Source organism: Mesorhizobium ciceri WSM4083 (assembly GCF_000519305.1).
Classification (GTDB): domain Bacteria; phylum Pseudomonadota; class Alphaproteobacteria; order Rhizobiales; family Rhizobiaceae; genus Mesorhizobium; species Mesorhizobium ciceri_B.
In genome coordinates this window covers 170,071-227,130 of sequence record NZ_JAFG01000004.1, presented here as the reverse complement: position 1 = coordinate 227,130, position 57,060 = coordinate 170,071, and the positions used below count along the sequence as shown (strand labels likewise).

The 57,060-nt window shown below is 62.3% G+C and carries 50 protein-coding genes and 1 tRNA gene (2 of these 51 cut by a window edge); 27 read left to right on the top strand and 24 right to left on the bottom strand.

Features of this window, described 5'->3' with window-relative positions; genetic code table 11:
• The 3 genes from MESCI2_RS0106945 to MESCI2_RS0106935 all read right to left on the bottom strand — a co-directional run.
• On the bottom strand, positions 1-276 hold the 5' portion of the coding sequence (locus MESCI2_RS0106945; protein WP_027035933.1) for a DUF2938 domain-containing protein. It extends 201 nt beyond the left edge of the window; the window shows 276 of its 477 coding nt (coding positions 1-276); its start codon is at positions 274-276; its stop codon lies off the left edge, out of view.
• Between the two features lie 75 nt (positions 277-351).
• The gene (locus MESCI2_RS0106940; protein ID WP_027035932.1) at positions 352-834 is read right to left on the bottom strand and encodes a peroxiredoxin; all 483 of its coding nucleotides are present in this window, start codon (positions 832-834) and stop codon (positions 352-354) included.
• Between the two features lie 85 nt (positions 835-919).
• A complete protein-coding gene (locus tag MESCI2_RS0106935) occupies positions 920-1,726 on the bottom strand; it encodes a protein-disulfide reductase DsbD domain-containing protein (RefSeq protein WP_027035931.1) in 807 nt (268 codons plus the stop codon).
• Positions 1,727-1,897: 171 nt separating this feature from the next.
• Between MESCI2_RS0106935 and MESCI2_RS0106930 the strand changes: the two genes are divergently transcribed.
• A complete protein-coding gene (locus MESCI2_RS0106930) occupies positions 1,898-2,506 on the top strand; it encodes a YqgE/AlgH family protein (RefSeq protein ID WP_027035930.1) in 609 nt (202 codons plus the stop codon).
• Positions 2,507-2,669: 163 nt separating this feature from the next.
• On the opposite strand, the gene MESCI2_RS0106925 is transcribed toward MESCI2_RS0106930, so the two are convergent.
• Genes MESCI2_RS0106925 through thrC form a run of 4 tightly spaced genes read right to left on the bottom strand, consistent with a single transcriptional unit; the run spans position 2,670 to position 8,878 of the window.
• Positions 2,670-5,558 carry an EAL domain-containing protein gene (locus MESCI2_RS0106925; protein WP_027035929.1) on the bottom strand — a complete coding sequence of 963 codons (2,889 nt, stop codon included), beginning with the start codon at positions 5,556-5,558 and terminating at the stop codon, positions 2,670-2,672.
• Positions 5,559-5,561: 3 nt separating this feature from the next.
• Positions 5,562-6,158 (bottom strand): GNAT family N-acetyltransferase, encoded by a 597-nt coding sequence (locus MESCI2_RS0106920; protein ID WP_027035928.1) that lies wholly within the window; start codon positions 6,156-6,158, stop codon positions 5,562-5,564.
• A gap of 15 nt (positions 6,159-6,173) precedes the next feature.
• A complete protein-coding gene (locus MESCI2_RS0106915) occupies positions 6,174-7,466 on the bottom strand; it encodes a M16 family metallopeptidase (protein ID WP_027035927.1) in 1,293 nt (430 codons plus the stop codon).
• Positions 7,467-7,480: 14 nt separating this feature from the next.
• Positions 7,481-8,878: a threonine synthase gene (gene thrC, locus MESCI2_RS0106910; RefSeq protein ID WP_027035926.1), complete on the bottom strand. Its 1,398-nt coding sequence runs from the start codon at positions 8,876-8,878 to the stop codon at positions 7,481-7,483.
• Positions 8,879-9,006: 128 nt separating this feature from the next.
• Between thrC and MESCI2_RS0106905 the strand changes: the two genes are divergently transcribed.
• Entirely contained in the window at positions 9,007-9,738 is a 732-nt protein-coding gene (locus MESCI2_RS0106905) for a hypothetical protein (RefSeq protein WP_027035925.1), read from the top strand.
• Positions 9,739-9,780: 42 nt separating this feature from the next.
• On the opposite strand, the gene MESCI2_RS0106900 is transcribed toward MESCI2_RS0106905, so the two are convergent.
• On the bottom strand, positions 9,781-10,467 hold the full coding sequence (locus MESCI2_RS0106900; RefSeq protein ID WP_027035924.1) for an HAD family hydrolase: 687 nt from the start codon (positions 10,465-10,467) through the stop codon (positions 9,781-9,783).
• A gap of 175 nt (positions 10,468-10,642) precedes the next feature.
• On the opposite strand from MESCI2_RS0106900, the gene MESCI2_RS0106895 reads away from it, so the two are divergent.
• On the top strand, positions 10,643-11,776 hold the full coding sequence (locus MESCI2_RS0106895; protein ID WP_027035923.1) for a site-specific DNA-methyltransferase: 1,134 nt from the start codon (positions 10,643-10,645) through the stop codon (positions 11,774-11,776).
• Positions 11,777-11,840: 64 nt separating this feature from the next.
• Here MESCI2_RS0106895 and MESCI2_RS0106890 read toward each other — a convergent pair whose 3' ends face one another.
• Together MESCI2_RS0106890 and mutY are read right to left on the bottom strand one after the other, a co-directional pair.
• Positions 11,841-12,452: an HAD family hydrolase gene (locus MESCI2_RS0106890; RefSeq protein ID WP_027035922.1), complete on the bottom strand. Its 612-nt coding sequence runs from the start codon at positions 12,450-12,452 to the stop codon at positions 11,841-11,843.
• Positions 12,445-13,593 (bottom strand): A/G-specific adenine glycosylase, encoded by a 1,149-nt coding sequence (gene mutY / locus MESCI2_RS0106885; RefSeq protein WP_027035921.1) that lies wholly within the window; start codon positions 13,591-13,593, stop codon positions 12,445-12,447. Before mutY ends, MESCI2_RS0106890 begins: the two co-directional genes overlap by 8 nt.
• Before the next feature lie 53 nt (positions 13,594-13,646).
• Between mutY and MESCI2_RS0106880 the strand changes: the two genes are divergently transcribed.
• The 3 genes from MESCI2_RS0106880 to smc all read left to right on the top strand — a co-directional run bounded on the left by MESCI2_RS0106880 (position 13,647) and on the right by smc (position 18,621).
• On the top strand, positions 13,647-14,147 hold the full coding sequence (locus tag MESCI2_RS0106880) for a DUF721 domain-containing protein (RefSeq protein WP_027035920.1): 501 nt from the start codon (positions 13,647-13,649) through the stop codon (positions 14,145-14,147).
• Between the two features lie 163 nt (positions 14,148-14,310).
• Positions 14,311-15,054 (top strand): DsbA family protein, encoded by a 744-nt coding sequence (locus tag MESCI2_RS0106875; RefSeq protein WP_027035919.1) that lies wholly within the window; start codon positions 14,311-14,313, stop codon positions 15,052-15,054.
• A 105-nt stretch (positions 15,055-15,159) separates the two neighbouring features.
• A complete protein-coding gene (gene smc, locus MESCI2_RS0106870) occupies positions 15,160-18,621 on the top strand; it encodes a chromosome segregation protein SMC (RefSeq protein WP_027035918.1) in 3,462 nt (1,153 codons plus the stop codon).
• A 256-nt stretch (positions 18,622-18,877) separates the two neighbouring features.
• On the opposite strand, the gene MESCI2_RS01000000134430 is transcribed toward smc, so the two are convergent.
• From MESCI2_RS01000000134430 to MESCI2_RS0106850, 3 genes are all read right to left on the bottom strand, one after another.
• Positions 18,878-19,093 carry a hypothetical protein gene (locus MESCI2_RS01000000134430; protein ID WP_032900471.1) on the bottom strand — a complete coding sequence of 72 codons (216 nt, stop codon included), beginning with the start codon at positions 19,091-19,093 and terminating at the stop codon, positions 18,878-18,880.
• 181 nt (positions 19,094-19,274) lie between these two features.
• A complete protein-coding gene (locus MESCI2_RS01000000134425; protein WP_032900470.1) occupies positions 19,275-19,643 on the bottom strand; it encodes a hypothetical protein in 369 nt (122 codons plus the stop codon).
• Between the two features lie 573 nt (positions 19,644-20,216).
• Complete coding sequence (locus MESCI2_RS0106850) at positions 20,217-21,854, bottom strand: ABC transporter substrate-binding protein (protein WP_027035917.1); 1,638 nt, start codon at positions 21,852-21,854, stop codon at positions 20,217-20,219.
• Positions 21,855-21,982: 128 nt separating this feature from the next.
• On the opposite strand from MESCI2_RS0106850, the gene MESCI2_RS0106845 reads away from it, so the two are divergent.
• On the top strand, positions 21,983-22,882 hold the full coding sequence (locus MESCI2_RS0106845; RefSeq protein WP_027035916.1) for a LysR family transcriptional regulator: 900 nt from the start codon (positions 21,983-21,985) through the stop codon (positions 22,880-22,882).
• Between the two features lie 86 nt (positions 22,883-22,968).
• Here the strand turns inward: MESCI2_RS0106845 and MESCI2_RS0106840 are convergent, their stop codons facing one another.
• A complete protein-coding gene (locus MESCI2_RS0106840; protein ID WP_245270252.1) occupies positions 22,969-23,841 on the bottom strand; it encodes a phytanoyl-CoA dioxygenase family protein in 873 nt (290 codons plus the stop codon).
• Between the two features lie 156 nt (positions 23,842-23,997).
• Positions 23,998-26,088 carry a glycosyltransferase family 25 protein gene (locus MESCI2_RS0106835; RefSeq protein ID WP_027035914.1) on the bottom strand — a complete coding sequence of 697 codons (2,091 nt, stop codon included), beginning with the start codon at positions 26,086-26,088 and terminating at the stop codon, positions 23,998-24,000.
• Between the two features lie 289 nt (positions 26,089-26,377).
• Between MESCI2_RS0106835 and MESCI2_RS0106830 the strand changes: the two genes are divergently transcribed.
• From MESCI2_RS0106830 to MESCI2_RS0106805, 6 genes are all read left to right on the top strand, one after another.
• A complete protein-coding gene (locus MESCI2_RS0106830) occupies positions 26,378-28,819 on the top strand; it encodes a hybrid sensor histidine kinase/response regulator (protein WP_027035913.1) in 2,442 nt (813 codons plus the stop codon).
• Positions 28,819-29,196: a response regulator gene (locus MESCI2_RS0106825; protein WP_027035912.1), complete on the top strand. Its 378-nt coding sequence runs from the start codon at positions 28,819-28,821 to the stop codon at positions 29,194-29,196. Before MESCI2_RS0106830 ends, MESCI2_RS0106825 begins: the two co-directional genes overlap by 1 nt.
• A gap of 149 nt (positions 29,197-29,345) precedes the next feature.
• Positions 29,346-29,861 carry a response regulator transcription factor gene (locus tag MESCI2_RS0106820; RefSeq protein WP_245270251.1) on the top strand — a complete coding sequence of 172 codons (516 nt, stop codon included), beginning with the start codon at positions 29,346-29,348 and terminating at the stop codon, positions 29,859-29,861.
• A complete protein-coding gene (locus tag MESCI2_RS0106815; protein ID WP_027035910.1) occupies positions 29,861-31,603 on the top strand; it encodes a YaiO family outer membrane beta-barrel protein in 1,743 nt (580 codons plus the stop codon). The genes MESCI2_RS0106820 and MESCI2_RS0106815 overlap by 1 nt, the downstream gene beginning before the upstream one ends.
• Before the next feature lie 2 nt (positions 31,604-31,605).
• Complete coding sequence (locus MESCI2_RS0106810; protein ID WP_027035909.1) at positions 31,606-32,643, top strand: HEAT repeat domain-containing protein; 1,038 nt, start codon at positions 31,606-31,608, stop codon at positions 32,641-32,643.
• Positions 32,643-34,067: a glycosyltransferase family 2 protein gene (locus MESCI2_RS0106805; RefSeq protein ID WP_027035908.1), complete on the top strand. Its 1,425-nt coding sequence runs from the start codon at positions 32,643-32,645 to the stop codon at positions 34,065-34,067. Before MESCI2_RS0106810 ends, MESCI2_RS0106805 begins: the two co-directional genes overlap by 1 nt.
• A gap of 15 nt (positions 34,068-34,082) precedes the next feature.
• Here MESCI2_RS0106805 and MESCI2_RS1000000139150 read toward each other — a convergent pair whose 3' ends face one another.
• The 4 genes from MESCI2_RS1000000139150 to MESCI2_RS0106785 form a co-directional block, all read right to left on the bottom strand.
• On the bottom strand, positions 34,083-34,505 hold the full coding sequence (locus tag MESCI2_RS1000000139150) for an Hpt domain-containing protein (protein WP_081738629.1): 423 nt from the start codon (positions 34,503-34,505) through the stop codon (positions 34,083-34,085).
• 46 nt (positions 34,506-34,551) lie between these two features.
• Positions 34,552-34,626, bottom strand: a tRNA-Gln gene (locus MESCI2_RS0106795).
• Positions 34,627-34,752: 126 nt separating this feature from the next.
• Positions 34,753-35,097, bottom strand: a complete 345-nt coding sequence (locus MESCI2_RS0106790) for a VOC family protein (RefSeq protein ID WP_027035906.1) — start codon at positions 35,095-35,097, stop codon at positions 34,753-34,755.
• A 497-nt stretch (positions 35,098-35,594) separates the two neighbouring features.
• Positions 35,595-36,185, bottom strand: a complete 591-nt coding sequence (locus tag MESCI2_RS0106785; RefSeq protein ID WP_023808554.1) for a biotin transporter BioY — start codon at positions 36,183-36,185, stop codon at positions 35,595-35,597.
• A gap of 124 nt (positions 36,186-36,309) precedes the next feature.
• Here MESCI2_RS0106785 and MESCI2_RS0106780 point away from each other — a divergent pair, with 124 nt between their 5' ends.
• Entirely contained in the window at positions 36,310-37,218 is a 909-nt protein-coding gene (locus MESCI2_RS0106780) for an MBL fold metallo-hydrolase (RefSeq protein ID WP_027035905.1), read from the top strand.
• 32 nt (positions 37,219-37,250) lie between these two features.
• On the opposite strand, the gene MESCI2_RS0106775 is transcribed toward MESCI2_RS0106780, so the two are convergent.
• Positions 37,251-38,036, bottom strand: coding sequence for a DUF1499 domain-containing protein (locus tag MESCI2_RS0106775; protein WP_027035904.1), 786 nt, complete (start codon positions 38,034-38,036; stop codon positions 37,251-37,253).
• 80 nt (positions 38,037-38,116) lie between these two features.
• Complete coding sequence (locus MESCI2_RS0106770) at positions 38,117-39,745, bottom strand: fatty-acid--CoA ligase (protein ID WP_027035903.1); 1,629 nt, start codon at positions 39,743-39,745, stop codon at positions 38,117-38,119.
• A gap of 183 nt (positions 39,746-39,928) precedes the next feature.
• On the opposite strand from MESCI2_RS0106770, the gene MESCI2_RS0106765 reads away from it, so the two are divergent.
• Positions 39,929-40,285: a hypothetical protein gene (locus MESCI2_RS0106765; RefSeq protein ID WP_027035902.1), complete on the top strand. Its 357-nt coding sequence runs from the start codon at positions 39,929-39,931 to the stop codon at positions 40,283-40,285.
• A 146-nt stretch (positions 40,286-40,431) separates the two neighbouring features.
• Positions 40,432-40,821 (top strand): DUF427 domain-containing protein, encoded by a 390-nt coding sequence (locus MESCI2_RS0106760; RefSeq protein ID WP_027035901.1) that lies wholly within the window; start codon positions 40,432-40,434, stop codon positions 40,819-40,821.
• 39 nt (positions 40,822-40,860) lie between these two features.
• On the opposite strand, the gene MESCI2_RS0106755 is transcribed toward MESCI2_RS0106760, so the two are convergent.
• The 3 genes from MESCI2_RS0106755 to ppdK all read right to left on the bottom strand — a co-directional run bounded on the left by MESCI2_RS0106755 (position 40,861) and on the right by ppdK (position 45,671).
• The gene (locus MESCI2_RS0106755; RefSeq protein ID WP_027035900.1) at positions 40,861-41,601 is read right to left on the bottom strand and encodes a polysaccharide deacetylase family protein; all 741 of its coding nucleotides are present in this window, start codon (positions 41,599-41,601) and stop codon (positions 40,861-40,863) included.
• Positions 41,602-41,770: 169 nt separating this feature from the next.
• Positions 41,771-42,874 carry a glycosyltransferase family 9 protein gene (locus MESCI2_RS0106750; RefSeq protein WP_027035899.1) on the bottom strand — a complete coding sequence of 368 codons (1,104 nt, stop codon included), beginning with the start codon at positions 42,872-42,874 and terminating at the stop codon, positions 41,771-41,773.
• Between the two features lie 118 nt (positions 42,875-42,992).
• Positions 42,993-45,671 (bottom strand): pyruvate, phosphate dikinase, encoded by a 2,679-nt coding sequence (gene ppdK, locus MESCI2_RS0106745; protein WP_027035898.1) that lies wholly within the window; start codon positions 45,669-45,671, stop codon positions 42,993-42,995.
• Positions 45,672-46,182: 511 nt separating this feature from the next.
• Here ppdK and MESCI2_RS0106740 point away from each other — a divergent pair.
• The 11 genes from MESCI2_RS0106740 to MESCI2_RS0106690 form a co-directional block, all read left to right on the top strand.
• On the top strand, positions 46,183-47,460 hold the full coding sequence (locus MESCI2_RS0106740; RefSeq protein ID WP_050596525.1) for a sugar transferase: 1,278 nt from the start codon (positions 46,183-46,185) through the stop codon (positions 47,458-47,460).
• A 43-nt stretch (positions 47,461-47,503) separates the two neighbouring features.
• Positions 47,504-48,778 (top strand): nucleotide sugar dehydrogenase, encoded by a 1,275-nt coding sequence (locus MESCI2_RS0106735; RefSeq protein ID WP_027035896.1) that lies wholly within the window; start codon positions 47,504-47,506, stop codon positions 48,776-48,778.
• On the top strand, positions 48,778-49,803 hold the full coding sequence (locus MESCI2_RS0106730) for an NAD-dependent epimerase (RefSeq protein WP_027035895.1): 1,026 nt from the start codon (positions 48,778-48,780) through the stop codon (positions 49,801-49,803). The genes MESCI2_RS0106735 and MESCI2_RS0106730 overlap by 1 nt, the downstream gene beginning before the upstream one ends.
• Before the next feature lie 115 nt (positions 49,804-49,918).
• Complete coding sequence (locus MESCI2_RS0106725) at positions 49,919-50,731, top strand: glycosyltransferase family 2 protein (protein ID WP_027035894.1); 813 nt, start codon at positions 49,919-49,921, stop codon at positions 50,729-50,731.
• On the top strand, positions 50,728-51,996 hold the full coding sequence (locus tag MESCI2_RS0106720; protein WP_027035893.1) for a hypothetical protein: 1,269 nt from the start codon (positions 50,728-50,730) through the stop codon (positions 51,994-51,996). Before MESCI2_RS0106725 ends, MESCI2_RS0106720 begins: the two co-directional genes overlap by 4 nt.
• Complete coding sequence (locus MESCI2_RS0106715; protein ID WP_032900467.1) at positions 51,989-52,765, top strand: class I SAM-dependent methyltransferase; 777 nt, start codon at positions 51,989-51,991, stop codon at positions 52,763-52,765. Before MESCI2_RS0106720 ends, MESCI2_RS0106715 begins: the two co-directional genes overlap by 8 nt.
• A gap of 5 nt (positions 52,766-52,770) precedes the next feature.
• The gene (locus MESCI2_RS0106710) at positions 52,771-53,580 is read left to right on the top strand and encodes a class I SAM-dependent methyltransferase (protein WP_081738627.1); all 810 of its coding nucleotides are present in this window, start codon (positions 52,771-52,773) and stop codon (positions 53,578-53,580) included.
• A complete protein-coding gene (locus MESCI2_RS0106705; RefSeq protein WP_027035890.1) occupies positions 53,558-54,715 on the top strand; it encodes a glycosyltransferase in 1,158 nt (385 codons plus the stop codon). Before MESCI2_RS0106710 ends, MESCI2_RS0106705 begins: the two co-directional genes overlap by 23 nt.
• Positions 54,712-55,854 carry a glycosyltransferase family 4 protein gene (locus MESCI2_RS0106700; RefSeq protein WP_027035889.1) on the top strand — a complete coding sequence of 381 codons (1,143 nt, stop codon included), beginning with the start codon at positions 54,712-54,714 and terminating at the stop codon, positions 55,852-55,854. Before MESCI2_RS0106705 ends, MESCI2_RS0106700 begins: the two co-directional genes overlap by 4 nt.
• Before the next feature lie 57 nt (positions 55,855-55,911).
• Entirely contained in the window at positions 55,912-56,346 is a 435-nt protein-coding gene (locus MESCI2_RS0106695) for a hypothetical protein (protein ID WP_155936591.1), read from the top strand.
• 151 nt (positions 56,347-56,497) lie between these two features.
• Positions 56,498-57,060, top strand: the 5' portion of a protein-coding gene (locus MESCI2_RS0106690) for a Fic family protein (protein ID WP_027035887.1). 496 nt of this gene lie beyond the right edge of the window; the window shows 563 of its 1,059 coding nt (coding positions 1-563); it begins with the start codon at positions 56,498-56,500; its stop codon lies off the right edge, out of view.

Here is a 57,060-nt window from a genome sequence, read left to right as displayed (position 1 = left end):
CCAGCCCGCTCCGGCCAGCACCACCAGGATGATGCCGTAGACGATGCCGACAAAATAGTGAAAGGCCCAACCCAGCGCCTTTTCATGCACGTATGGTGCGGCACCGCCGATATCGTCGTGGAAGACCTTGTCGCGGAGATGCCACACCCAACGCCCGACCGGCCCCCAGTTCGGCCGTGGCTGGCCGAACGCCTTGTGCAGGAAGATGGCCCAGAGATCCATCAGCACGGTGGCGCCGATACCGATCGCGATAGCGCGCCAGAACATGTCAAACATCGCTAGAATCCCCCCAAACGCAAGCCCTGGGCTACAAGCGCGGTCGTCGTTCCATACCCGACGCCGCGCTGAAGTTCAGAGCTGTCCCAGAATATGAGCCGCGCCGGACTCGTCGACACCAGGCTTGGTCTCGACATTGAGCGCGGTGACCTTGCCGTCGTCGACGATCATCGAAAACCGCTTCGAACGCAGCCCCATGCCGCTGGCGGAAAGGTCATTGTCGAGGCCTACCGCCTTGGCGAAATCGCCACTGCCGTCGGCGAGGAACAGGATCTTGCCCTCACCGCCGGTGAAGTGCGCCCAGGCGCCCATGACATGGACGTCGTTGACCGAAACCACGGCTATTGTGTCGACGCCGCGCGCCAGGATGGCATCGTGGTTCTCGAGATAACCCGGCAAATGGTTGTTGCTGCAGGTCGGTGTGAAGGCGCCGGGAACCCCAAACAGCACGACCTTCTTGCCCGGGAAGATCTCGGCCCCGGTGATCGGCTTGGCGCCATCGGCGGTCATCGTCTTGAAGGTCACGTCAGGCAGCTTGTCGCCAACGGAAATGGTCATGGATTCCTCGCTTGGGAAAATGGGGAAGGACGTGTCTTTGCCTAGCGAACCCGACGGCTTCCTGCAACCGTTGGGGTGGGCTGGATCAAGGGAAAGGCAGAACCCCTTCGACCGAGCCCGCCGAACTCGTCAGCGTATAGTGAAGCCCGCCATCCGTCGGCGTCGTCGAGGGGCGATCGAGGATCGGCACGGTGAAGATCAGCTTGCCGTCCTTTTCGCTGCGGGCAGGGGTGCCGAACATGTAGTCCCGCTCGCCGGCGACGAAGAAATCCGCCGCCTCCGGATCGCCGGGAAAGCTCGCCTCGACAATCAGCGTCTCGTGGTCGCCCGGCAGCACATTGATGCCGAAATCGGACCTCGCGGGCGCTGGCAGCGCCGCGAAACTCGCCTTCACCAGCGCTGCGTCCTCGGCATTGTCCGGATCGGAGGCGGGGTCGACGGTCAGCCGCGTCTGCACCGGAATGCAGATCGTTTCGCAGATGCCGAGAAAGATGTCGGCATCGATCAACGCCGGCTGGTTCGGCGCCGCCAGCGTGAATGTCACCGGCAGAGAAACCGGATAGTTGTAGCCTGCCCATTTGCCATAGCCGTCGTCATGGCGCTGCGGCGCCGGAAACGCCAGGGCGGCGTCGGCGATGTTGGTGCTGGCTGAAATGTCGAGTTGCGGCGGCACGCCCGCGTCGCCCGGATCGCGCCAATATGTCTTCCAGCCGGGCTTGAGCGCTATGTCGAGAACGCCCTGTATGCGGCCGGTGTCGTCGGCTTTGCCTGAGGTCACCAGCCGGACCTTGCCGCCTTCGCTGTTGTACCACGCCGATGAGGAGGCGGCGGCGGGAAGAGCGGTTGCCGATCCGATGGCGGCGCCGAGCAGCAGGATTTTCAAGCTTTGCATGGCGGTGATTTGATCGTCCGTTCGTGGCCGCGCAATGTTTTCATGGCCTTGCCGGTATCATATTTGCGTGACCTTGAGGGGGAAGAATGCGCGAGCCGGCGGCATAGGCTTTGGTCGAATCCAGCACGGCGCATCTTTTCGGCGCTTTGGAAACGCGTTACGCTCCCTTTCATGGACTTGTTGCGCCACAAGAAGACGGTCGCCAGCCGCGGCTTTCTCGACGATCAGTTCCTGATTGCCATGCCCGGCATGAAGGACGACCGTTTCACGCGCTCGGTCATCTATGTCTGCGCGCACTCGGATGAAGGCGCCATGGGCCTGATCATCAACCAGACACAGCAGATGCTGTTTCCGGACCTGCTCGTGCAACTGGGCATCATGAACGAACAGGAGGCGATCCGCTTGCCGGCGCAGGCGCGCGATTTCGTGGTGCGCAATGGCGGACCCGTGGATCGCAGCCGGGGCTTCGTCCTGCATTCGGGCGACTATCGGGTGGAATCGTCGCTGACCGTTTCCGACGACATCTGCCTGACGGCGACCGTCGACATATTGCGCGCAATATCGTCCGGCCGCGGGCCTCGTCACGCGCTGATGGCGCTCGGCTATTCCGGCTGGGGCGCCGGCCAGCTGGAGACCGAGATCGCCGAAAATGGCTGGCTGACCTGTCCGGCCAATGCCGAGCTTCTGTTCGACGCCGACATCGAGCGCAAATACGACCGCATCCTCGCCGCGATAGGTATCGATCTCGCCCATCTCAGCTTGGCGGCCGGACACGCCTAAACCCCATCAGCCTCATCGCGGAGCCCGTTTCGAAACTCGCTCTGGTGAGTCATATGGTGGTGGTTTCGAGAACCGGAGCGCAGCGGACATTCGGGTCCGTGAGCACCGGAAGCGCAGAAAACGCCGTCAGATGGCCGCCAGAGTAGAGTTTCCAAACGGGCTCTCACGCTTGCGTCAGCGGATACTGCTCCTTCAGCGTCTTCAGCACCTGGTCGCCCGGCATTGGTGCGCCGAACATGAAGCTCTGCACATATTCGCAGCCCATCTGACGCAGTTCCAGCGCATCGCTTTCGTCCGAAATGCCTTCAGCGACGACGGACAGGCCGAGCTCATGCGCCATGTTGACCATCGATTTCAGCAGCACCGCGCGCTTGGGCGTGTTGTCGTCGACGAAGCTCTTGTCGATCTTGATGGTGTCGAAGGGGAAACGCGTCAGATAGGCCAATGAGGAATAGCCGGTGCCGAAATCGTCCAGCGACAGGCCGATGCCGAGCTGCTTCAGCTTGGTCAGCACATGGGCGGTCTGCTCGGGATTGTCCATGACAAGCGATTCGGTGAGCTCCAGCCGGAAGCAGCGCGGCTTCAGATTGGCCCGAGCGATGACCGAGCGGACATCGCTGACCAGGTCGCGTCGGATCAACTGGCGGCTGGACAAATTGACCGAGACCGACAGCGGCGCGTCGCCTATCTGCTTTTGCCAGCTGGCGAGGTCTTCCGCCGCCTGCTGCATGGCGAACAGACCGAGCTGCACGATCAGACCGCAGCTTTCGGCGACCGGGATGAAATCCGCCGGCGGGATCATGCCGCGGCGCGGGTGGTCCCAGCGCAGCAGGGCCTCGAAGCCGGCGACGCTGCCATCCTCGAGCCGCACGATCGGCTGGTAGGCAAGCGTGAATTCGCGCCGCTCGATGGCGCGGCGCAGGTCGGATTCGAACTGCAGCCTGTCGGTGCCGACAGTGCGGAAAGCCGGACGGAACGGCTCGATCCTGTCGCCGCCGAAGCGCTTGGCCTGGTGCATGGCAAGCTCGGCATCCTTGACCATGTCCTCGGCCGACATCTGCGGCGAATTCCAGGTGATCAGTCCGATCGACGCGGTCAGCACGATCTCGCGCTTGGCAAAGGTGATCGGATTGTTGATGGCATGCTTGATGGCGTCCGCGACGGCGGCGATGCGGGCCGGGTCCTGTTCGGACAGCAGCATCAGCGCGAACTGATCGCCGGCAAAGCGTGACAGCGAATCCTTCGGCTTGAGCAGCCGGTGCAGGCGGCGTGCGATGGTCAAAAGAATGGTGTCGCCGGCCGAGATGCCGAGCCCGTCATTGACCTGCTTGAAACGGTCGATGTCGATGACGAAGACGGTCGGGCGCACCTTTTCTTCGGTGCGCGCGATCGAGATGATCGCTTCCAGCCGGTTCATCAACAGTTCGCGGTTCGGCAGGCCGGTCAGATTGTCGTGCACGGCATCGTGCAGCAGCCTTTCCTCGGACTTTTTCTGCTCGGTCACGTCGACCATGGTGCCGACGCAGCGGATGACCTCGCCGTCGGATCCGATGACCGGGCGCGCGCGCAGGGAGAACCAGTGATAGTGGCCGTCGGCGCCGCGCAGGCGGAAATTCTGCGACACCCGGCCGCGCCGGTGTTCGAGCACGACGTCGAGCGTCGTGCGGAACGTGTCGCGGTCGTCGGCATGCAGCACCGGCAGCCAGTTGCGGGCCGCGCCGCCAAGGCTGTTCGGCGCCAGGCCGAGCTGGATGCTGACGTCGGGCTTGGTGACGACGCGATCGCGCAGCACGTCCCAGTCCCACACCGTGTCGCCCGATCCGGCCACCGCCAGCGCCTGCCGCTCGAGGTCGGAGAACAGGCCCTGATGCAGCGCGCCGCCGGCAAAGGCATGCTGCATAACGGTGAAGCCGATCAGAAGGATGATCAGGATCAGCCCGCCGCCCAGGGCCGGCTGGGCGATATCATTGTCGAGCATGCCGGTGATCGCCATCCACGATCCGCATAGCCACAACAGCACCATGACCCAACTGGGCACCAGCATGATGGCACGGTCGTAGCCGCGTATGCCGAGGAAGATGATCAGGCCAAGCCCGGTCAGCGCGGTGGCGGCGAAGGACAGCCTGGCGATACCGGCGGCGACCGCCGGATCGATGATCGCGACGCCGGCGATCAGCACCAGCCCGAGGATCCAGACCAGCGCGCCATAGCTGAAATGGCCGTGCCATCGGTTGAGGTTGAGATAGGCGAACAGGAACACCACGAAGGTTCCCGCGAGCGCCACTTCGGTCCCCGCTCGCCACATCTGCTCATTGCCGGGCGATATCTCGATGATCTTGTTGAGGAAGCCGAAATCGACGCAGATATAGGCCAGCACCGCCCAGGCAAGCGCTGCGGTCGCGGGGAACATCGAGGTTCCCTTGACCACGAAAAGGATGGTCAGGAACAGCGCCAGCAGGCCGGCGATGCCGATGACGATGCCGCGAAACAGCGTGTAGGAATTGACCGAGTCCTTGTAGGATTCCGGATCCCAAAGGTAGACCTGCGGCAGCTTCGGCGAGGCCAGTTCGGCAATGAAGGTGATCACCGTGCCGGGATTCAGCGTCACCCGGAAAACGTCGGCATCGGGGCTGGTCTGGCGGTCGAGCGCGAAGCCCTCGCTGGGCGTGATGGCGGCGATGCGGGTCGAGCCGAGATCGGGCCAGAAGATGCCGGAATTCACCAGGCGGAAATGCGGTGCGACGATCAGCCTGTCGAGCTGCTGGTCGGTGGTGTTGGCGAGCGCGAAAACAGCCCAGTCGCCGGTCGAACGCGCATCATTGGCCTCGACCTCGATGCGCCGCACGATGCCGTCCGGACCCGGCGCGGTCGACACCTGGAAATTCTCGCCCTGGTTCCGGTAGATCTCGACGGCGCCGGAAAGGTCGAGCGCGACGTCGTCGCGGGCGATCTTGATCGGCTCCACGGCGAAGGCCGACGATGCTGCCCACAGCGTCAGGAGTGTCGCGAGGACAAAGGCGAACAGCGACCCGTTTCGCAGGAAATTCGTCAAAAATCAGTCCTTCGTTCCAACGCCCGGCGGATCGTCCGCGATCCGGGCGTAGAGGTAGTGGTCCTGCCAGATGCCGTTGATCCTGAGATAGGATCGCAGCAGTCCTTCGCGCCGAAATCCGGCTTTTTCAAGCACGCGGATCGACCTGATGTTGTCGGGAATACAGGCCGCTTCGATCCGGTGCAACCTCAGCGTATCGAAGGCGAAGCGGGCCACCACCTTGACCGCGTCGGTCATCAGGCCGCGGCCGCCGAAGCGCTCGCCGATCCAGTAGCCGACATGGCCGCTTTGCGAGACGCCATGGCGTATGTTGCCGAGCGTGATGCCGCCGGCCAGCTTGCCACTGCTCCTCTCGAAGATGAAGAAGGCGATAGCGGTTCCCTGAGCAAAATCCTCGCGGTAGCGGCTGATGCGCAGCCGCCAAGCGTTGCGGTCGAGTTCATCGGGGGTCCAGCGTGGTTCCCATGGTTCGAGGAAGGCGCGGCTTTCCCCGCGCACCGCCGCCCACTCGCGATAGTCATTGGTGAACGGCACGCGCAGCGTGACGCGGTCGCCTTTCAGTGCCGGCAGGTCACGGCGAAAGAAAGGGAGCGCGAACATGGCGCTTTGAGGGGCTTAGACGGCGAGCTTGCGGGCCGTGGTCTGCGTGCCCGCAAGCGATTCGAGGATCGCCTCGTAGGGCGCCAGCGTACCCACAGGCCCGACAGCGGTAAGCGTCGGCTTGGTCGAGAACAATCGCGACGACAGATCGGTCAGCCGCTCGATCGTCAGCGCCGACAGCCGTTCCATCAGTTCCTCCTTGGCGATCGGCCGGCCGAACAGAAGCAGTTGCCGTGCGATCTGCGAAGCCCGGCTGGCCGGGCTTTCGGCGGACATGATCAGCCCAGCGCGATATTGGGCGCGAGCGCGGTCGAGTTCCTCCTGCAGGATCTTCTCGCCGGCCTTCTGCAGTTCGTCGATGATGACAGGCACCAGTTCGGCGATGTCGCTCTGGCCGGTGGCGGCATGGACGCCGAAGACGCCGGTGTCGGAAAAGCCCCAATGGAAGGCATAGACCGAATAACACAGGCCGCGCTTCTCTCGGACCTCCTGGAACAGGCGCGACGACATGCCGCCGCCGAGGATCATCGACAGCACCTGCGAGGCATAGAAATCCCGCACATGATAGGCGCGACCCTCGAACCCCAGCACGATCTGCGCGTCCATCAGGTCGCGGTCCTCGCGGAAGTCGCCGCCGACATATTGTGCATATTGCGGGATGGTGCTGTCGGCCTTGCTGCGGAAGCCGCCGAGCTGCTTCTCGACCTCGCGCACGAAATTGTCGTGCTTGATGTCGCCGGCAGCGACGATCACCATGCGTTCGGCGCCATATTGCCGCTCGATGAAATCGTGCAGCTGCTTCGAGGTGAAGGATTTGACGGTTTCCGGCGTGCCCAGGATCGAGCGGCCGATGGTCTGGTGGCGAAACGCCGTCTCGGTGAACCGGTCGAAGACGATGTCGTCGGGGGTGTCGTGCGCGGCGCCGATCTCCTGCAGGATCACATGCTGTTCGCGTTCGAGTTCCTGCGGGTCGAACTCGGACTCCTGCAGGATGTCGGCTAGAATGTCGACGGCCAGCGGCACGTCGTCGGAGAGCACCCTGGCATAGTAGGAGGTGGTCTCGACGCTGGTGGCGGCATTGATCTCGCCGCCGACGTCCTCGATCTCCGAGGCGATTTCGAAGGCGCTCCGCCTTTTCGTGCCCTTGAACGCCATGTGCTCGAGCAGATGGGCCATGCCATGCTCGTCCTCACGTTCATTGCGGGCACCCGACTTGACCCAGGCACCAAGGGCAACCGATTCGATGCTTTGAAGGGTTTCGGTGGCGACTGTCAGGCCGTTCGACAGACGGCTTACCTCAACACCCATATGGCTACTACTCCCTAACGCGCCGCCCGCGCGCGGCGGCCGACGTAATCTTCCACCATTTTCAGGTCGGATGGAAGTACCGTGTATTTTTCCTCCGATGTCATCAACCCACCTAGCCATGCGGGCAGTGCGGGCGACACGCCGCTGGCGGCTTCGACGGCGGCCGGGAATTTTGCCGGGTGCGCGGTACCCAGCACCACCATCGGCACGGCGCCTGACGCCTTGCCCGCAGCGACATGCACGGCTGCCGCGGTGTGCGGATCGAGCAGATAGTTGCTGGCCGCGAGCGTCGAGCGGATGGTGGCCGCGACCTCGTCCATATCAGCGCGGCCGGCGTCGAATTCGGACCGCATCCCGGCGATTTGCTGAGGTTCGATGGTGAAAGCGCCGGACTGCTTCAGGCCGTCCATATAGCGCCGCACGGTCGCCGCGTCACGGCCGGAGGCCTCGAACAACAGGCGTTCGAAATTCGACGACACCTGGATATCCATCGACGGCGACGTGGTCGCAAAGACGCCCTTGGTGCGGTATTCGCCGGTCGAAAAGGTGCGCGCCAGAATGTCGTTGTCATTGGTGGCGATGACCAGCCGCTCGATCGGCAGTCCCATCTTCTTGGCAGCGTAGCCGGCGAAGATATCGCCGAAATTGCCGGTCGGCACGGTGAAGGAGACCGGCCTGTCCGGTGCGCCGAGCGACAGCGCCGAGGAGAAATAATAGACGATCTGGGCCATGATGCGGGCCCAATTGATCGAATTGACGCCCGAAAGCGCCACCCGGTCGCGAAATCCGTGATCGTTGAACATGTCCTTGAGCAGGCCCTGGCAATCGTCGAAATTGCCTTCGATCGCCAGCGCATGGACGTTTGCAGCCGTCGACGTCGTCATCTGCCGCTGCTGCACCGGAGAGACGCGGCCGTGCGGGAAAAGGATGAAGATGTCGGTCCGGCTGCGACCGGCAAAGGCATCGATGGCCGCCCCGCCGGTATCGCCCGAGGTGGCGCCGACGATGGTGGCGTGCTGGTCGCGTTCGGTAAGCACATGGTCCATCAGCCGGGCCAGAAGCTGCATCGCCACGTCCTTGAAGGCGAGCGTCGGCCCGTGGAAGAGTTCCAGGATGAAGGTGTTGGGGCCGGTCTGCACCAGCGGGCAGACGGCCTCGTGGCGGAAGGTGGCATAGGCTTCGCGCACCAGCCGCTCGAAAACGGGGGCCGGGATTTCGTCGCCTAGGAACGGCGACAGCACGCGGATAGCAAGGTCGGGATAGGCAAGGCCGCGCATGGCGCGGATCTCGGCGGCGGAAAACTGTGGCCACTCGCGCGGCACGTAGAGCCCGCCGTCGCGCGCCAGCCCGGCTAGCACGGTGTCGGAAAATCCAAGAACGGGGGCTTCCCCGCGGGTACTCACATAGTGCATGTCACAATTCCGTTACTGCTTGGCTTTTCCATCCACCGCAAGGTGGTTAATTTCTGCGCTGGCTCAGTCGCATTTTTGCCGCGCGGTTGATATACGTCACCAGCTTTGCGAGAGGGAAGTGCAGTTTCATGGCGTTTCGTACATTCAGTGGTCGCTTTTTGGCGGGTCTTGCGCTCACCGGCTTTATGCTTGCCGCCGCCGGCTGCCAATCGGGCGACAATGGCATCCTGAACCTCGGCATAGGCAAGAAGGAGGACCCGACGGCGCCACCGCCGCCCCAGGATCCCAAGATACTGGCCAGCCAGTTGCAGGCCTATTGCCCTCGGGTGATGGTGCGCGACGGCACGGCTTTCTTCAACACCTATTCCAAGGAAGCTCAGAAGCCCAAGCCCAGGATCAAGAAGACCGGCGACGCCGCGCAGGATGCCGCGGCCCAGGCCGAGGCTGACGCCGCTGCTGCAACTCCGCCCGACGAATCGGCCAACATCATCTACCAGGCATCGGTCAGCGATGTGACACGCGACTGCAGCCGTGCCAACGGCCAGTTGACGATGAAGATCGCGGTCGCCGGCAAGATTGTCCCCGGACCGAAGTTTTCTCCAGGCACTATCACCATGCCCATCCGCACGGCTGTGATGCATGGCACCGAGGTCCTCTATTCGCAGATCCACCAGTATCAGGTCCAGGTCACCGATCCTTCGGTCGCCACGCAGTTCGTCTTCACCGATTCCAATATTGTCGTGCCCGAGCCGACGGCGCAGGACTATCAGGCCTTTGCCGGCTATGACGAAACCGCGCATAAGGCAACGGTCGACAAGCCGAAGAAGAAGCAGAGGAAGAGAGCCGCCGCGACGAACTAGATTCCGGCGGTTGCGTAGGGCGTGCGTCGCGGCGCACGCTTCTCAGGCGTCCGACCACTCCGACAGCGCCGCGATCACGCTTTTCAACTCCGCCCAGCGGCGGATCACCGTTTCGGCGCCGGCCTCGGTGAGCGCGTCGGCATGGCCGGAATAGCTGTGGGCGGCTCCGGTGAAGCCGATCACCCGCATGCCTGCCGCCCTTGCGCCGTGGACGCCGTGCACGGAATCCTCGATGACGAAAGTGTTCGCCGGGTTGGCGTTGAGTTTCTCCGCCGCAAACAGGAACACGTCCGGCGCCGGTTTCGTTTTCCCGGTCGGTGTTTCCATCGCCGAAAAAATCCGGTCGGTGAAAAACGGCAGCAGATGCACTTTCTCCAGCATGAATTCGATCCGCTCGGAGCGTGAATTCGAGCAGACGCAGCGCGGCACCGTGACCGCGGCGACCGCCTCGCGCACGCCGTCGATGGCGCGGACGTCGCTGCGCAGTTTGCGGTCGACCAGGTCTTCGGCGCGGTCGATCAGCGAGGCCTGGAAGGGTATGCTGGATTTCTCCTCGACCCGCATCATGATGTCCTTGAAGGTCAGTCCGGCATAGGTCTCGGAAATCTCCTCAGCCGATATTTCGTAGCCGGCCAGTGTCAGCAGTTCCGCCTCGACGCGGGCGGCGATGATTTCGGAATCGACGAGCACGCCGTCGCAATCGAAGATGACAAGGTCTGGCTGGGGCATGGTGATCCGGACAATGGGAGGGCGAGGTGGCCTCGGAAGGCTCAGGCGGCGCGGCATACACCAACAGGGCCGCCTTCGCAAATTCGCCACCCCGTCCCTTGGCCTTCACGGAATATTTACGCTGATCGGTAACCATAACCAGGAGTAAACAGTAACGCGTGCCCTGGGTGTCAGAATGTCTGCCGTGCGTCTTCTCGACGAGCTATCCCACGCCCCCCAGCAATCCGAATGGCTGGACACGATCCTCAAGGGCGATTGCGTCGCCGCGCTCGACCGGCTGCCCGAAAAATCGATCGACGTCATCTTCGCCGATCCGCCCTACAATCTGCAGCTCGACGGCGACCTGCACCGCCCCGACCAGTCGAAGGTCGACGCCGTCGACGACGACTGGGACCAGTTCGAGAGTTTCGAGGCCTATGACGCCTTCACCCGTGCCTGGCTGCTGGCGGCACGCCGGGTGCTGAAGCCCAACGGCACCATCTGGGTCATCGGCTCCTATCACAACATCTTCCGGGTCGGCGCCAAGATGCAGGATCTCGGCTTCTGGATCCTCAACGACGTGGTCTGGCGCAAGACCAACCCAATGCCGAATTTCCGTGGCCGCCGCTTCCAGAACGCGCATGAGACGATGATCTGGGCTACGCGCGATCAGAAGGGCAAGGGCTATACCTTCAACTACGAAGCGATGAAGGCGTCCAACGACGACATCCAGATGCGCTCCGACTGGCTGTTTCCGATCTGCACCGGCGGCGAGCGGCTGAAGAACGACAATGGCGACAAGCTGCATCCGACGCAGAAGCCGGAAGCGCTGCTTGCCCGCATCATGATGGCCTCGACCAAACCGGGCGACATCGTGCTCGATCCCTTCTTCGGCTCCGGCACCACCGGCGCGGTGGCCAAGCGCCTCGGCCGCCATTTCGTCGGCATCGAGCGCGAGCAGGCCTATATCGACGCCGCCAACGAGCGCATCGATGCGGTGCGGCCGCTGGATGGCGCCGATCTCACCGTGCTCACCGGCAAGCGTGCCGAGCCGCGCGTTGCCTTCGTCAGCCTGATCGATAACGGGCTGATGATGCCGGGTGCGACGCTCTACGACGCCAAGAAGCGCTGGTCGGCCAAGGTGCGCGCCGACGGTACGGTGGCGATCGGCGACAGCGCCGGTTCGATCCACAAGATCGGCGCCGAAGTGCAGGGGCTGGATGCCTGCAACGGCTGGACCTTCTGGCACTATGAGCGCAGCGGCGGCCTGACCCCGATCGACGAACTGCGCCGCATCGCGCGGCTCGGCATGGAGCGGGCAGGGGCCTGAGCCCCTGCCAATTGCTTCGAATGCCGTTGATTCAGGCTCAACGGATCGCGCGAAGCGATTCAAATCAGGCCTTGATTCCGAGACGTTCAAGGTCTGCCTGAAGCGTCTTTGCGTCGGTGAACAGCACCGATTGCCAGCCTGCCGCCTTGGCGCCGTCGACATTCTTCTGGCTGTCGTCGATGAACAGCGTGGCCGACGGTTCGAGGCCGAATGCGGCGACGTGGTGATCGTAGATGGCGCGGTCCGGTTTGATCTGGCGGATATCGGCCGACACCGTCACGCCGCGCGGACGATTGAGAAAATCGAAGCGTTCGCGGGCCTCGGCCAGCGTGTCGCTGGCAAAATTGGTCAGCATGGTCACGTCGTGGCCGCTCTCGATCAGGCCGACCATGATGGCGACGCTATCGTCATAGGCATGTGGCACCATCTCGTGCCAATGGCGGCGGAAAGCGCGGATGTTTTCCGCGTGATCGGGATGGTCCGCGATCAGCAGCGCCTCGGCCTCTTCCCAGGTCCGGCCGCGATCCTGCTCGATGTTCCAGTCATGCGTGCAGACATTGTCGAAAAACCACTTTCTCTCTTCGACATCCGGAATGAGGCGGCTGAACGGAATGTTGGGATCGTAGTGGATCAGCACGCGGCCGATGTCGAAAACGATGTGGCGTATTTCAGTCATGGGGCCTCTTTGCACTGTGTAGCGACGGCTTTTTCGTCGCGCCGGGTATCGCAGCCTCGATTGCCTTTTTCATGACAGTGGGTAGCGCCTCGCCGGAAATCTCGTGAGCGAGCGACCAGAAATGCCCGTCTGGCACATCACCTTTGATGTGAGCGTGAAAGACTTCGAGTTGGAGAGCGAAATGCGTGAAGACATGCGCAATGCGGCCCGCATGCCGCCAATCGGCGGGAAAGGGCGCGGCCGCTTCCGTGGTTGCCCCATCGATGCGCGCGGTCCAGCCTGTCGTCGGCACCTCGGTCATCCCGCCGAGCAAGCCCTTCTCCGCCCGTTTGCGCAGAAGGATGGCGCCGTCGGCCCGCACGGCGACAAAGGCCGCGCCGTGTCGCTGCGGCTTGTCGGCTTTGGGCAGGCGCACCGGGAAGTGCTCGGGATCGCCTGAAACGACGGCGTCGCAGTCTTCGCGCAGCGGGCACAGCATGCAGCGTGGCCGGCGTGGCGTGCAGATGGTGGCGCCGAGATCCATCATCGCCTGGGCGAAGTCGCCGGGCCTTGCCCCGGGCACCATGCGCTCGACATGGGCGCGGATCTCGGGCTTGGCTTCGCTGAGCGGGGTTGCGATCGAAAACAGCCGGGAGATGACGCGTTCGACATTGCCGTCGACAACGGCGGCGGGGCGATCGAAGGCAATCGCCGTGATGGCCGCCGACGTATAGGCGCCGATGCCGGGCAGTTCTCTCAAACCCGTCTCCGTGTCGGGAAACCGGCCGCCACGCGCGGCCACAAGATCGGCACAGGCCTTGAGATTGCGGGCGCGGGAGTAGTAGCCGAGCCCGGCCCAGGCCTTCATCACGTCCTCGGTGGGCGCCGCGGCCAGCGCCTCGACGTCGGGCCATTTCTCGACGAATACCCGGAAATAGGCCTTCACCGCTTCGACGGTGGTCTGCTGAAGCATGACCTCGGAGAGCCAGATGCGGTAGGGATCAGGCCGCACGCCGCGCGCATGCTCACGGGGCGTGATGCGCCACGGCAGTTCACGGTGGTGCACGTCGTACCAGTCTAGCAGGCGGGATGCGATATTCCCGGATGTGGCTTTACCACTATCCCAGGATGCGGTCTTGCGGGTCTGGTCTGCTGGTGCCATTGATCTTGTATTGGCCTGGCCGGTATCTGCTGGGTCGTCGCTGGAGGACGTACATGGCAGGGAGAACGCCCTACGGCAATCCCGTCCCGGTCAGCGATCTCGCGACCAGGATCCTCGATCCAGTGCTGCGCAAGCGGGCCGGCATTTCGATCGGCCTCGTCCAGTCATGGGACGAGATCGCCGGCCCGCGGCTGGCCAGCCATTCGCGCCCCGAAAAAATCCAGTGGCCGCGCCGTATGCATGAGGACGATCCGTTCGAGCCGGCCGTGCTGGTCATTGCCTGCGAAGGCATGGCGGCACTTCATCTGCAGCACGAGACGGGCGAGATCATCAACCGGGTCAACGCCTTCCTCGGCTTCACCGCCATCAACCGCATCAGGATCCTGCAGAAACCGGTGGCGGCCGACAAAGGAAGGCGCAAACCGGCCCTGAGGCCGCTGACGGCGGCTGAGAAGACGAAATTGTCGGGGACTGTCGGCCTGGTCGATAATGATGAACTGCGCGCCTCGCTGGAAAAACTTGGCGCGACCATTATTGGGGAGAGAAAATCATAAGCGTCTTGAAGAAAGTCATGGATTCGTCGTCAATATCTCGCATTCGTGATCGCCCTTGTCAGGTTTCGCGATTGGATTGGGGATCGAGATGCCTTAATTCGCGCCAACTCTCGCCTTTTCGTGTCTTTGCATTGCAAAATCCAACCCTTGTCAGGTGATTCGTATGAACCGTCCCCCGTTTGGTCAAAGCTTGTCTCGCAGAAACGTCCTGTCTTCGCTGGCCGCCATTCCTGCGGTCGCCCTGCTCGCCGCCTGCAGCGACTCCAGCGAGGAGGCGAAGGCCGCGGATGTGAAGCCTGCGGCCCCGGCCGCCCCCGCGACGCCGGCCACGCCGGCCGCCGCCACCGCGCCGGAAGCCCAGGGCACCGTGGACATGACGGAACTGATGAAGCCGGGTGCGCTGCCCGACAAGCAGCTTGGCAAGGATGACGCCAAGGTCACCATCGTCGAATACGCGTCGATGACCTGCCCACACTGCGCGCATTTCGCCGAGACCACCTTTCCGGAGCTGAAGACCAAGTACATCGACACCGGCAAGGCGCGCTACATCCTGCGCGAATTCCCGTTCGATCCGAGCGCCGAAGCCGGTTTTATGCTGGCGCGCTGCGCCAAGGATAACTATTACCCCATGGTCGACGTCCTGTTCAGGCAGCAGGCGAACTGGGTTGGCGTCCAGAATACCAAGGATGCGCTGCTGCAAATCTCGAAGCTCGCCGGTTTTACACAGGAGTCCTTCGAGGCCTGCTTGACGGATCAGAAACTTCTGGACGATGTGAGATCGGTCCAGAAGCGCGGCGCCAATGAATTCAAGGTCGACTCGACACCGACCTTCTTCATCAACGGTAAGACCTACAAGGGGGCGATGTCGATTGAGGAAATGTCGGCCATCATCGACCCTCTGCTCTGACGTCCAGTCAGCCCTGAGGCGGCGGCGCTTCTGCGTGCGCGGCTTCTTGTCGTGTGGCGAATTCCTTTCGCAAAACCACGGAAACCCGCTTAATGGGTGGCGCGAATGAAGTTTTCGCGCCTTCGCCTCCTCGGTTTCAAGTCCTTCGTCGAGCCCGGCGAGTTCGTCATCGAACGCGGACTGACCGGCATTGTCGGGCCGAATGGCTGCGGCAAGTCGAACCTGGTCGAGGCGCTGCGCTGGGTGATGGGCGAAAGCTCGTACAAGAATATGCGCGCGTCCGGCATGGACGACGTCATCTTTTCCGGCTCGGGCACTCGGCCCGCCCGAAACACCGCCGAAGTCACGCTTTTCCTCGACAACAGTGACCGCTCGGCGCCCGCTGCCTTCAACGATGCCGACGAACTGCAGGTGTCGCGCCGCATCGAGCGCGAGGCCGGCTCGCTTTACCGTATCAACGGCAAGGAGGCCCGCGCCAAGGATGTGCAGCTTCTGTTCGCCGACCAGTCGACCGGTGCGCGTTCGCCGTCGATGGTCGGCCAGGGCCGCATCGGCGAACTGATCCAGGCCAAGCCGCAGGCACGCCGCGCGCTGCTCGAAGAGGCGGCGGGCATTTCCGGCCTGCACACCCGCCGCCACGAGGCGGAACTGCGGCTGAAAGCGGCCGAGCAGAACCTCGAACGGCTGGACGACGTCGTCGGCGAGTTGGAAAGCCAGATCGAAAGCCTGAAGCGCCAGGCGCGCCAGGCCTCCCGCTTCAAGAACCTGTCCGCCGATATCCGCAAGGCCGAAGCAACGCTATTGCATCTGCGCTGGACGCTGGCCAAGACGCAGGAAGGCGAGGCACGTTCAGCGCTGGCGGTTGCGACAGCCCTTGTCGGCGACCGCGCCGCGGCACAGATGGCCGCCGCCAGGGAACAAGGCATCGGCGCTCATAGGCTGCCGGACCTGCGCGACGCGGAAGCCGCCGCCGCTGCTGCCTTCCAGCGCCTGTCGATCGCCAAGTCGCAGATCGAAGAGGAAGCCGGCCGCATCCGCGCTCGTCAGAGCGAACTTGAGCGCCGGCTGCAGCAACTCGACGGCGATATCGCGCGTGAAGAGCGCATGGTCCGCGACAATGCGGACATTCTCGAGCGTCTGCGCACCGAAGAGGCGGCACTCAATTCCGAAAATGCTGGTGCCGCCGAGCGCGAAGCCACGACCCGCGCTGCTTTCGAACAGGCTGCGTCGACGCTTTCGCAAAGCGAAGCCAAACTCGCCGCGCTGACTGCCGAGCGGGCCGAGGCTGCCGCCTCGCGCAACCAGATCGAACGGACGCTGCGCGACACCGCCGAGCGCCGCGACCGCTTCGCGCGTCAGCTTGCCGATGTCGACCGGGAATTGTCGGAGATACTCTCCAAGGTCGCCGGCCTGCCCGATCCGGCCGAGAAGCGCGTGCTGGTCGAACAGGCCATGGCGCTGCTGGAGGAGGCCGAGGCTGCCGTGTCCGAGGCCGAGCAATCGGTCATCGATGCTCGCGCTACCGAAAGCGCTGCCCGGCCACCACTTCAGGATGCCAGGGCCGAGCTGGCGCGGATCGAAACCGAAGCGCGCACGCTGGCAAAAATCCTGAATGCCGCCAGCGGCGATCTCTTCCCGGCCGTGCTGGAACAGATCAGCGTCGATCGCGGTTTCGAAACGGCGCTGGGTGCGGCCCTTGGCGAAGACCTCGACGTGCCGCTCGACCGCAGCGCGCCGGTGCATTGGGGCGAAAGCGCGATCCGGCCCGGCGACGCGGCTCTGCCGGAAGGCGTCAGAAGCCTGGCCAGCGTGGTCCACGCGCCGGCACAGCTCGCCCGCCGCCTGGCGCAGATCGGTATCGTCGATGCCGCCGGCGACGGCCGCCGGTTGCAGCCGCTGCTTGCTCCCGGCCAGCGGCTGGTCAGCCGTGAAGGCGCGCTCTGGCGTTGGGATGGCTTTACCGCCAGCGCCGATGCGCCGACCGCCGCAGCACAACGGCTGGCGCAGAAGAACCGGCTGGCTGAGCTCGATGCCGAGGCGATACAGGCGACGCTCGTCCTGCGCCAGGCCGAGGAGGCGCTGGGAGAGGCTGAACAGGCGCTGCGCCTGGCGAGCGAGGCCGAGCGCAACACGCGCCAAGCCGGTCGTGACGCCCAGCATCGGCTGGACGCTGCCCGTAATGCGCTGGCCGAGGCCGAGAGGGCCGGCGGCGAATTGCAGAGCCGGCGCGCCGCGCTCGACGAGGCGCGCGCCCGCATCGTCGACAGCCATGAGGAGATTTCGGCGGCCTTCGCCGAGGCGGAAATGCTGCTGCAGGACGCGCCCGATCTCGGCGATCTGCAATTGCAGCTCGAACAGTCCTCGGCCAATGTCGCCCGCGACCGCGCCACGCTTGCCGATGCGCGTGCCGTGCACGAGGGCCTGCGACGCGAAGCCGAGGCGCGCGCGCGCCGGCTCGATGCCATTGGCGCCGAGCGTAGCAATTGGCTGGAGCGGGCTGAAAACGCCTCGACGCAGATCGCATCGCTTGGCGAACGCAAGGCCGAGGCCGAGGCCGAACGCGAGCGGCTGGCCGATGCTCCCGATGAAATCGACGCCAAGCGGCGTGCCTTGCTGTCGCAGCTCACCGAAGCCGAGACCCTGCGCAAGGCGGCAGCCGACCGTCTGCAGGAAGCGGAGAACCGGCAATCCGAACTGGACAAGGCCGCCACCGGCGCCATCCAGTTCCTGGCCGAGGCGCGAGAGACCCGCGTTCGCGCCGAAGAGCGGCTGACCGCGGCCGACGAACGCCGGCTGGAGGTCGAGGCGCGCATCCAGGAGACGCTGAACACACCACCGCATCTGGTTATTCGCCACACCGGTCTTGAGGCTGACAGCCCGATGCCTGAGATGGCCGAGATCGAGCGTCAGCTCGACCGGCTGAAGATCGAGCGCGAACGGCTCGGCGCCGTCAACCTGCGCGCCGAGGAAGAGCAGAAGGAGCTATCCGACCGGCTGGAAGCGATCGTGTCGGAGCGCGAGGACATCATCGAGGCGATCCGCAAGTTGCGGCAGGCGATCCAGAGCCTCAATCGCGAAGGCCGTGAGCGATTGCTTGCCGCTTTCGATGTGGTCAACGGCCATTTCCAGCGGCTGTTCTCGCATCTGTTCGGCGGCGGCACGGCGGAATTGCAGCTGATCGAATCCGACGATCCGCTCGAGGCCGGGCTTGAAATCCTTGCCCGCCCGCCCGGCAAGAAGCCGCAGACCATGACGCTGCTGTCCGGCGGCGAACAGGCGCTGACGGCGATGTCGCTGATCTTCGCGGTGTTCCTGACCAATCCGGCGCCGATCTGTGTGCTCGACGAAGTCGACGCGCCGCTCGACGATCACAATGTCGAGCGCTTCTGCAATCTCATGGACGAGATGGCCGCCACCACCGAGACGCGCTTCGTCATTATCACCCACAATCCCATCACAATGGCGCGCATGAACCGGCTGTTCGGCGTGACCATGGCCGAGCAGGGCGTCAGCCAGCTGGTGTCGGTCGACCTGCAGGCGGCCGAGGCGATGCGCGAGGCAAGCTGACCCAGGTCGCGCTGCCTGCGAATGGGCCGCCCCGGAGCGATTCAGGAAAAGTATGCAAGCGGTTTTCGCCCGGCAAGAAATGTCAGGGACTGTGCCTGTGCGAATGATGCCTGGCCGAGGACCAGACGAAATAGAGCGATCCCAGTTTCAGCACAGGCACCCTGCGATCCCGCTCGCGATCACGCAGTTCGCGGTAGGTCTTCACCTTCAGTGTGCCTCCCGGCAATCTGATTCGCAAAGCCATGATGCATAGAGCTTACGTGCCTTCTCCGGTCGATGGAAGCGTCATTTCAAGCTTCTCATCAGTATTCGAGCTCTTGGAGGGTCGATCGGGAATTGTACTGGGCCACCAGATGACGAAATATTTGCCCAACTGCCAGACCGCGACTTCTCCCTTGTGCTCCCGCCGCCGCAACTCATGACGTTGCTTGACCTTCAACACACCGCCCGGAAGCCTGATCTTGATCGTCATCGTCCCTCAATACTGATGGCGCGCTTCCTGGGTGCCGCGCCCGAAGCTTCATCTGTCTGGCCAAGTTAGAAATCGCCCACTCTCGGATCGGATCGTTGCAATCCGATTTCGCCGAGTCAATGGAGCCGAGCGCGAACTCCTGTGGCTATCGGCGCCGTGCACATAAGGCTTGAGAGCGGGCTCAACCTCTGCGCCGCAAGATCCAGTTCACACAGATCACGGCCACGAGGCCACATGCGATGCCGGCGCAATCGGCAACCCAGTCGAGCACATCGAGATCGCGCCGTATCAGCGCCGTGCCCTGCAGGACCTCGATCGCCGCTCCAACCATGGCGAGGAAGACGATTAGTCTTGCTTTTCGATCGGGCCAGCCGAGCCCTCCAAGGAAAGTCATGACGGCAAAGGCGCTGGCGTGGTTCAGCTTGTCGGACCGGAAACCGATATCGATCCCGTACTCCTCGAGCCGGGGTATAGGCAGCAGTGCAAGGACTAGAACAGCGATAAGCGTGCCGAAAAAAGCGATCCGTTCGGCGGCTGGATAAAATCTCATTCTGTTCCGATCTGTGCCTGGCCGCCGGGAGGTCGAATCCGGCTCGGGATCTGCGCCGCGCCCGGTGCATGGGGCAGGGCGGTGCCGCCGCGCCACGATCGCATCGGATATTTCGAAAAGCAACGGAACCCATCCTGATGGTCACGAGGAGCAGCCCGGCAAGAGCACTCAGCTGACGCGATACTGCCATCGCAAGCCACATTCTGCTCGCGTCGCCCCTCCAGAGCACGAATTTTCCCGGTTTTCGGGAAGGTCGTTGCCTGGGAAAGCGGGTTTCGCTTCCATCAGTCAAAAGTAAGCTCCAGCCATGAACCGGAGCTTGATGATGACTGACACAGAAACCAGAATGTTTCGCACACTTGATGTGCCAGCCGGTCCGGTGCGGCGGCTCGGAATCCCGGCCGACCTGACAAGGCAGGGCATGTGTGGGCGCATCTGTGCATCATGCCCGATGCGAAACCCGCACTGCTCCTCTAGCGTTCTTGATGGCGGCGCATCGGCGCAACTTTCCCGGTGAGCAGGCGAAGGGCGGCGCCGGAAAATGCGCCGCCCTGTCGGAGGGATTGTCCACGATCAGGCGGCGAGCCAGGCCCGGGTGAAGTCCTGCTCATAGGCCTGATGCATCTGGTACCCCATCAAGGCGGGTTTCATATGGCAGAACAGCTTTCGCCAGTAGGGCTGAACGATGATGCCGGAATCCTGCAGCATGACCTGCAGTTCCTTCATCACCGCACGGCGCTGCTCCGGATCGGCGATGGCGTTGGCCTTGTGGACCTTGGCATCGAAATCTGGGTCGGCGAACCCTGTCTCGTTCCATGCCGAACCGGTCTGATAGGCAAGCGCATAGGTCTGGATGCCGAGCGGTCGGGCGTTCCAATTGGTTGTCGCGAAGGGATACTTCGTCCAGTCGTTCCAGAATGCCGATTCCGGGATGACGGTGCGTTTCACCTTGAAGCCCGCGTCGCGCATCTGCTGGGCGACGGCATCGGAGCTTTCCTTGCGGTAATCGGCTTCGACCGAGATCAGATCAAACTCGAAATCGAGCTGGCCGGCTTCCTCGAGCAATGCCCTGGCCCGGACCGGATCACGTTTGATCGGCGGCAGATCGGCGTGTTCGGGATGCATCGGTCCGACATGATCGTTCTGCGCGACGATACCCATTCCGTCGGCGCCCAATTGCAGCACCGCTTCGTTGTCGACCGCAAGCTGTATGGCGTTGCGCACGCGCTTGTCGTCATAGGGTTTGGCGTTGACGTTGCAGCGCGAGACCAGGGTGGCGGCAGTGACGATCTCGCTTTTCTTCAGGCCCAGCCTGTCGAGCATGGCGACGTCATAGGACTGCGTCTGCCCATTCAGGTCGATCTCACCGGATTCGAAGGCGGAGACGGTGGCGGCCGAGTCGGTGCCGTAGTCGATCCAGTCGATGCCGTCGAGGAACACCTCGCCGCCCCACCACGACCCGTCCGGCCGCTTGCGCACCGAGGCAGCAACGCCGACATCGAGTCTTTTAAGTTCGAACGGACCCGTGGAAACGGGGTTGGCCGACAGCGGCGCCGCCTTCGGATTGAAGGTGTGGTGGACGATCAATGCCGGGTAGTCGGTCATCGCGGGGATGATGGTGATGTCGGGCTGAGCCAGTTTCAGGACCACGGTGTGGCCGTCGCGAACCTCGATGGCAGCAGTGCGCGCCACCTTGGTGTCGGGATCGATCAGGGCGGTCATGCGCCCCGCCATCGAGTTGCCGGCGGCATCCTTCTCGCACCAGCGCGTGATGTTGAAGGCGACATCCGTGGCAGTGAAATCGTCGCCGTTCGACCATTTCACCCCCGGGCGCACCTTGAGCACATATTCAGTCGCGTCCGCATTGATCTCCCAGCTCTGCAGCAGCACAGGCTCGAAGGTGAAATCCGGCTTCCAGCGCACCAGCGGTTCGAGAAACTGCATGGCGATGTTGCCCATCTGCGAAACCTTGAACTTGCGCGGGTCTTCCAGCTCCATCACCTGCATGGCAACACGCACCACGCCGCCCTTCCTGGGTTGGACGGCTTCCCCGGCTCGCGCCGGGACCGGCTGACCGATGAGCCCATAGGCAATCGCCGTGCTGGCGCCGAAGGCGCTGGCCAGCGCCAGGAACTCGCGGCGGCCAAGCGCGCCGCTGTTCGCGCCTTTCGCAAATGTGCCGATCGCCGGATGAAGAGGTCTGGATGTCATATCGGTTCTCCCATTGTTGATTTTACGCCCGAATTCGGTGGAATGCCCTTGCCGCGTCGTTGCTGGGCGCTGTTTTCTGCAAGACGCGGCCGATGGCGGCGAGGCCGCGACGGCGAGGGGAAGGCAAGATGAATCTTCTGACGGCGATGCGGGTGTTCGATCGGGTCTGCCTGCTGGGCAGCCTGTCGGCGGCGGCGCGCGATCTCAACATGTCGACGACGGCCGTCAGCCGCACCATCAAGGAACTGGAAGACGACCTCGGCGTCCGGCTCATCAATCGCACCACAAGGCGCCTCAGCCTCACCGAGGCGGGCCGCGACTATGCTCCGCGTGCCCGCAGCCTGCTCGACGACATTTCCGAACTGCAGGATTCGACCCGCGGCCTGCACAAGGAGACGCGCGGCCTGATCCGGGTTTCCTGCTCCAATGTTCTGGGCCACACGCGCATAACCAAGCTGGTGCCGAAATTCCTCGAAGAGAACCCGCTCACCACGATCGAGTTCGACCTCACCGCGCGTTATGTCGTCGGCATTGTCGAGGAAGGCTACGATGTCGCCATCCGCTTCGGCGGTCAGGCCGATTCCGCCTTGATTGCCCGCCGGCTTGGTGAAGTCCGCAACTATGTCTGCGCCACGCCCGATTATTGGGACGCAAACGGCCGCCCGGTCCACCCGGATGAGCTGGCAAGCCATTCCTGCGTGCTGAGCAATTTCGCCAAGCGGCTTGGCACATGGCCCTTCATCGGACCAGACGGCCCTTTCGATGCGGCTGTCGGCGGGCGCATCTCGACCAACAGCGTCGAGGCCGCCTACCAGATGACCACCGCCGGTTTCGGCATCGGTAACCTGCCCAGCCTGCTGGTCGACGCTGCGATCAGGGACGGGCGGCTGGAAGTGCATCTGGATGAGTTTCGCCCCGGCTCCAGCCCGATCTACGCACTCTATCCGCACCGCACCTATATTGCGGCCAAGGTGCGCGCATTCGTCGATTTCCTGATCCGAGAACTGTCGGCCGACTTCACCGCCTGAAATGCTGCCCGATTGCCGGCCAACGCCGTCAGGGGCCTGGCGCGAACGCCAGGCCCCCTCTGCCCCCGTCGCCCGACGCGGCAGCGTCATTTCCACCAGGCGGTGGTGTCGTACATCGGTCCCGGCTCCTCGAAGAGCTTTTCGTATTTGCACAGTGCCGGCGTCTTGCCGAGCGGCACCGAAACACCGTCCCTGAACGCCCATTCGCCACGTTGCGTCGTATCGGCCCGCACATAGCTGGACAGCGCAAAGGCGCGGTCGTGCTGCGACTTGTTGGGCGAGGAGCCGTGCACGGTGAGCAGCCCCCATAAAGCAAGGTCGCCCGGTTCCAGCACCAGCGGAACGATGGTCGCCGGGTCGATGCCGACCTTGCGCAACTCTTCTTCGGCGGTCAGGCCCTTCATCAGCTCGCCGGTTCCCTCGTCCGACAGGCCGAGATAGCCGAGCTTGTGGCTGCCGGGCACTACCTGAAGGCAGCCATTGTCCAGCGTCGCCCGATCGACCGCGAGACCCGTTGTCACGGTGGCGTCGGCGACATTGTCGAAGGCGGCTTGGTTACGGAAGCGCAGATCCTGGTGGAAGCGATAACCCGTGACATTGGCGCCGGGCGGCTTCCAGTGCAGCTGTTGGGCGATCTGCCTTATGTCACGGCCGATCAGGCCCTCGAGCAGCTTCAGATAGTCGGGATTGCGGCGGAATTCTTCGAAATAGGAATTGATCCAGGAAAACCAGTAAGCCTGCAACACATAGCGTTGGCCAAAGTCCGATTCAGGCAGGATCTGGAAATTCAGGTTGCCGTGCCGGAAGGTGGCGTGATGCTTGAGGCCTTCGGCATAGACCGCATCGGTTTCCTTCTTCAGCCGGATCATCTCGTCGCCGTCGACGAATTGTCGAACGATCGCGTATCCTTCCTCGCGGTACTGCTCCACCGCTTCGCGTGCCTGCTTGTCCGTCAGCATGTCCGTGACAACCCCTGTCTGTGATCTGTGTCGATCGTAACGAAGGGGTTGCCCGTGATAAGCCGTGGATTTCGGCATCGACTTTCCCGATTATCGGGAAATTGAGCGGGGCGTCAAAGGTGCATCGGCCGCAACCGGCTGGCACGATAGCAGGCCCTAAAAATAGGTTCGCGGCGCGACAAGGTTCTTCTGCTGACGAACATAAAAACAATAGAAGCCGAACGCCGCGGCAAACCACATGAAGGCCTCGCCCATGGCCAGCCGGTTGTTGGAATTGGTGAGGATGCTTAGGGCGAAGAAGACCAGTGTGGAGATGTAGCAGGACCATGCGGCCGGCGCGACAAACTTGGCTCGCATGGCCAGCAGGACCTGCCTGGCCGACCAGGTGTAGAGAAAGGCAAAGAACGCCAGTCCGACCACGCCATAACGCACGGCAATCTCCAGATAACCATTGTGGAAGACGTTGAAGATCATGGGATGATAGGTTCTGTTCTCCCACTCGGTCAGCCAGCTGGAACTCGCTCCGAAGATGGGGTGGCGTTTCCAGATATCGATCGCATCCGCCCACAGCATCAGCCTTTCCTTGGCTGCAAGCGGAACCGCATCGCTGGCGATGGCGCGGTCGAAGGCGGGGAGGACGCCATGCCTGAACACGTCCGGAACCAAGGTTTTGACGAAGGCCATGGTATCGCCGGCGGTGGACGAGAAGATGTTGTGTGTTGCGGCAATGCCGGCCGCCACGATCGCCAGCACGCCACCCGAAACCAACAGTTCGCGGCGATGGCCTCTCGCCAGGGTCATCACCGTCAACAGGAGCAGCGCAAGCGCAAGTGCAAGCCACACGCCCTTTGACCGCATCTCGATGATATTGACGAGGGCAAGCAGCAGGACGGCCGTCGACAGCGCCCAATACAGGTTCTTGGTTGCTTTCCCGAGGTCCGTTCTCTGGGCCGTGTAAGCCATGAATTGCAGCGTGCAGAGGAAGATGAAACCGGCCGCCACCGAAGCGTGGATGGGATTGTTGAACAGCCACGGCGCCGGTTGGATATCCTGAAACAGGCCCGAACAGGCGGTGTCCGCCGCCAGGAAGACAAGACTGAGGATCATGAACCCGAGCACGAGCCGTGCCGGCTGCCTGACAAACAGCAGAAACGCGAAGCCGGTCGTCGCGTAGAACAGCGGAAACATGTAAATGCCTTCGGCGCCACCCAACTGGTGGGTGCCGAAATAGACGATCGCCAGCCGAATGAAGACGTAGAGCGACCAGCCCAGACACAGGAAGCCGACCCAGCCGATCAGCGGTTTGCTGTAGGTCCACAAATCCACCCTGAACCAGCGGATGACCGCGACCAGGGCCAGCGCCAGGCCCGCATAGCGGTAGGTGTCGGCCTCGCGCCACACCGCGGAAACCAGGGCGAGAATGGCGAGTGCCGCAAGCAACAGAAGCAAGGTGTGGCGCGGCGCGTTGTCCTTGGCATCATCCAGGGCTTCTCGCGGCAGAGGGGGCGGCAGCAGGACGTGATGCAGGCGGCGCAGTTCGTCGCTGGCCCGCAACACCCCGGCACGTAGCCGGCTCGGCCCGCCCAGCCTTGCGGATTTGTAGCTTCCCGAGGGACCGGCTATGCCGGAGATCTCACTGCTGGCGGCGAAGCCAAGCACGTTTTGGCGGACCGAATAGACTTTCAGGCCGGTATCCCAAAAGCGTTCGAGCGCGACGTCCCATGGCATTTTCATTATGGCGAGCGCCGACAACAGACCCTGCGCGCCCTGCCGCGTCACCAGATAGGCGGCGGCCGAGCCTTGCGGGCCATGCAGCGCACGACCGATCTCGTCGCCTTCCGTCGTCTCGACGGCGCGCATGAAGAAGCTGATGCGATGGTTGGTCAGCTTGATGACGTCGAAATCCGGCACCGCCGCGATGATGGCCTCGATGCGCTGCATGGTGTTTTCGCTGAAGAGGACGTCGTCCTCGACGATCAGGCCATAGGAACTGCCACCGGCCAGGAACGTTTCCAGCGCCTGGATATGGCTGCGGTAACAGGCATATTCGCCGGAAAGGATGTCGCGCCCGCTCAGCTTGCGCGCGGCTGGCAGATCGATCTCCGTCCAGTCTTTTTCTGCAAGCGCCCGACCGTCGACCGCGGCAATGCGCTGCAAGGTCAGTCCTGCCGCTTCGGCGCTGGCGAGCAATTCGCTCCAGCGCTGGGTCTCGCGATCGAGGTTGATGGCGAAGATAGGAAGGTTCATTGAAGTTCCATGTTGAGCCGCCACCCACCTGGCCGACCTATGTATGGAAAGAAGGAGATGTTCAAGGCGACACTGTCCAGATCATGTGCAAGACCTGAATTTGCCGCGATGGCTTTGGCTCATCTGGATTTATGAAGCAGTCGAATTATTAGCTGATCGGCTTCATGGAAGATCGCAAAGGTACTCTCGGATCCCACGTGCCCGGATGGAATAGAACGGCATGGCCGGGCAGCGTCTTTAGATATCGGATAGGTTTAGCCGGTATCTGTGGGAAAAAGGAGCCGAAGTCATGACCGACATCTGGCACTCACTCCTCGCCAACCTTGCCCTGGTCTCCATCCTCGTGGTCGCTTGGGACCTTGTGGCGGATTTCACCGGGCGTCTCTCGCGGCGGATGCAGTCGCTGCTTCTTGGCGTGGTCATGTGCGTGGGCGCGATCATTTCCATGGCGACGGCCCTGTCCGTCTCAGGCTTCGTCGTCGATCTGCGCGCCGCCTTCATTGCTGCTGCCGCGTTCTTCGGCGGATGGCCGGCAATGCTCATCGCCACGTTCGGCTCCATTGTTTATCGCGTCCATCTCGGCGGGCAGGGTGCGGGTGCTGGTGTCATGGGTATCCTCATCACCGCAATCGTCGGCATTGCGTGGCACCACATCGTCGCGGCCCGATCGCGCACCATGTACGATATATTCGGTCTGGGCGTAACGGTCGCTCTTGCCGGGCTGATCACGCTCCTGGTCATCCCGGCGCAAGCCGTCACGGGCCTTGTGCAGCAGAGCACGTTCCCCTCCCTCGTGTTCCGCTTTCTCAGCACAATCATCATCGGCGTCCTGCTCGACCGGCAGCAGCGCCGGCGCGAGCTCCTGATGTCCAACATGACCTACCGGGCCATGGTTCGCGAACTGCCGGATTGCCTGAACATAAAAGATGTCGACGGCCGCTTCATCGCCGCCAACCCCGCCACCGCCGAAATGGTTCGCGCCGCTTCGGTCGACGATCTGATCGGCAAGACGGATTTCGATTTCTACCCCAAGGAGGTGGCCGAACGCTTCCGGCAGGATGAGATGGGCGCGCTGGAGGCCGGGCAGACGTTGCGGATCGACCAGCCGGCGCATTTCCCCGATGGGCGGCAAGGTTGGCTCTACACGCTCAAGGCCCCTTTTCGCGACGAGGCCGGCAAGATCGTCGGCGTCATCACCTACAATCGCGACATCACCGAGCAGAAGCGCGCCGCCCAACTCAAGAACGATTTCATTTCCACGGTCAGCCACGAATTGCGGACCCCGCTGACCTCCATCCGCGGCTCGCTTGGCCTGATTGCGGCCGGCGTGGGGGGCGAACTGCCGCCCAAGGCCGCCAATCTCGTCCACATCGCTCACACCAACAGCGAAAGGCTAGTTCTTCTCATCAACGACATCCTGGATATGGAGAAGATCGAATCGGGCGTGATCACTTTCAAGATCAAGCAGATGCCTGTCCGTCAGGTCCTGGAGCAGGCCATTGCCGCCAGTTCCAACTACATGGCCGACAGTCGGATCAGGATGGTTCTGGTCGACGATGCGCCGCGCGCCGAGGCGAACATCGATCCGGATCGCCTGCATCAGGTGATGGCGAACCTACTGTCGAATGCTATCAAGTTCTCGCATACCGACGGTACGGTGACGGTGAAATTCCAGCGTCGCGACCGCGACATGCTTCGCATTTCCGTGATGGACCAGGGCGCTGGCATCCCGGAGGCTTTCCGCAGCCGTATATTCGGAAAGTTCGAGCAGGCCGACGCCTCCAGCACCCGCAAGATAGGCGGCACCGGCCTAGGCTTGAGCATCGTCAAGGCCATCACCGACAAGCTGGGTGGCGCCGTTTCCTTCGAAACCGAGGAAGGTAAGGGAACCTCCTTTCACGTCGACCTTCCCGAAGCGGGCAGACAGGACGCCAAGCTGGATTCACCGACCCGGCAACCGCAAGAAGCTGATAATCGCCTGAGGGTTCTCATCTGCGAGGACGAGCCCGACATTGCAGCAGTGATCGCAGCACTTCTCGATGCGGAAGGCTTTTCCAGCGACGTCGCGCCCGATATCGATACTGCCAAGGCGCTCCTGAGCTCCCGCGACTACGTGGCGCTAACGCTCGACATCAAGCTGGCGGGGGAATCCGGCATCAAACTCTTCCATGACATCAGGGCATCGCCGGCGAACTCCGACATCGCGGTCATCGTCATCTCTGCCGTCGCTGACGAGGCTAGGCGCACGCTGAACGGCAGCGCCGTCGGCATTGTCGACTGGCTGGAGAAGCCGGTGGATTCGAAACGGCTTCACGCGGCTCTCGCCAAGATCGTCGGCCGCAGGGCCGAGCCGAGGCCACAGATTCTGCATGTCGAAGACGATGAGGGCGTGCTTGCGGTGATGTCGGAGGGGCTGGGTTCGGGCGTCTCGATCACATCCGCAAAGACGCTGCAGGAAGCCCGGCAGGCGGTGGCGAAGCATCGCTTCGATCTGATCATCCTGGACATTGCACTTCCCGACGGATCTGGCCTGGACCTCCTCGTCGATCTGCCTTTAGAGACCGGGGTTATCGTGTTTTCGGCGGCGGAGCTCGACCAGAAACTCGGCGATCGCGTTCAGGCGATCATGACGAAGACCAGGGCGTCGGAGATCGATGTGGCAAAGCTGGTCAGCAGCATGTTGGTTTCGTCCCTTACTCGGCCTGGCGCGAACACCAAGGAGACACGCTGATGCCCGCACGGATCCTCTATGTGGATGACGAGGACGATATCCGCGAAATCGCCCAGATGTCGCTGGAGCTTGAGCCGGAATTCGAGGTGCGGTCCTGCTCGTCCGGCATGCAGGCGCTAGTCGATGCCGCCGAATGGCGACCCGACCTCATCCTGCTCGACGTAATGATGCCGGACATGGATGGGCCGGAGACGTTGAGGCGCCTGGCCGAGGCTGGCGCGACGGCTTCGATACCCGTGGTGTTCATCACCGCGCGCACCCAGACGCATGAAGTCGAACGCTATCTGGCGATGGGGGCGGTAGGGGTGATCGCCAAGCCATTCGACCCGCTTGCGCTTGCCGGCGAAGTCAAAAGATTGCTTGTGTCAGGCGCCTGAGCCGACGTTTGGCGTGGGCACCGAGCGCAGCCTGGCTGCAGACTGTGCGACGCCGTTCACCGCTCCTATACCATGTCGCCTTATTCATCTACTGATTGTGCCGAGGTACAGGCGTAGCGAATCAGGTTGTCTATAATCGTGCGGCATCGGTGGAGCTCGGCGATTGGGAAGAATGTGTCTGTCTGCATGAACCGCGTTGGCGGATGTCGGTTCATGGATCAATTACTCCGGGGGGCAAGCGGCAAAACGAGACGCGAACCGGAGCAAGGCTGGTGAACGGAGCGAAGGCAAGAGTTCTGATTTGCGATGACGATCCCCTCTTGCTCGAACTGATGGAGTTCAGGCTCAAGGCAAAGGGATACGACGTCATCAAGGCGGTAGACGGGGCGGAAGCGCTCTTGAAAGCGGAGCATGAGGCGCCGGACATCATCGTGCTCGACGCGATGATGCCCAAGGCAGACGGCCTGGAGGTTCTTGCCCGCATCAAGAGCGATCCGGCTTTGTCCGAAACCCCGGTTGTCATGTTGACCGCCCGCAAGGGCGAAAGGGACATCGTCTCGGCCCTTGAGAAGGGGGCCGACGACTACCTGGTGAAACCCTTCATTCCTGAGGAGCTCCTGGCCCGGCTTGCGCGCCTGCTGGCCCGCAAGAGCGGGAAACGCTGATGTGGCGCGGCCGGCGCGCCATCATGGCGGCGTGCGTTTTCCTGGCGGTTGCATCGTCGCCTGCTGTCGCGCTGGCCCAGACGGTCGACGAACTGTACGCCTCCGGCGTCAAGGCCAGGCAAGCCCAGCATTTCGACGAGGCGGCGGAGCTGTTGCGGCGTGCGCTGGCGCTCAAGCCCGACAATGCCGACGCCCTGGTGCAACTTGGCTTCGCCGAGCTTGGCCGCAACAATCTGCCGGCGGCGCGTGAAGCCTTTTCCACGGCGCTTGCGCTTGCGCCGACCTATCTGGATGCCAGCTTCGGCATCGCTCAGGCCGAGTTCCGCTCCGGCAATCTCGACGCCGCGCTGCCCCTCGCCGAAAAGGTTTCGCGTGCCCAGCCCGGCAATGCCGACGCGAGTACCCTTGTCGCCAACATCCGCAAGGCTCAGCGGGCCGGCAGCAGCAAGGCGAAGCCTGCGACCGTGAGGAAAAAGCCGCGTCCGCCGCGGCCGGATGCCGTCGCCGGCCTGATGGAGAAGGGCCAGAGATTGCGGGCGGCGGGACAATTGCCCGAGGCGGAGAACGCCTATCGCCGCGCGCTCGGGCTGGCGCCTAAAAACACCGACATCCTGGTCGCCATGGGTCTCGTGGCGGGCTCCCAACAGAAATTCGACGAGGCCGGGCATTTCTTCGACCAGGCGCTGGCCATCAGGCCCGGCCTTCTTGACGCCCGCCTCGGCAAGGTCCGCCTGGCGATCTGGCAAGGCAACGTGCCGCGCGCCCGCGCAACGGTTGATGACGTGCTTGGCACTATGCCTGACAATGCCGAGGCGCTCGGCCTCGACGCGCGGATTTCCCTGATCGAGCAGGATTACACGCGGGCCGAGCGGTCGTTTCGGCGGGTTCTGGCGATCGATCCGCGCAATGCCGAAGCGCTGGTGGGAATCGGCGATGTGCGCCGCGCCCGTGGCGACGACGACGCCGCGCGCGATGCCTACCGGCAGGCGCTCGCCCTCGAACCCGGCTCGCGCGACATCGAGCAGAGACTAGCTGCGTCACCGCCGCGCAAATGGCGGCTCGATATCGGTAGCGAAGTGAGCGACCTCACCGATGGACTTGGTGATTGGACAGACAGTTCGACCGGCCTTGCCTATCGGCTCACCCCGCAGACGACCATTTCGGGCCGCACCCGGATGGCGACTCGCTACGGTCGCACTGATGTTCAAATTGATGGCCGCATCGACCAGGCCTTTTCGCCCACGGTTTCGGCCTATGTGCTGGCAGCGGCGACGCCGGATGCCGACTTCCTGGCACGATATTCGGTCGGGGCCGGCGCTTCGTGGCGGATCATGGCGCCCGCGAAAGCGCTTGGTCCGTTCTCGCTCAACATCGATGCTCGCTATGACAATTTCGCTACCGCCGAGGTCACCACAATCTCGCCCTGGGTGCAGGCCTATGTCCTGGACGGCCGGCTGGGGCTTTCGGCACGTTGGGTCCACGCAGCCGACGACATCGGCACGCGCGCCGATGGTTATGTGCTGCGGGCCGATCTTGCAGTTACCCCGAGCGTCAATGTGTTCGGTGGCTATGGGGATGCCCCCGAGATCTCCGACGGCACGCTGGTGCCGACGCGTACCGTCTTTGCCGGCATCTCCTGGGACGTCACCGATCCGCTGACGCTGCGCGGCAGCCTCGCCCATGAGCAGCGCCCGACATTCGACCGAACCACATTCGGGCTCGGCCTAACCGCGCGGTTCTGATCATGTTGTACATCTGGCACCTATCCATCCTGCTCAGTGCCCTTTCCCTGGCGATCATGCTTCTGCTGATCGTGCGTCGGGTATTGCAGGAGCGCCGGGGGACGGCGGGCGCCGATCAGCGGCGCCTTCTTCTGACGGCGCTGATCGCCTTCACCGAAAATCGGGATCGCGAGGCATTGAAGACGGCGCTGCTTGCGGTACCGGCGAGGGTGGCGATCGATGCCGGCTTCGAGTTTATTTCGCTGTTGCGCGGCGAGGAGCACGACGAGCTCCTTTCAGCCTTCAATGAATGTGGCCTGCCGACCCTTGTCGGCACCCAGCTTGAAAAAGGCAACGGTGCCGAACGCATCCACGCGGCCGAGATGCTGGCGGCGTTGCGTTCGGAAAACGCGGTGGCAAACCTGCTTTCGGCGCTCGATCGCGACCGCTCGCGCGAGGTCAGGATCGCCGTCGCCATCGCGCTGTGTGATATTGGCGCCTTGCCGCCGCTGGTCGTAACGCTGCGCAAGATCGGCGTGGCGGGGCAGCGCTCGCGACGCCTGATCGAGCTTTTCAGGCGCTTTCCACCAAAGCGGTTCGACGAGCTCAGGGATTACGCCGGACGTCAGGACGCGGTGCCTTTCATCAGGGCGGCTGCGATCGATGCCCTTGCCCGCGCCGGCGGCTTCCAATTCGGCGAGTTCTTTGCCCGCGCGGCCGGCGATCCGTCATCGGAGGTTGCCGCAGCCGCATTGCGGGCACTCGGTCTGACCGGACATGCCAATGCGCCGGCCATCCTGATCAAGGCGATGGAAAATGGCGGTTGGGATGTACGCGCCGACGCTGCCGATGCGGCGGGCCGCCTCGGCCTGTCTGAACTCGCCGCGCCCCTCGCGCAGCTTATGGACGACGAGGCATGGACTGTGCGCTATGCCGCTGCCAACGCGCTCCGCTCGTTCGGCCAGAAAGGAGAGCAGGTGCTGCGCGAGATCGCCGCCAGCGACGTCTCGCGCAGGCAGCGCACGGCCTCGCTGATCCTTGCCGAGGGGCCGGCCGCCTGATGTTCGACTGGAGCCAAGAGATCGTCCTGGGTGCCTCCATCCTGTCCTGGTTCATCATTGGGGCAGGGCTGGCGCAGACGGCGGTATACCTGCTGCAGCTTATCATTGCCGCCTACGCGCTGTCCAAGCGCCCGCCAGTCGCGCGTTCGGCGCTGCTGTGGCACCGCTATGGGGACGTTGCGCCGCCAATAGCGCTGCTGGTACCCGCCTATAATGAGGAAGTGAACGTAGTCGAGAGCGTGCACTCGATGCTGGCGCTTGAATATCCGAATTTCGAGGTGATCGTCATCAACGACGGCTCGAAGGATCAGACTCTGCAGCGCCTTATCGAAGGCTTCAAGCTGGTGAAATTCCACCGGCCCTATGAGGAGGCCCTGACGCACAAGCCGATCCGCGGCCTCTATTCCTCGCGGATGACAGAACGGCTGTTCGTGGTCGACAAGGAAAATGGCGGCAAGGCTGATGCCCAGAATGCCGGCGTCAATGTCTGCCGCGCGCCTCTCTTTTGTGTGATCGACGGCGACTCCATCCTCGAGCCCGATGCGCTGATGCGCGCAGCACAGCCCTTCATCGACGATCCCGAGCGCACCATCGCCGTCGGCGGCACGATCCGCATCGCCAACGGATCGAGGATCGAAGGGGGCAGGGTGCGCGAGATCCGCCTGCCCAGCCGGTTACTGGCACTGTTCCAAGTGGTCGAATATCTGCGGGCCTTCCTTATGGCACGGCTGGCCTGGAGCCGCATCAACACGTTGATGCTGGTGTCCGGCGCCTTCGGCGTGTTCCGCCGCGCCGAAGTGGTGGCGGTTGGCGGCTTCACCAAGGGATCGATGGGCGAGGACATGGACCTTGTGATCAAGCTGCATCGCCACATGATGGACACCAAACGCAAATACCGCATCCAGTTCATTCCGGAGCCGGTGTGCTGGACAGAAGCGCCCGAGTCACTGCGCGTTCTGGCCAGGCAACGCACGCGCTGGCAGCGCGGTGCGCTCGAGTGCTTCTTTCGCTACCGCTCCATGCTCTTCAACCCCCGCTATGGGCGGGTCGGCTTCCTCGGATTTGGCCACATACTGATTGTCGATGTGCTTGGGCCGATATCGGAGGTGCTGGGCTATGTGCTGATCCCGGCCTTTTGGCTACTCGGCATCCTGTCGACCGAATATCTCTTGGCATTCACGTCGCTAGTTTTCACCTACGGCGTTTGCGTGAGCGTGTGTTCGCTGGTTCTCGAAGAAGCCGAGCTTCAGCGTTTTCCGCGCGCGCGGGACCTTGCCGTGCTCACGGCCGTGGCGGTGATCGAGAATTTCGGCTACCGCCAGCTCAACAATTTATGGCGCGTGAAGGGCTGGTGGCAGTATCTGCGCGCCGACCAGAGCTGGGGCGAGATGACCAGGACCGGCCTGACTGGACCGAAGAAGTGAGCCTCTTCGGTTGAGTCACTTCAGCGTCCGCTCGATCTCCGCAATAAGCGCATCGAGCGCAGTATGTGCGACATCCGACCGCTCGATCAGCAACGTCTCAAGCTCGGACGCTCGCACGCTGATATCCGGAAAGCCGAACGTTCCGGCCCCACCCGCCAGCGAGTGAGCGATCCCGATCAGCGTATCGCCGGAACTGCTGCCGGGCACAGCCCTCCTCTCACGGGCGGCCTTCAACTCCACGAGCCGATCCGCACACCGGGCAAGGAACCGTTGCTGCAAGGAAGCGAAGGGATCGTTTGAGATAGGCCGATGCTCCGTTGCGGGACGTCGAGGGTCATTCAAGCAGAAAGCGGCGCGGGTTGGAATGGACTGATTGGTCGAGTACGACCTCCCACCGGAGGAGAACGGCACCAGGCTGGTCTGCAACGACACCGGCATGCCTGTGCTGTGGGCAACCGCGCTGCCATCACCAGAAAAAAGTGATTGGCTGGGGCGCCAGGATTCGAACCTGGGAATGTCGGTACCAAAAACCGATGCCTTACCACTTGGCGACGCCCCAATTGCCGTCAGAGTCGCTTGTGCGGCGCGTTATTAGCAGAGCAGCCGAAAAGCACAATGCCCATGAAGGGTGGTGAGAACGCCTGTTTGGGCAGCAAAAGCAACGCCGCCAGATGGCACGGGCTGGCTATTCGGACCACACCGCCATCTCGTTGCCGGCCGGATCGGCAAAGTGGAAACGGCGGCCGCCAGGGAACGCGAAGATCGGCTTGACGACCGTGCCGCCGGCGTTTTCGACAGCGTCGAGGGTCGCCTCCAGATCCCTGCTGTAGAGCACCGGCAGCGGCTTTGATGGCGCTTCGGCGGCGTCGGCCTGAAAACCCCCGTCCAGGCCTTCGGCAAAGGCCGAATAGGTCGGCCCATAGTCAGTGAACGACCAGGCAAAGGCGGCACTGTAGAAGGCCTTCAGCCGGTCCAGCGTCCCGCCCGTAGCCGGCATTTCCAGGTAGTCGAGTTTTCCGGACAGTCTCATAGCCACCTCTTTGTTCATGGTATGTTCTACTCCAAAAGCCTCGACATGGCAAGCCTTTCTTGCCGCATCCTGGCGTCGGCGTGACGGCGACCTCGTGATAACTTGCTTCTGTCGAGCTCACGCCTTTCAGGCAGGAACAGCTTCGGATTGCTGCAAAATGTTCCTTGGCCAGCAAATGAAGGGCGGCCCATAACCGTACCTGCAGCCTTGCCAGTATGGCTGGCCAAAGGGGCGGATGGCGATCGTCTTTCAACCGGACTGTAAGTTGCGACACGGCGGCAACGTTCAGTTCCTTCGCGTTCAAGCGCATCGCAGGCATAGCGCGCGGGTTGTTCGCCGCCTCAAGGCAGCACCTCGTGCACGATGGACGTGCTGTTTCCGAAGCCGTTTCCGGAAACCTGAGTGATACTACTTGGCGGCATCAGGCCGAAATCCGCCAGTCACGCCGCTCCAGCCAGGGGTTTGATTGCCCCTGGCCGTGTCCTCGATCGCGAGTTTCAGCCGCGCTTCAGCAGCGTCCAGACGGCCGGCACCAGGCTTGCCGCGAGAGCCACCTTGATCAGGTCGCCGACGATGAACGGCACGACGCCGAACTGCCACGACTTTTCCGGACCGATGAGCAGCGCCAGCCAGGCAAAGCCCATCGCCATCATGACGACTTCGCCAACCAGCATGGCGTTGAAAAGCTTGATCGGATGGCGGTCCCAGCCGCGATCCGCCGCCCAGCCGACAATTGCCGCCATGACCACGAAGCCGGCGAGATAGCCGCCGGTCGAGCCGAGCATGTAGGCAATGCCGAGACCCTTTTCAGGCGTGCTCTGGAAGACGGGGAAGCCCATGGCGCCCTCGGCCATGTACAGCAGCAGGGTAGCGACGCCGAGACGCATGCCGAAGGCGGCGGCGATCAGCAGCACGGCCAGCGTCTGCATCGAAATATCGACTGGCCCGAGCATCACCTTGGTCTTGGCCGACAGTGTCAGCACAAGCGTTCCGGCGATGGCCAGGAAAAGCTGCGTTGCCAGCCGTGCCGCGCCATTTTGCGGCAGAGCCAGAGAAACAAGCGGACGCATCGTAGTTGCAATTGCCATGGTATTTCCCCAATCCGGTTGCCGCACTCCGATGTTCGCGGCGTCACATCCTCCTATATTGGCTTGCGTGTTATGCGGCAATCGGTTTTGCCGTTTCCCGAAACAAGGCACCGATGCATCCGCCATGGCACTGAAATTCGATACCGGCTTCGACCCCCTCTATGGCCAGGGGGCGAGCGTCGCCCCCGATGTCCAGCGCATCACGGCTCGCAATCCAAGCCCCTTCACCTTTCACGGCACCAACAGCTACATTGTTGGCCGCGATACGCTGGCGGTGATCGATCCGGGGCCGGATGACGAGGCGCATCTACGGACCCTGCTCAAGGTGATCGCAGGCCGGCCGGTCAGCCATATCTTCGTCAGCCACACGCATCGCGACCACTCCCCGCTGGCGGCCCGGCTGAAAGAGCGCACCGGCGCCCTCGTGCTGGCAGAAGGGCCGCACCGGCCGGCAAGAGCCCTGCATATCGGCGAGACCAATGCGCTCGATGCCAGTGCCGACACGGCTTTCGTCCCTGATGTCGCCCTGCCCGACGGCGAGGTGGTCGACGGCGACGGCTGGTCGATCAGGACGGTTCTGACCCCGGGCCACACCGCCAATCATGCGGCGTTCGCGCTGCAGGGAACCGGCATCCTGTTTTCGGCCGATCATGTCATGGCCTGGGCAACCTCCATCGTCGCCCCGCCGGACGGGGCGATGGCCGACTACATGGCCTCGCTGGACCGCTTGATCGAACGCGGGGACCGCTTGCTGTTGCCAGGACATGGCGGGCCGGTGACAGCACCGCGCGCTTTCATGCGCGGGTTGAAGACGCATCGCAAGATGCGCGAGCGCGCCATTCTGGAGCGGGTCAAAGAGGGGGACCGGACGATCGTGGACATGGTCAAGGCGATCTACAGGGACACCGACCCGCGGCTGCATGGCGCCGCCGGATTGTCGGTGCTTGCCCATCTCGAGGATCTGACGGCGCGGGGCCTGGTTGTGACCGATGCCGCACCGGCCATCGACGGCATTTTCACGCCGGCCGGATAGGCCAACCTGGACCGCTGCCAAGTGCCGAAGCCTTATTCGGCTGGCGCGGCGCCGACCTGACCGGCGACTTCCTGGTCGAGCTCCGCCAGGAATTCGGTGATGCGCGCGGCATTGTCGCCAAGGTCGTAGCGGCCGTAGCGGGATGCCGACCGCATATCGACGATGACCGTGTCGCCATCGTCCGTCACGCGGATCGCCACATCGGCGGGAAGGCCGATCACGAAGCCCTTGGCGACGGCGGTGATGGTCACCTCGCTTTGCCCGGCGAGATCGGGATAGGGCTCCGACAGCTCCCAGTCGCGCCGGTCGAGTACGGTTTCGACGGCATTGACGACAGTCTCGAACGGCAGGTCGTAGCTGCGTGCGCTGACCAGCGGATAGCTATCGGCCTGCAGCCGCTGTTCACCAGGCGTCGACGGCGCAAGCACGTTCATGTCCTTCGTCCGGTCGCTCACGTCGAGCGCCGGCGGTTCGTCGAAATCCGTCGAGATATCCCTGAGCGGCGGATAGATCGTCGCCCAGTAGGCGGCGACGCCGTAGGGTGCGAGCACCAGCAGTGCCAGCAGCGCGCCGACCGTCAGGTCGCGGCCGCCGCGGTCGCCGAAATTCCACAGCCGCGAAAAGGCAAACCCGGCAAACAACAGCGCCATCGCCGCCAGCAGCGCGACAATGCCGAGCACCCACAGAAAGACAGGTGTTTCGACGAGATCGAAGCGATGGCCCACAAAGACCGTCAGCAGCAGCACCAACGAAAAAGCGGCCGTGCGCCGCGACCAGCCGGCCGCCTTCGACGTTTGCCGTTCAGGAATGCTAACCATCGTTTTCCGTGCTGCCCCAACCCGAACGGAGACTTAGTGCCTTTTTGCGATGGCATGAAGCCGAAACATGCGACATCGCGTCAATCGGTCGGCAAGCGATAGTCCTTGAATTGCTGGCGCAAGGTGATCTTCTGGATCTTGCCGGTTGCGGTGTGCGGAATTTCGCCGACGAAAGCGACATCGTCCGGCATCCACCATTTGGCCACCTTGCCGTCCATGAACCCGAGAATGTCAGCCTTGGTCGGTTCCTTGCCCGGTTTGCGGACGACGACCAGCAGCGGCCGTTCGCCCCATTTCGAATGCTGAACGCCGATGGCTGCCGCCTCGGCGACATCGGGATGGCCGACAGCCAGGTTCTCGAGGTCGATGGTCGAAATCCATTCGCCGCCGGACTTGATGACGTCCTTGGCGCGATCGGTGATCTGCATATAGCCGCCGGCGTCGATGTGGGCGACGTCGCCAGTGTCGAACCAGCCATCCTCATCGAACTGCTCCACGCCGGCGTCGCCATAATAGGCACGGGCAACGGCCGGCCCACGCACTTTCAGGCGGCCAAAAGTCTTGCCGTCCCAGGGCTGCTCGTTGTTGTCGTCGTCGGTCACCTTCATTTCGACGCCGAAGGGCGGGTAGCCCTGTTTCTGCTGGACGTCGAGCCGGGCTTCGCCCTCAAGACCGGCATGGTCCGGCTTCAGGGTACACAGCGTGCCGAGCGGCGACATTTCGGTCATGCCCCAGGCGTGGATAACCTGGACATCGTAGTTCTGCTGAAACTTGGTCATGATCGCGCGCGGGCACGACGAGCCGCCGATGACGACCTTGTTGAGATAGGGAAGCTTCTTGCCGGTCTCCTCCAGATGCTGCAGCAGCATCATCCAGACGGTCGGCACGGCGGCGCTGAAGGTCACCTTCTCGGTGTCGAGCAGCTCATAGATCGACGCGCCATCCATCTTGCAGCCGGGCATGACCAGCTTGGCACCGATCATCGGCCCGCTCTGGCCAAGGCCCCAGGCATTGGCGTGAAACATCGGCACGACAGGCAGGATCGTATCGCGCGACGACAGCCCCATGGCGTCGGGCATGGCAGCGATCATGGCGTGCAGCACGTTCGAACGATGGCTGTAGACGACGCCCTTGGGATCGCCCGTGGTCCCGGACGTGTAACACATGCCGGCGGCGGTGCTTTCGTCGAAGGTCTTCCAGGCGAAGTCGCCATCCGCTTCGTCAAGCCAATCTTCATAGGCGACCGCGTTGGGCAATGTCGTCGGCGGCATATGCGCCCTGTCGGTCAGCACGATCACCTGTTTCAGCGACTTGACGGCGCCGGCGATCTTCTCGAGCAGCGGCACGAAGGTCAGGTCGACGAAGACTGCCTTGTCCTCGGCATGGTTCATGATCCAGACGATCTGCTCGGGAAACAGCCGCGGATTGAGCGTGTGGTAGATGGCGCCGATGCCCATGATGCCGTACCAGGCCTCGATGTGGCGCGCGGTGTTCCAGGCCAGCGTGGCGATACGGTCGCCCATCCCATAACCGTCACGCTCCAGCCGCTGGGCGACCTTCAGGGCGCGACGATGGATGTCGGCGTAGGTGGTGCGCACGATCGGCCCTTCGATCGAGCGCGACACGATCTCGCGCACGCCATGCTGCCGCTCGGCATTGTCGATGAGCTTATGGCAAAGCAGCGGCCATTCCTGCATCAGTCCCAGCATTCGATCCTCCCTCACGCTTTTGCGTTGTGCTTTTCGGGCTATTGTGGAGCGAACCGGCGGATTGTCCAGCCGCCAGCACCCCTGAGCGCCGCATTGGTGGAAAACCGCCACAATCCGGCCATCGTCGGCGTTAAGTTTCGTTAACGGGCAAAGGGGTGCGATTGGCGACTGAAAGAGGTTCGCATGGACGCGCAGCTCGACGACAAGGCTCTCGAGAGTACGCTTGCCGAAAGTCTGGCCGATGTGGTGCCGGACACAAAGACTGTTTCCGAAGATGAATTTGTTGAAGTTGTCGGCGGCGCGCTGGAAGCGGTCGGCGGCACGCTGCTGTTCAAGATGTGCGTCCAGAACCAGGGCGAGGACCAGCACGTCGCGGCCGCGTCAGTCGGCGATGGCGGAAACCGCCAGTTCCTGCTGCTCACCTTGCCTACCGGCGGCGGTTCCCTGAAGGTCGAGACCGTCCTGAGAAGCAGCAACCCGGTCGCCGGGATCGCTGCCGCCTATGCCGGTCTCATGGACGTGTTCAAGGCCGCTGCCTGACCTGACCGCTGACGACAAGTATCTCGACGATTCCAAGGGGCGATCCATCGGCGTTCGCTAGGCAAGTTTTGCGTGTTGGATGGCGATAGCGGCTTGCGCAATGCGCTTGCGCGACACACCTTAAGTCGACGCAAGGAGAGCCCCTCATGGATCAGATCGCCAACCCCGCACCCGGTTTCCAACGCAACCCGGACAAAATCATCACTGTCGAGCCCTATGCCGGCACCGTTACCGTGCGTGCCGGAGACGTGGTCATCGCTTCAACAACGAAGGCCAAGGTGCTGACCGAGGCCCCCTATCCGGCGGCCTTCTACATTCCGTTCGCCGACGTCGATTTCGGCAAGCTTGGCCGCACCGACCACTCGACCCATTGCCCCTACAAGGGCGATGCAAGCTATTGGAGCGTGCTGCCTGCCGGCGAGACCGGCCAGAACGCCATGTGGGCGTACGAGCGGCCTTTCGACGAAATGGCTGAAATCCGCAACCACGGCGCATTCTACGCAAGCAAGGTCACGATCGAAGCCAAACCGGACTGAGCCAACGCCGAAGGCATCGAGATCCGCTCGGCTGGCCAGTCACTCCGTCGTGCCGTTATTGCCGATGCCCTCGGCATCGTCGAGCCGCACAAAGGTCAAGCCCTTGGCCTTGAGCGCCAGCAGCCCCTGCACCACGCCTTCGCCGGCCGCATGGGTCGGCTGGTTGATGTGCGAGATGATGACGTCGCCATCCTTGGCCGCCGCGATGCGCCGGGCGGTCTCCTTGGCGCCAAGCAAAGAGCCGCCGTCGCCATTTATCGAAAATCCCGCGACCTTGAAGCCAAGCTTGCGGATCATGGCGATTGCCGACGGGCTGTATTCGGCGGTTGCGCCACGAAACCATTTCGGCGCCGGCTCGCCGGTCCCGGTAAGAGCGGCGGCTCCCGATTCGACCTCGGCCAGCACCGCATCCGGGCTGCCGGCGCTGCGAATGCCGTAGATTTTCCGCGGCGTGTCGACCGCCGGGATGTGGTGGCCGCCATGATTTTCCAGTTCGAACAGATCGGGATGCGCCCGCATGATCTCGACGGCGGCGGCGTTTCGCTTCAGCCAGATGCCGGTCACGAAAATGGTGGCGGGGATCTTGTTGTCCACCAGCGCCGAAAGAATCCGGTTGTCGGTCTGTCCACCGCACGCGTCGAGCGTAAGCGCCACACGGCCGGCTCCGCTCGCCTGCGACTTGATGTGCAGCGTCGGCTCGACGAGCGGCGCGGCATGGCTGGCGGATGCCATCGCCCACGACAGGACGATAATGCAGAGATTTTTTTGCAGCAGGCGCATCAAACCGATTCCCGGACCCGTCATTTCAACCAGGCATCCCAACGACCCGCATGAAGGCGGAAATCGGGATGGCGCATAGCAGAAAAGCGCTCCGCGACAATGTGACCGTTCCTGTGGGCGACAGGTCATTCCACCGCGTCGAGAGCGGTCGTGCATGCGGCGCATGATCTCAGATGGCGTGTTCCAGTTTCATTTCGGAGCGCGAAAGAACCTCGCGCACCGCATCGACCACAGGCTTGACCTCCAGGCCCCAGACGCAGCATGCCTTGCTGGGATCCGGCGCGCGGCAGAGGCTTTCGGCCATGCAGGCGCAAGGCATCGGCGGCTGGAGCGAGATGCTGGGCACGCCGACGGGACCCCAGCGCGACGGCTCCGTCAGACCGAACAATCCGACAACCGGGGTTCCGGTGGCTGCGGCCATGTGCATCGGGCCGCTCTCATTGCCGAGAAACAGCCGGGCCTGTTTCAGCACCGCAAGCAGGCTTTCAAGCGACAGGTCACCGACGAGATTGACGACCGACGGCGCGGTCCTGGCGACGATACGTTCGGCGATCTCGCGCTCGTCCGGGCCACCCACCAGGACGACGTCCAGACCAGTCTCGCCGGCGATCTCGACGATCACTGCTGCAAACCGCTCCGGCTGCCAACGTCGCCCCTCGAAGCTTGCCCCCGCATGCACGGCGATGAAGGCGTTTGGCCGCAGATGGTGCTTACCCAGCAGCGCCAATGCTTTAGCCGTCTCCAATGGCAGCGGCTGAAGGTTCGGAATCACCGTGCGAAGCTCGATGCCGAGCGCTTCGAGCGGCGAGAGGTAGCGGTATAGGAAATGCTGGCCATCAAAGCCGTAGGGCTTGGCAAAGACGTTGGCGGGCTGCCGCTCCAGCATACGCAAAGGTCTTTCGGAAGGATTGTAACCGACACGGGTCTTTGCGTTGACGAGCCCGGTGAGGATGCGCGACGTCTTCGAATCGCTCAGGTCGATCGTCAGGTCGAATCGGAAGCGGCGCAACGCCCGCACCATCGCGTAAAGCTCCTTCCCGCGCTCCAAGGGCGTTCCGCGCATGCGGTCGCGCCTGAATGCGACCACCTCGGAAGCGATACCATGGGCCATGACGAAGCTCTCGAAGCGAGCCTCGCACAGGAAGACGATGCTGGCGCCGGGGAATTCGAGCCGCAGGTTCTTGGCGAGCGCCGAGGCGAGGACGAGATCTCCTATGAACTTGGTTTGGATGACCAGGATCGAGCGGAGCGGCGCGGGAGAAATCTGCAGCATCTGTTTCCGGGAGCAATTTGCGGATGGCCGCAAATTGGGCAGGAACAATGTCGAGATTACGCGACGCCGCCAGCACGTTCGCGTGAATTGCCTTACAAAACGGTAAGCTGGATGGACCCTATCCGCGGCCTGTCTTCGCAACCAGCACCGCTGCCTGCGCGGCCGCCAGCCTGGCGATCGGCACGCGATAGGGCGAACAGGACACGTAGTCGAGGCCGACCTCTTCGCAAAAGCGGATCGAGGCCGGATCGCCGCCATGTTCGCCGCAGATGCCGAGCTTGATGTCGGGCCGCGTCGCCTTGCCCTTTTGCGCGGCCATGCGCACCAGTTCGCCGACGCCGTCGATATCGAGCGAGACAAACGGGTCCTGATCGATAATGCCCTTCTGGCGGTAGGTTTCCAGGAACGAGGCCGCATCGTCGCGCGAGATGCCGAAGGTCGTCTGGGTCAGGTCGTTGGTGCCGAAGGAGAAGAATTCGGCTGACTCTGCAATGACATGGGCACGGATCGCCGCGCGGGGGAGCTCAATCATGGTTCCAGTCAGATAGTCGATCTTGACGCCGGTTTCCTCCATGACGCTCTTGGCAACCGCATCGATGCGCGCCTTGACGTAGTCGAGCTCCTTCACAAGGCCGACGAGCGGCACCATGATCTCGGGGACCACCAGTGCGCCGGCCTTCCTGCCGGCCTCCACGGCCGCCTCGAAAATGGCCCGCGCCTGCATCTCGGCGATCTCGGGGTAGGAGACGGCCAGGCGGCAGCCGCGATGGCCGAGCATCGGGTTGAACTCGTGCAGCGCCTCGGTGCGCTGCCTGAGCTTATCCGGCGATACCTTCATGGCGGCGGCCACCTCGGCCACCTCCTCCTCGGTCTTGGGCAGGAATTCGTGCAGCGGCGGATCGAGCAGCCGGATCGTCACCGGCAGGCCGGCCATGATCTCGAACAGTTCGAGGAAATCGGAGCGCTGCATCGGCAGAAGCTTGGCGAGTGCGATGCGCCGGTCCTTTTCGGTGTCGGCCAGGATCATCTCGCGCATCGCGACGATGCGCTCGCCGTCGAAGAACATGTGCTCGGTCCGGCAAAGCCCTATGCCTTCGGCTCCGAAGGAACGCGCCATGCGCGCGTCGAGCGGCGTTTCGGCATTGGTGCGCACCTTCATGCGGCGGACCGCGTCGGCCCACTCCATGATGGCGGCGAAATCGCCGGAAAGTTCCGGTTGCAGCATCGATACGGCACCCTTCAATATCTGGCCATTGCTGCCATCGATGGTGACGATGTCGCCCTTGCGGAAGGTCGAGCCCATCGCCATCAGCGTGCCGGCCTTGTAGTCGACACGCAGCGAGCCGGCCCCCGAGACGCAAGGCTTGCCCATGCCGCGTGCCACCACCGCGGCGTGGCTGGTCATGCCGCCGCGCGTGGTCAGGATGCCTTCCGCCGCATGCATGCCGTGGATGTCTTCGGGGCTGGTTTCGATGCGCACCAGGATCGCCTTGCGGCCTTGCGTCTTCAAGTCCTCGGCGTCGCCCGAGGAAAAGACGATCTCGCCGGTAGCGGCACCGGGTGAGGCCGGCAGGCCGATGCCGATGACGTCGCGCGCGGCCTTGGGATCGATGGTCGGATGCAGCAGCTGGTCAAGCGAGGCCGGGTCGATACGGGCAACGGCTTCCTCTTTCGTGATCAGCCCGTCCTGCGCCATCTCGACGGCAATTTTCAGCGCCGCCTTGGCGGTGCGCTTGCCCGAGCGGGTCTGCAGCATCCACAATTTGCCGCGCTCGATGGTGAATTCGAGATCCTGCATGTCGCGGTAGTGCTTCTCCAGACTGTCGGAGATGGTGACGAAGGACTGGAACGCGTCCGGCATCAGCTTCTGCAGCGACGGCTTGTCGGAGCCCGCTGCGATGCGCGCCGCTTCGGTGATGTTCTGCGGCGTGCGGATGCCGGCGACGACGTCCTCGCCCTGTGCGTTCACCAGGAACTCGCCATAGAGCATCTTTTCGCCGGTCGACGGGTTGCGCGTGAAGGCAACGCCGGTGGCGGAGGTTTCGCCCATGTTGCCGAACACCATGGCCTGGACGTTGACCGCCGTGCCCCAGCTTTCGGGAATGTCGTGCAGGCGGCGATAGGTGATGGCGCGGTTGTTCATCCAGCTCGAAAACACGGCACCGATCGCGCCCCAGAGCTGCTCATGCGGATCCTGCGGAAACGGCCTGCCGAGTTCTTCCTCGACCTTGGCCTTGTAGAGCGCGATGACGCCCTGCCATTCGAGCGCCGTCAGTTCGGTGTCGAGCTCGTGCCCGAGCCCGCCTTTCTGATCCTCCAGGATTTCCTCGAACACTTCGTGGTCGAGGCCCATGACGACATCGGAATACATCTGGATGAAGCGGCGGTAGCTGTCATAGGCAAAGCGCGCATCGCCGGAATCGGCGGCCAGCGCCTCGACCGTCTCGTCGTTCAGCCCGAGATTGAGCACGGTGTCCATCATGCCGGGCATCGAGGCGCGAGCGCCGGAACGCACCGAGACCAGCAGCAATTTCGACGGGTCGCCGAACCGACGGCCGGTCAGCTGGCCGATGTGATCGAGCGCAACCGCGACATCGGCTTCCAACCCGGCCGGATAGGTGCTGCCATTGGCATAGTAGGCGTTGCAGACCTCGGTGGTGATGGTGAAGCCCGGCGGCACCGGCAGGCCCAGGCTGCACATCTCGGCCAGGTTGGCGCCCTTGCCGCCCAGCAGATTCTTGTCGCTGGCACGGCCTTCCGCCGCACCATCGCCAAAGGTGAAAACCCATTTGGTCATGCTTTGCTCTCCGGTTGCAGGAGATTGGAAAGATTGGCGAAACGGAAGATTCCGCCGGTCCGTCCTTGGAGCGATATGATGCTGCAGTGCGAAAGGCAAGGCGTCGGTAAGCCGCCCGGCCACTACAATCGATTAAGCAAAGCGGTGCCTCAAGATGCGGCGGCTTCGAAACCGGTCGGCCCAGCTCCCAAGCGACTTGCCAAGGGATTGATCGCCGAAGCGGTGCTGGAAATTACAGCGCATTATTGGCCCTATCGTTCGGCGTTGGTGCGTTGCAGACGGTAGCTTTTCAATTGCATCAAACAATGCTGTTGATCAAAAAATTCCCGCACTGTTGATCTGAGAAATAGATGCTTGCTGGCGCAGCCGCGCTGTCGTAGCTCTTGGTCTCCGACTGTATCGAATCGCCGGGGGGCGAGACGTCCGATTCGTTTTTGTGCGCGAGCAGGTCAGATCCACTATCGCGCTGGTCTGTCGCCGACACGGCAGCCTCGGGGAAGGGGGGAAGACATTGAATGTCGCAGCGTCGACTATCGTCGGAAGCCGGCACTTCCTGTTCAGGATTCGGTTTCAACTACTTGGCGGACTGACATTCGCGATTTTTGCGCCCGCGATCATCCGGATTGTCTTCAATCCTGAGTTTATCTATTCGGCCAATCTTCAGGTAACAGTAGCCGCTGCGGTCATCGCGCACCTTGTGGGCTTCTTATCGTATCGCCGCATCGGGAATTTCCCGGGCGTGGCCGCGGCAAGTTACATCTTGCCGACATTTGCCCTGTCCTACGGGGCTGTTTTCCTGACCATCTTCTTTTTTCGGTTCGAGTACAGCCGGTTTCAGGCCGCCGCCAGTTTCACGCAGTCCACGCTCTGGTACTTCGGCCTGAGCCTTTTGACGCGGCGTCTCGATCCGTACCGGCTCGTCGTGATTCCCGGCGGAGATGTCGAGCGCCTCAAGACGTTACCGGGTGTGCATTGGTTTTGGATCAAGTCGACCAGTACGATAATCGAAAGAGCCAGCGGCGTGGTCGTTGATCTGCGTGCCGATCTTGGCGCGGAGTGGGAACGATACATCGCGGATCGGGCCCTTTCGGGAACGCCCGTATACCACGTCAAGCAGGTCAGAGAGTCGCTGACCGGTCGGGTCGAGATCGAGCACCTGTCGGAAAACACGCTTGGTTCGCTCAATCCGAACCAGGCCTATCTCAAGATCAAGCAGGCGGTCGACTGGGTCTCGGCACTTGTCTTGATTGTCGTTCTTTCCCCCGTTCTGGCGTTGATAGCGCTGCTGATCCGGCTGGACTCCGATGGCCCCGCGCTGTTTCGCCAGCAACGCATGGGCTACCGGGGCAAGATTTGCACGGTCTACAAGTTTCGCTCGATGCGCCAGCACTCTGGCGCCGGCAGCGACAAGGAGAGGGCGATCACCAGGCACGACGATGATCGCATCACCCGAGTCGGGCGTTTCCTGCGAAAATCCAGGATCGACGAACTGCCGCAGGTCATCAACATCCTGCGTGGCGAGATGAGTTGGATCGGACCGCGACCGGAAGCTGTCGTGCTGTCACAGTGGTACGAGGCTGAGCTGCCCTTCTATCGCTACAGGCATATTGTCAGGCCAGGCATAAGTGGGTGGGCACAAGTAAATCAGGGGCATGTGGCTGCCGTCGATGACGTTATGGAAAAATTGCACTATGATTTCTATTACATAAAGAACTTTTCGCCTTGGCTGGATGTTTTGATAACCCTCAAGACAATGAAAACGATGCTTACCGGTTTTGGCGCGAGATAACCAATGCGAAGCATGGCTCTGGAATAGCAAGCGCAGGAAGCAGATGGATCTCGCCTCCAGGAAAATAGCAATCATCGGGCTTGGCTATGTCGGTCTGCCGCTGGCGGTCGCCTTCGGCGCAACCAGGGCTGTCGTCGGCTTCGACATCAACCAGTCGAGGGTGGACGCGCTGAGGCGTGGCGACGACCATACGCTGGAAGCCAGCAGCGATGAGATCAATGCCGCGTCGCGGCTGACATTCACCACAGACAAGGCCGATCTGCGCGATTGCGGGATTTTCATCGTCACGGTTCCGACGCCGATCGACAGGGCCAACCGTCCGGATCTGAAACCGTTGATCATGGCATCAACTTTGGTCGGTGAGGTCATCTCGCCGGGCGCGGTGGTGATCTTCGAATCGACGGTCTACCCCGGCTGCACGGAAGAGGTGTGCGCGCCGCTGATCGAGAAGCATTCGGGTCTGCGTTACAATGAGGGGTTCTTCCTCGGCTACAGTCCCGAGCGCATCAATCCGGGCGACCGCGAGCATCGGTTGCAGACGATCGTCAAGGTCACCAGCGGCTCGACGCCGGAAGCGGCGGAAGCCATCGATGCGCTCTACGCGTCGATCGTGCCGGCGGGCACGCACCGTACCTCAACCATTGCGGTCGCCGAAGCGGCCAAGGTCATTGAGAACACCCAGAGGGACCTCAACATCGCGCTGATGAATGAGCTGTCGCTGATCTTCGGCAAGCTGGGCATCGACACCTCCGAAGTGCTGGAAGCCGCCGGCACCAAATGGAATTTCCTGCGCTTCACGCCTGGTCTCGTCGGCGGCCACTGCATCGGCGTCGATCCCTACTATCTCACCCACAAGGCCCAGGAACTCGGCTATCATCCGGAGGTGATTCTTGCTGGCCGCCGTATCAATGACGGCATGGGCCAGCACGCGGCGGATCAGACGGCCCGCCTGATGATGCGCAAGGGAATACCTGTCGTTGGCAGCCGGATTCTGGTGATGGGCGCGGCCTTCAAGGAAAATTGTCCGGACCTGAGGAATTCCAAGGTCGCCGATATCGTTGCCCAACTGAAGGAATACAACGCCGGCATCGACATATGGGACCCCTGGGTCGACGCGCAGGAATGCGCGCGTGCCTTCGGCGTAGCCAGCATGAAGGACATTCCCGACGTGCGTTATGACGGCGTTATCGTGGCCGTCGGCCACAGGCAGTTCCGCGCGTTGGGCGTCGACGGCCTGATGGCGCTTTGCAAGACCCCCGGCGTCATTTACGACATCAAGGGTCTGTTCCCCAGGCATGTCACGGATGGGCGTTTCTGATGAAGGTTCTGGTCACCGGCGCGGCCGGCTTCATAGGGTATCACGTAGCCAAGCGGCTGCTGGAGCGCGGTGACGAGGTCGTCGGCATCGACAGCGTCAACGACTACTACGATCCGCAGATCAAGGAGGCGAGGCTGCGGCTTCTGGACGAGGCGAGCCGCAAGACCAATGCCGGCTATCATTTCATTCGCGGCAATCTCGCCGACAAGAGCGTGGTCGAGGCCTGCTTTGCCGATCATGCATTCGACCGGGTGATCCATCTCGCTGCCCAGGCCGGGGTTCGCTACAGCCTGGAAAACCCGCATGCCTATGTCGAAAGCAACATCATCGCCTACACCAACATGCTGGAGGCCTGCCGCAACAAAGCCGTTGCGCACCTGACTTATGCCAGCACTTCGAGCGTCTACGGCGCCAACACCGACATGCCGTTTTCCGAGCATCGTCCGGCCGACCATCCGCTGCAGTTCTACGCCGCGACCAAGCGCGCCAACGAGCTGATGGCGCACAGCTATAGCCATCTGTTCCGATTGCCGACGACCGGGCTTCGCTTCTTCACGGTGTATGGTCCCTGGGGGCGCCCGGACATGGCGCTGTTCCTGTTCACCAGGAACATCCTTGCCGGCGAGCCGATCAAGCTGTTCAACAACGGCAACCACACGCGCGACTTCACCTATGTCGAGGACATCGCCGAAGGCGTGATTCGTGCCAGCGACAACCCGGCCACGGGGAATGCCGCCTGGGACTCCAGCCGTCCCGATCCGGCCACAAGCAGTGCCCCTTGGCGCATCTTCAACATCGGCAACAACAACCCGGTGAAGCTGACCGCCTATGTCGAGGCGCTGGAAAACGCGCTTGGCCGGAAAGCCATCGTCGAACTCTTGCCGCTGCAGCCCGGCGACGTGCCCGATACCTTCGCCGACACCTCGGCGCTGGAGCAGGCGGTCGGCTACCGCCCGACGACGACGGTGACCGAGGGCGTCGGGCGGTTCGTCGAGTGGTACAAGGCGTATTTTGCGCGGGGATAAGGCTCGGCGTTTCCCGGCTGATCCGCGCCGTTCCATGATCACGTAACCAGGAGCAGATGGAATCGATACGGCTCGCAAACAGGCAGTCTGCAATCCATCGCAGTCCCAGGCGCTATTGAGCGTCTGCATCCCCACGTTCAATCGGCGGGATCGCGTTGCCGCGCTGGTTCAGCAACTGTTGCGTGCGGACTGCCCATTGCAGATATGCGTCCATGTCGACGGTTCGACCGACGGAACGAACGAAGCGCTTGCGGAAATCGCGTCTCGCGATGCCAGTTTGGTGGTCACCACTGGCCCGAATGACGGCAGAGGCCGCGCGATGTTTTCGGCGATTGCTTCCGCCACCGGGGACTATTGCATGGTCTTCGATGATGACGACGATCTCTTCACCGATCGCTTGCCGGAAGTCTGTAAGCACCTCTCGCAGAGAAGTGTCGACGAGAAGATCGCGGGTTTTGTGTTCTCGATGGCTCTTGGCCACCCAGAGACGGCAGCAGAGCCGTTTCCGTCGGAACGGACAAACCTGATAAAGATGCGGGCCGACGAACGGGTGGTCGGCGACAAGAAGGAGGTCATCAGAACTCCTTTGCTTAAACGGGTTGCCGTGCCCCCAGCGGGGCGGTTCCGCCGTGTTCCAACATCTCTTCTCTGGTCCAGATTGGCGATCGAATACGACGTTATCTGTGTCAATGTCGAGATCGGACGAAAACGATATTTGCCGGAGGGGATGACGGCAAGGGTTCGGCTTCTTCAGCGGCAAAATGCATACCCGATGTTGTTGCTGAACTTGAACTACATCAAGGCGTTCTGGCTAGGACGATACCAGTCGGTTCGGTTCCTGGGCAAGGCGGTTCTTGCCTGTTTGAGCTTTGGTGTCTTGAGTTTCCCGTTCTTGCTCAAGAGGTCGTTCGTGCGGGTGACTTCATGAAAGAAGCCAGCCTGTGGAAGTTGGTGGAAGCCATCGTAATACGAATTGTTCCTGGTCTTCTGAACATAGCGACGTTGCTGTACATCGGCAGCCATCTGGAGACTGGACAGTACGGTATTTTCAGCACGACGATTGCCACAGTTTCATTTATTTCGACACTTGTTTTTGGAGTCGCGACCTATTCGATAATGCCGGTTTCCGCAAAAATGCATGCCGCGGGAATGGGTAGAGAGTACGTATCGTCTATTTTGACCGTGCTGGCAGTTGTAGCGCTGTTTGTCGTCCTGGCCGGACTGGCACTGACGTGGCTGGGATTTGGCAATGCCGTTGCCGCGACCATCATCGTTTCTTTCGGCTTGCACACCGCACTTCAAGAGATTTTGAGGTCACAACTGCGTTTGTGGGCGTACGGTTGGTCGGCGATTGGCCAGGCCGTCGCATACCAGGCGGGAGCCATAATCCTGCTTGTCGGCGACGCGAAAGTAGGCTCGGCTCTTGCAGCCTTTTCGCTCAGCTATTTCGTCGGAGCGCTGATTTCATTTGCCTTCCTGGGACCTATGAATCTGAGACGGCCCGGCTTTTCCTATCTGGCCGGGTCTCTGGTCACAGGCTGGGGATTTGTGTTGAGCAATCTGGCCGAGAGCGGCGTGTTTGTCGGCATACGATACATAGTTTTGTTGCTTGGCTCCGAGACCCATCTCGGTGTCTTCTCGTTTTGTCTCGATCTTTCACAACGGTCCGTCGGCTTCTTCATGAATGCGGCCAGCTTCGTTTTCGTGCCAAGGGCGTTTCTCAGCGCCGCAAATGGAAACGTCAGGGAGTTTCGGCGCGGACTGTTCGAGGGAGCGGCCATCGCACTCATTTTTGCGACCGCGGCCGCGGCCGCAATAGTTGGCCTGTTTTTCTCGGGCCATGCATCCGGGTGGCTGGGGAAGTCTTTTGATCCTGTGGTGTTCGGGATCGTTTCTTGTGCTGTTTTGGTCAACAGAACGAAAAAAGTGATCATCGATCCGTTTGCGCTTCGGTCGAGCAAAACGATGACGTTGACCTATTCCTACGCGATAGGGGCGTTGGCTTGCTGTTGTCTGGCGGCATTGGGCCTTTGGTGGCGGGTGCCGCTTGGCAGTGAAATGGCATTTTTGTTCGGATATGTCGTAGCCGCTGCCTGTTCCTTTTTCGCATTGAGGAATGTGATTGCAGATCAAGGGCCCGGTGCGAAACAGCGCACCGTTTTGGTGGTCGGGCCGGATGCCAGAAATGAATGAGAAGAAAGCATTTTACGACGAGAAAAACAGGCGCATCGTCCATGTCGGCACGGTGGCTGATGACGACTATTGGGATTCTCACTGGGCCGAAGGGATTGTCTTGAGGCCGGATCGCTTTGTCGTTGAAACCACCAAGCGATATCTGACCGGATCGGCCAAGGTCCTGGACGCTGGATGTGGCTTGGCCAATACGGTCCATGGCCTCCACCAGGCAGGCTTTTCCGCCTACGGGATCGACTTCGCGCAGAAGACCGTGGGGATGGTGAACCGTGCCGCGCCCCATTTGCAAGTGACCGTGGGAGATGTTCGAGCAACGGGCTTCGCGGACGAATTCTTCGATGGGGTGTGGTCCCTGGGGGTGATCGAGCACTTCTTCGACGGTTACGATGAGATCGCATTGGAGATGAGGCGCATCATCCGGTCAGGAGGAGTTGCCTTCGTGACGGTGCCGAGCATTTCTCCTCTCCGACGGCTGAAGATCAGAATGGGTCTCTATCCCAGGTTTTCAGGTGAACAGGCCGGATTTTACCAATTCGTTCTTGAGCCGTCTTCGATTGTTTCCAGTTTCGAACAGCACGGCTTCAAGCTTCTGGGATCACAGCCAAGGGGAGGCTTCAAGGGGCTGAAGGACGAGATATTTTTCTCCAAGCCGATGCAGGCCTGGTACGACAGCAAGAATGGAATCCTGAGAGGTTTGCGTGCTGCTGCGGACCGGTTACTCGGCCCATTTTCGCATCATACGCGGCTCTACGTCTTCCACAGGATATAGCGCGGATGTCAAATCCGAGTGGGCGCAGATCGCCAAACGAAACCGGTGGTGAGGCAGTGTCGATATTGCGAAAGTTTGTTCGCGCGAATGTGGCCATTTCCGAGTTCCTGGACAGAGCTCTGCCGCGGCGCCTTCGCATCGACGGCAACCGGACCTTTGCGACGGAGATAGCACCTCCCTTACTTACCTCAAACGCACGGGTTTACGATCTTGGCGGGGGTGCCAGGCCGTTCGTCAGTCTTTCGGAGAAGCGGCGCCTGGGGCTTTTTGTCGTTGGGCTCGACCTCGACGCGGAAGAGTTGTCGAAAGCGCCACGCGGAATATACGACGAGGAGATTGAAGCGGACCTTACCTCGTTCAGGGGGAGGGGCGATGCTGACGTCGTCATTTGCCAGGCAACGCTCGAGCACGTCCGTGATGGCGAGGGTGCCCTGCGCGGCATTGCCAGTTGCGTGAAGCCGGGAGGCGTGGTTGCCATTTTCTCGCCCTCGCGCAACGCCGTTTTTGCCAGATTGAATCGGGTCATGCCGGAGGAGATGAAGCGACGGCTGCTTTTTGCGATCTATCCTGAAAAGGGCATGGGTCATGACGGGTTTCCGGCCTTCTACGACAAGTGCTTGCCCAGTGACGTCGAGACAATCGCAAAACGGAACGACCTGGAACTTGTCGAGCGCCGTCTGTTCTGGAAAAGCTCCTACTTCTATTTTTTCGTGCCGGCCTTTCTTGCCTGGCGCATCTGGTTAGGCGTTTCGGCCCTGTTTCTCCGCAAGGATGCCGCTGAAACCTACGCCTATGTCTTTCGGCGAAAACAGTGAGTTCCCGCGGCTCATGAAAAGGAAGCTCGCGCTGATCGCCATTCCGCTCGACAGAAGAGGCGGTGCCGAAACCATCCTGAAACTTGTTGCGCGCGCACTTGCGAAGCGACCCGACTGGGACGTCGAAATCGGCTTCCTGGGTAGCCAGGCGGCGGGCGAGGCCGCTGGATCACACCAGGACGGAATTCGGTGCAGCTACGGCTTTGGCGGCGGCAAGGCCATGAGCGAGTTTTTGCTCGCCCCGCGGCTGATCCGATATCGGTACGATTTGGTGTTCTCGAGCCACGCACGGGTAAACTCGTTTCTGGCGGCCGCCAGAAGCGTTGGACTTCTCCGCAGTCATAGGCTGGTCGCCCGCGAGTCCACGGTGCTTCTGGACCGCTTCAAGGGTCCTCGCGCGCTCGCTTACAAGGCGCTCTACGCTGCCTATGGCAGCCAGGACATAATAGTCGCGCAAACGAGCTATATGAATGAACGCCTGCGTGACGTATTGCCCCGGCGAGCAATCGCCAAGCTGTGTACTTTGCCCAATCCGGTCGACGAAGATCTCATCGTCAAAATGTCCATGGAAGCATTGTCCGGCCACGACGCCGAGATACTTTCCCTCCGTCCGCAGATAGTCTGGTGCGGCCGGCTGATCGATGTGAAGCGTCCGACGATCGCGGTTGATGTGCTGGCCGAAGTCAGACGAAGGACCGGCGAGGATTATGAGCTGACCATGGTTGGCTCCGGCCCCATGGAAGCGGAGTTGAGAGCCCGCGCCGGCAAGCTTGATCTGGCCTCGCGACTAAATCTGCTCGGCCAGAGAGACAACCCGTTTCCGCTGTTTCGCGCAGCGCGTGCCGGCATGCTCACGTCGGCGACGGAGGGATTTCCCAACGTCCTTCTGGAAATGATGGCTTGCCGGATTCCCGGCATCGTCACCACCCCCTGTGCGGGAGATCTGGACATGCTGTCGGGACTGGAGATTTCAGCCGGTTTTGGCGCGTCGGAAGTTGCGGAAGCGCTGCTGAAGGTCATTCAAGGCGGCGATCGGTCGGCCTTGTACGGAAAGACCTTGTCGGAAAGATCGCCGGATCGGTTTGCGGATATGCTGTTGAGAGCGCCGTCGTCATATCCGGGTGGGCAGGGATGACGCCCGTTGCCCGCAACAAGATAGTCGTCTCGATAAACACATCCTGGAATGTCGTCAATTTTCGCAAGGGACTGATCGAGGCGCTGCGGAGCCGTGGCTATGACGTGGTCGTCGTCGCGCCGAGAGACGAATATTCTCCGCTGATTGCGGCCATGGGCTGCCGCTATGTCGAACTCGACATGGACAATTCCGGCACGTCGCCGTTGCGGGATTTGGTCCTTCTGTGGCGCTACTGGCGTCTCTTGCGGCGCGAGAGACCGCTGGCGTTTGTCGGCTTCACGATCAAGCCCAACGTGTTCGGCTCCATCGCGGCCAATCTGAGCGGCATTCCCGTCATCAACAACATTTCGGGATTGGGGACGGCGTTCGTCCGCGGCGGTCTGCTGCTCAGGATCGCCAAGGCCCTGTACCGGGTGGCGTTGGCCCGATCCAAAATGGTTTTCTTCCAGAATGACGATGACCGGATGCTGTTCGTCGACGAACGCCTGGTTCGCAAGGATCGAACCGCGCTTTTGCCTGGCTCCGGGATCGACCTCGTGCGTTTTGCCCCGTCGTCCGAAGCGCGCACCGGGTCTGGCGCCATCGTCTTTCTTCTCGTGGCCCGGCTTCTCTGGGACAAGGGTGTCGGCGAGTTCATCACGGCGGCCCGTCGGGTTTGCCGTGAGGTGCCCGGAGTGCGTTTCCAGCTACTCGGTTTTCTTGATGTCGAAAACCGGACCGCGGTCAGCCGCGAGCACGTGGAGAAATGGGTTGGCGAGGGATTGGTCGAATATCTCGGCTCCACCGACGATGTGCGGCCTTTCATGCGTGCCGCCGATTGTGTCGTGTTGCCCTCCTACAGGGAGGGAACGCCGCGCTCGCTGCTCGAGGCGGCTGCAATGGGCAAGCCGCTGATCGCAACCGACGTGCCAGGATGCAGGGAAGTGGTGGACCACGCCGTCAATGGCTTCCTATGCAAGGTGAGGGACCCTGATGACCTTGCGAGCAAGATGGTCGAGTTTGCGCGGCTGGACGGCTCGTCCAGGGACAGGATGGGGGCCCAGAGCAGAAATAAGGTCGAGCGGCAGTTTTCGGAAACGATCGTCATCGAGAAGTACATGCGGCAGATAGAAAGACTGAGCGCCCTTGCGACGAAATGAGCGGACCGGGCGCACCGGGTCGGATGGAGGATGGTTTTGTCAGTCAGGAGCATAGCGTTGCTTGCCGTCGTGGCTGTTTTGTTTGGTGTTGGCTTTCTGGGCATCGTCGTGATGCAGAGGGGCGGCCCGTCCCCCGCGAAGCCGGTAGCCGCGCTCAAGTCGTTTGACGGCAAGCTCGCCATTCCATCGGTCGATGATCTGCGCGTCGGCGGTCGCAAGATCCTGCTGTGCGGGGCGGCGTTTTCCAGGCCTCAGGCTATGCGCCTCCTGGTGACGGAAGCGGCGCGCCGAGACTACCAGGGGCTCGTCCTGGCCTGCAAACCTGTCGGTGCCGGAACACCTTGCGACGGCAAGATCGCTTCCAGGGTTGGCGATACCCTTGTTGTGCAGTGCCTGACGGCTGAGGGGGAAGATTTGGCCACCATACTTACGCAGGGCGGAATTCTCTGCGGCCAGCCGGTTCAGGCCGGCGCAACGTACAAACCTTGCTGAGCAGGTCGCCAGTACAGACCGGAAGCTCTGCGGCGAAGTGAGTGGGTCTTGTTCTCAATCTGGCCGGCTGCCCGCATTTGGGTATTTATGGGTCCTTTATTGGGTATGTCGGTTCTTGAATTTTCGGGTATTTTTGGGTATATTTGTGGGTATGACCCTGAAGATCGACTCCCTGCAAATTACCACCGAGATCCTTGCTCTGGTCTCGGAGATCGACGAATTCAAAGGGGCTTGGCGGGCGCTGGGCGCGCTCGCTCCGGAGCGCCTATCGGCTCTGCGCCGCGTTGCGACCATCGAGAGCATCGGCTCTTCTACCCGTATCGAAGGAAGCAGGCTTACTGACGGCGAAGTGGAGCGGCTTATCGCCAACCTCGACATCAAATTCTTTGAGTCCCGAGACGAGCAGGAAGTCGCCGGATATGCGCAGGTCATGGAAATGATCTTCACGCATTTCGATGCGATTGATCTGACCGAAAACCACCTGACACAGCTACACCGTGATCTGCTGGCGTTCAGCAACAAGGATGAACGCCATCGCGGTGCATATAAGACACTCGCCAATAATGTCAGTGCGTTCGATGCCGACGGAAAAGAGATCGGCGTCATCTTCGAAACGGCAACGCCTTTCGATACGCCGAAGCGGATGAAAGAGCTTGTCGAGTGGACACGCGACACACTCAACGAGCAAAGCCTGCACCCTCTGCTTGTCGTCGC

Coding starts and splice junctions, on each gene's coding strand:
- MESCI2_RS0106760 (WP_027035901.1), top strand. CDS start 40,432: ATGGATCAGATCGCCAACCCCGCACCCGGTTTCCAACGCAACCCGGAC.
- MESCI2_RS0106845 (WP_027035916.1), top strand. CDS start 21,983: ATGAATCTTCTGACGGCGATGCGGGTGTTCGATCGGGTCTGCCTGCTG.
- MESCI2_RS0106790 (WP_027035906.1), bottom strand. CDS start 35,097: ATGAGACTGTCCGGAAAACTCGACTACCTGGAAATGCCGGCTACGGGC.
- MESCI2_RS0106720 (WP_027035893.1), top strand. CDS start 50,728: ATGAAAGAAGCCAGCCTGTGGAAGTTGGTGGAAGCCATCGTAATACGA.
- MESCI2_RS0106815 (WP_027035910.1), top strand. CDS start 29,861: ATGTGGCGCGGCCGGCGCGCCATCATGGCGGCGTGCGTTTTCCTGGCG.
- MESCI2_RS1000000139150 (WP_081738629.1), bottom strand. CDS start 34,505: ATGCCGGTGTCGTTGCAGACCAGCCTGGTGCCGTTCTCCTCCGGTGGG.
- smc (WP_027035918.1), top strand. CDS start 15,160: ATGAAGTTTTCGCGCCTTCGCCTCCTCGGTTTCAAGTCCTTCGTCGAG.
- mutY (WP_027035921.1), bottom strand. CDS start 13,593: ATGGCACCAGCAGACCAGACCCGCAAGACCGCATCCTGGGATAGTGGT.
- MESCI2_RS0106890 (WP_027035922.1), bottom strand. CDS start 12,452: ATGACTGAAATACGCCACATCGTTTTCGACATCGGCCGCGTGCTGATC.
- MESCI2_RS0106905 (WP_027035925.1), top strand. CDS start 9,007: ATGGCGTTTCGTACATTCAGTGGTCGCTTTTTGGCGGGTCTTGCGCTC.
- MESCI2_RS01000000134425 (WP_032900470.1), bottom strand. CDS start 19,643: ATGAGATTTTATCCAGCCGCCGAACGGATCGCTTTTTTCGGCACGCTT.
- MESCI2_RS0106900 (WP_027035924.1), bottom strand. CDS start 10,467: ATGCCCCAGCCAGACCTTGTCATCTTCGATTGCGACGGCGTGCTCGTC.
- MESCI2_RS0106805 (WP_027035908.1), top strand. CDS start 32,643: ATGTTCGACTGGAGCCAAGAGATCGTCCTGGGTGCCTCCATCCTGTCC.
- MESCI2_RS0106730 (WP_027035895.1), top strand. CDS start 48,778: ATGAAGGTTCTGGTCACCGGCGCGGCCGGCTTCATAGGGTATCACGTA.
- MESCI2_RS0106705 (WP_027035890.1), top strand. CDS start 53,558: ATGTCTTTCGGCGAAAACAGTGAGTTCCCGCGGCTCATGAAAAGGAAG.
- MESCI2_RS0106770 (WP_027035903.1), bottom strand. CDS start 39,745: ATGCTGGGACTGATGCAGGAATGGCCGCTGCTTTGCCATAAGCTCATC.
- MESCI2_RS0106780 (WP_027035905.1), top strand. CDS start 36,310: ATGGCACTGAAATTCGATACCGGCTTCGACCCCCTCTATGGCCAGGGG.
- ppdK (WP_027035898.1), bottom strand. CDS start 45,671: ATGACCAAATGGGTTTTCACCTTTGGCGATGGTGCGGCGGAAGGCCGT.
- MESCI2_RS0106835 (WP_027035914.1), bottom strand. CDS start 26,088: ATGAACCTTCCTATCTTCGCCATCAACCTCGATCGCGAGACCCAGCGC.
- MESCI2_RS0106825 (WP_027035912.1), top strand. CDS start 28,819: ATGCCCGCACGGATCCTCTATGTGGATGACGAGGACGATATCCGCGAA.
- MESCI2_RS01000000134430 (WP_032900471.1), bottom strand. CDS start 19,093: ATGACGATCAAGATCAGGCTTCCGGGCGGTGTGTTGAAGGTCAAGCAA.
- MESCI2_RS0106715 (WP_032900467.1), top strand. CDS start 51,989: ATGAATGAGAAGAAAGCATTTTACGACGAGAAAAACAGGCGCATCGTC.
- MESCI2_RS0106940 (WP_027035932.1), bottom strand. CDS start 834: ATGACCATTTCCGTTGGCGACAAGCTGCCTGACGTGACCTTCAAGACG.
- MESCI2_RS0106710 (WP_081738627.1), top strand. CDS start 52,771: ATGTCAAATCCGAGTGGGCGCAGATCGCCAAACGAAACCGGTGGTGAG.
- MESCI2_RS0106875 (WP_027035919.1), top strand. CDS start 14,311: ATGAACCGTCCCCCGTTTGGTCAAAGCTTGTCTCGCAGAAACGTCCTG.
- MESCI2_RS0106755 (WP_027035900.1), bottom strand. CDS start 41,601: ATGCGCCTGCTGCAAAAAAATCTCTGCATTATCGTCCTGTCGTGGGCG.
- MESCI2_RS0106840 (WP_245270252.1), bottom strand. CDS start 23,841: ATGCTGACGGACAAGCAGGCACGCGAAGCGGTGGAGCAGTACCGCGAG.
- MESCI2_RS0106850 (WP_027035917.1), bottom strand. CDS start 21,854: ATGACATCCAGACCTCTTCATCCGGCGATCGGCACATTTGCGAAAGGC.
- MESCI2_RS0106810 (WP_027035909.1), top strand. CDS start 31,606: ATGTTGTACATCTGGCACCTATCCATCCTGCTCAGTGCCCTTTCCCTG.
- MESCI2_RS0106830 (WP_027035913.1), top strand. CDS start 26,378: ATGACCGACATCTGGCACTCACTCCTCGCCAACCTTGCCCTGGTCTCC.
- MESCI2_RS0106785 (WP_023808554.1), bottom strand. CDS start 36,185: ATGGCAATTGCAACTACGATGCGTCCGCTTGTTTCTCTGGCTCTGCCG.
- MESCI2_RS0106915 (WP_027035927.1), bottom strand. CDS start 7,466: ATGGGTGTTGAGGTAAGCCGTCTGTCGAACGGCCTGACAGTCGCCACC.
- MESCI2_RS0106775 (WP_027035904.1), bottom strand. CDS start 38,036: ATGGTTAGCATTCCTGAACGGCAAACGTCGAAGGCGGCCGGCTGGTCG.
- MESCI2_RS0106920 (WP_027035928.1), bottom strand. CDS start 6,158: ATGTTCGCGCTCCCTTTCTTTCGCCGTGACCTGCCGGCACTGAAAGGC.
- MESCI2_RS0106765 (WP_027035902.1), top strand. CDS start 39,929: ATGGACGCGCAGCTCGACGACAAGGCTCTCGAGAGTACGCTTGCCGAA.
- MESCI2_RS0106700 (WP_027035889.1), top strand. CDS start 54,712: ATGACGCCCGTTGCCCGCAACAAGATAGTCGTCTCGATAAACACATCC.
- MESCI2_RS0106880 (WP_027035920.1), top strand. CDS start 13,647: ATGGCAGGGAGAACGCCCTACGGCAATCCCGTCCCGGTCAGCGATCTC.
- MESCI2_RS0106895 (WP_027035923.1), top strand. CDS start 10,643: ATGTCTGCCGTGCGTCTTCTCGACGAGCTATCCCACGCCCCCCAGCAA.
- MESCI2_RS0106935 (WP_027035931.1), bottom strand. CDS start 1,726: ATGCAAAGCTTGAAAATCCTGCTGCTCGGCGCCGCCATCGGATCGGCA.
- thrC (WP_027035926.1), bottom strand. CDS start 8,878: ATGCACTATGTGAGTACCCGCGGGGAAGCCCCCGTTCTTGGATTTTCC.
- MESCI2_RS0106750 (WP_027035899.1), bottom strand. CDS start 42,874: ATGCTGCAGATTTCTCCCGCGCCGCTCCGCTCGATCCTGGTCATCCAA.
- MESCI2_RS0106735 (WP_027035896.1), top strand. CDS start 47,504: ATGGATCTCGCCTCCAGGAAAATAGCAATCATCGGGCTTGGCTATGTC.
- MESCI2_RS0106930 (WP_027035930.1), top strand. CDS start 1,898: ATGGACTTGTTGCGCCACAAGAAGACGGTCGCCAGCCGCGGCTTTCTC.